The sequence below is a fragment of the Streptomyces sp. NPDC055189 genome (genome assembly GCF_053606765.1).
Genome location: NZ_JBSGSG010000080.1, coordinates 1 through 44,751, shown reverse-complemented (window position 1 = coordinate 44,751; position 44,751 = coordinate 1). Strand labels below are relative to the sequence as shown.

Sequence of the window (44,751 nt, the reverse complement as noted above, 5' to 3'; positions counted from 1 at the left end):
GCGCACAGGGCCTGTGTGTACGCACAGGGCCTTCCTGGGGCCACAGCAGCACCAGGAGCCCCGTAAGTCCCGGGACATGCCAGAGGGCCCGCAGCGACACGCTGCGGGCCCTCTGAGCGGCTTGTGAGGCCGTGCGCCTCGTCGGCCTTACGCCTCGTCGCGGCGCAGACTCGGCTTCAGATCCTTGAAGCGGCCGAGCAGGCCGTTCACGAAGGACGGCGAATCGTCCGTGGAGAACTCCTTGGCCAGCTGCACGCACTCATCGAGCACCACGGCGTCGGGCGTCTCGTCGACCCAGATCAACTCGTAGGCACCGAGCCGCAGGATGTTGCGGTCGACGACCGGCATCCTGTCCAGGGTCCACCCGACCGCGTACTGCGAGATCAGCTCGTCGATGTGGCGCGCATGGTCCGCGTACCCCTCGACCAGCTCCATCGTGAACTCGCTGACCGGCGGCTGTCGGGTGTCGGACCGCGAGTGACGCACCCAGTCCGCGAGGACCGTCACCACATCGGCACCACGCTGGTCGGCCTCGAAGAGGATCTGGAAGGCGCGCTTGCGGGCCGTATTACGAGCAGCCACGGTTAGCTGTTCACCCGGCCGAGGTAGCCGCTGTCACGGGTGTCGACCTTGATCTTCTCGCCCGTGGTGATGAAGAGCGGGACCTGGATCTGGTGGCCGGTCTCCAGCGTCGCGGGCTTGGTGCCACCGGTGGAGCGGTCGCCCTGGACACCGGGCTCGGTCTCCTGGATGACGAGCTCGACGGCCGCGGGCAGCTCGACGAAGAGGACTTCGCCCTCGTGCTGCGCGACGGAGGCCGTGAAGCCCTCGATCAGGAAGTTGGCGGCGTCGCCGACGGACTTGCGGTCGACGTGCAGCTGGTCGTACGTCTCCATGTCCATGAAGACGAAGTAGTCGCCGTCCATGTAGGAGAACTGCATGTCGCGCTTGTCGATCGTCGCCGTGTCGACCTTGACGCCGGCGTTGAAGGTCTTGTCGACGACCTTGCCCGACATCACGTTCTTGAGCTTGGTGCGCACAAAGGCAGGGCCCTTGCCGGGCTTGACGTGCTGGAACTCGACGACGGACCAGAGCTGGCCCCCGTCGAGCTTGAGCACCAGGCCGTTCTTGAGGTCGTTCGTGGAAGCCACGGTTGCGGAATCTCCTGGACTGACGTGGACGACCCCGGCGCACGCGCATAGCTCGGAGAGCTAGAGCGCGAGCAGCTCCTTGGTCGTGATGGTGAGTAGCTCGGGTCCGCCGTCCGCCTCGGGGCGCACGACGAGCGTGTCATCGATCCGGACACCACCCCGTCCCGGGATGTGAACCCCCGGTTCGACGGTGACCGGCACGCAAGCGTCCAGTTTACCCATGGCCGCGGGCGCCAACTGCGGGTCCTCGTCGATTTCGAGCCCCACCCCGTGTCCCATCAGCGGAGCGAGACCGTCCGCATACCCTGCGGAGTCCAGTACATGCCGTGCCGCGCGGTCGATGTCACGGTAGGCGGCGCCCGGTGTCAGAGCCTCCCTGCCCGCCCGCTGAGCGGCGAAGACGAGGTCGTACAGCTCGATCTGCCAGTCCGCGGGAGACGTACCGATGACGAACGTACGCCCGATCTCGCAACGGTAACCGCGATAGCTGGCGCCCAGGCAGACGGAGAGGAAATCTCCTTCCTCCACCCTCCGGTCCGAGGGCCGGTGTGCGCCGCGGCCGGAGTTGGGCCCGGTGGCGACGGAGGTCGGGAAGGCGGGCCCGTCGGCGCCGTGGTCGACGAGGCGCCGCTCCAGTTCCAGTGCGAGATGGCGTTCCGTCCGCCCCACGAGAATGGATTCGAGCAGCTCGCCGAGTGCCTGGTCCGCGATCTCGGAGCCGATCCGCAGGCAGGAGATCTCCTCCTCGTCCTTGACGAGCCGCAGTTGTTCGACCGCTCCCCCCAGGTCCGCGAGCCGAAGGCGCGGCGCGACGGAGCCAAGGGCGCGATGCCGGGCGACGGTGAGGTCGTGCTCCTCGACGGCCAGCGAATCGGCGCCCTGCGCGGCGGCGAGATCGGCCCCCGCGACGGCGGGATCCCCGCCGGACGCGTCGAGCAGTTGCACCCGAAGACCGTCGTCGGGCCGCTCCTCGCCCTGGTCGTCGCCGGGCGGTCTGCCGCACAGCAGCAGATCCTCGGTCCTGCCCAGCAGGAGCACGGAGCCGAGCGGCGCCGCTCCCGCGAGATACCGCACGTTGGCGGGACGGGACACCAGCGCCGACGCGCTGCCGCCCGCGGCACAACGTTCCCTCAACCGCTCACGGCGGGCCACGTACACCTCTGACATGCGACGAGCCTATGAGCGCCGGCGCGGGTCGGCCGGTTCAGCGCGTCCGACCGGGGGCTACCACTGCGGCGGGCTCGCGATGGAGCGGGCAAGCACGTCGTCGAGGACCTGGGCCGTGGCGGGCACGTCCAGCTGGGAGTTGTCGATGATGGGCAGGCCCGAGCCGTACCAGCCGGCCATGCGGCCGTGGATGCGGGCCACTTCCTCGTCCGTGAGGCGGCGGTTGCCGCTGCGCTCGGCATTGCGCTCCAGGACGATCTCCAGGCCGGGCAGCAGGACCACCGGAAGCAGCCCGGGGCCCACGTGCCGCTTCCAGCCGCCGAGGCCTACGACCGGGCGGTCGGGGAAGACCGCGTCGTCGAGGATGCACGAGATGCCGTTGGCCAGGAAGTTCCGTGCGGCGAAACCGCAGGTGCGGCGGGCCAGGCGGTACTGCGCCTCGGAGTGGTCGTTCCACCCCGACTGGGGGTCCGCGAAGCCCGAGCGCACCCATTCCCGTACGTCGTCGAGGCTGATGTGGGCGGTGGGCACCCTGCGGTGCTCCGCCCAGTACTTGGCGACGCTCGTCTTGCCCGCGCCCGCGGGGCCGATCAGGAGAACGGCCAGCGTGGTGGCGCCGGTGTCCGCCCGCGCCGTGCCGGGCGGCGGGCTCGGCATGGCGACGGGGCCGCCGGGCGGGAGCTGTATGTGGCCCGTCGTGTCCGGGGTCGGCGGCACGGGGGCGCCGGGCGCGTGGGTGTGCTGGGAGGCGGCGCCGTGCTGCGGGGCGCCCGGCGCCGGATGCTGCGGGGCCGGGGCGTGCCCGTGCGGACCCTGGGGGTGCGGATGGGTTCCCGGCCCCTGCGGATGAGGAGCCGTGCCCGGTGGATGAGGAGCGCCGGCGAAACCCGGCGCGGGAGGCGGTGGGCCGCCCGGCGCTGCACCCGGCGGCGGACCGCTCGGGTGATGTGCGGCCGGGGACCAGCCAGCGGCCGGTCCGTGCCCCGGCTGATGGGGCGGCGGCAGCGGAGACCCCACTGCGTGCTGCATCCGGTGCCACTCCGTCTCGTGCGACTGACGCTGGTCGGGCGGCGGCCGGGGCCACCCGTTACCGAACGGTACCGTCCCCGGCCGACGTTGTGTGAACGGCCGGGGAGGCCGCAGCGTGCCCGTGGCTTGTTCTGATGGGCCACTTCTCCGCTATTGGGGCGTTACTTCGCCACTTCGCCGTACGCGGCGAGCAGCACCGCCGGGTCGGGTCCCTCCAGGACGGTCGGCTTGCCGAGACCGTCGAGGACGATGAAACGCAGCAGGTCACCGCGGGACTTCTTGTCGACCTTCATGGTCTCAAGGAGCTTGGGCCACTGGTCGTAGCGGTAGCTCAGGGGCAGGCCGACGGACTCCAGGACGGTGCGGTGCCGGTCGGCGGTCGCGTCGTCGAGCCGCCCGGCCAGGCGGCCGAGTTCGGCCGCGAAGGCCATGCCCACGGAGACGGCGGCGCCGTGCCGCCACTTGTAGCGCTCGTTCTTCTCGATGGCGTGGGCGAGCGTGTGGCCGTAGTTGAGGATCTCGCGCAGCCCCGACTCCTTGAGATCGCCGGAGACGACCTCGGCCTTGACCTTGATGGAGCGCTCGATCAGCTCGGCGGTGTGCGGACCCTGCGGGCTGCGCGCCGCTTCGGGGTTCTCCTCGATCAGTTCGAGGATCACCGGGTCGGCGATGAAGCCGGCCTTGATGATCTCCGCGAGGCCCGAGACGAAGTCGTTGACCGGCAGCGAGTCGAGCGCGGCCAGGTCGCACAGCACACCGGCCGGCGGGTGGAAGGAGCCCACCAGGTTCTTGCCCTCGGCGGTGTTGATGCCGGTCTTGCCGCCGACCGCGGCGTCCACCATGCCGAGCACGGTGGTCGGCACGGCGATCCAGCGCACCCCGCGCAGCCACGTCGCGGCCACGAAACCGGCGAGATCCGTGGTGGCTCCGCCGCCGACACCGATGATGATGTCGCTGCGGGTGAAGCCGGACTGGCCAAGGGCCTTCCAGCAGTACGCGGCGACCTCGGCGGTCTTGGCCTCCTCGGCGTTCGGCACCTGGATGGCGACGACCTCGAAGCCCTGGCCCGCCAGGTCGTCGCGCAGCGCGTCGCCGGTCTCGGCGAGCGCCTCCGGGTGGATGATCGCGACGCGCTTGGTGCTCTCGCCGATCAGGCCGGGCAGCTCACCGAGGAGCTGACGCCCGACGAGGACCTCGTACGGATCGGTGCCCGCGGTGCCGCCGACCTGGATGCGGGTGGGTGTCTGCCCCGGCATCTCAGCAGTCTCCGTCATGCTTCCTTCAACTCCAGTGCGTCGAGGACCGCCTGGGCGACCTCTTCGGGGGTGCGGTCGTCGGTGGCGACGACGGCGCGGGCGACTTCGGCGTACAAGTGGCGGCGGGCGTTCATCAGTTCGCGCCACTGCTTGCGCGGGTTGACCGCGAGCAGCGGGCGCGCCTGGTTGAGGCCGGTGCGCTTGACCGCCTCCTCGACGTCCATCGACAGATAGATGACGGGGTGCGGGGCGAGGAGAGCACGGGTCGACTCGTCGAGGATCGCGCCCCCGCCGAGGGCGAGGATCCCCGTGTGCTCGGCGAGCGCCGTACGCACGGCCTCCCGTTCGAGCTCGCGGAAGTGCGGCTCGCCCTCGTCCACGAAGATCTCCGCGATCTCCCGGCCCTGCGCGAGCACGATGTCGGCGTCGGTGTCCCGGAAGGCGGTGCCGAGGCGCTCGGCGACCAGTTCGCCCACCGTCGACTTGCCCACGCCCATCGGCCCGACCAGGACGATCTGCGGGCCGGTCACCGGATCTGGAGGTTGTCGAGGTACGAGGTCACGTTGCGGCGGGTCTCGGGCACGCTGTCGCCGCCGAACTTCTCGGCGACGGCGTCGGCCAGGGTCAGCGCGACCATCGCCTCGGCGACGATGCCGGCGGCCGGGACCGCACACACGTCCGAGCGCTGGTGGTGCGCCTTGGTGGCCTCGCCGGTGGCGACGTCGATGGTGGCGAGCGCGCGCGGGACGGTCGCGATCGGCTTCATCGCGGCGCGCACGCGCAGCAGCTCACCGGTGGTCAGACCGCCCTCGGTGCCGCCGGAGCGGCCCGACGTGCGGCGGATGCCGTCGTCGGTGGAGACGATCTCGTCGTGCGCCTTGGAGCCCGGCACCCGAGCGAGGTCGAAGCCGTCGCCGACCTCGACGCCCTTGATGGCCTGGATGCCCATGAGCGCGGCGGCGAGCCGCGCGTCGAGCCGCCGGTCCCAGTGCACGTGCGACCCGAGACCGACCGGCACGTTGTACGCGAGCACCTCGACGACGCCGCCCAGGGTGTCGCCGTCCTTGTGGGCCTGGTCGATCTCGGCGACCATCGCCTTGCTCGCGTCCGCGTCCAGGCAGCGCACCGGGTCGGCGTCCAGCTTCTCGACGTCGGCGGGGGTCGGGTAGACGCCGTAGGGCGCCTTGGCCGCGGCCAGCTCCGTGACGTGGCTGACGATCTCGATCCCGGCCGTCTCCTTCAGGTACGAGCGGGCCACCGCGCCGAGCGCGACGCGGGCCGCGGTCTCCCGGGCCGAGGCCCGCTCCAGGATCGGACGGGCCTCGTCGAAGCCGTACTTCTGCATGCCCGCGAGGTCGGCGTGGCCGGGCCGCGGACGGGTCAGCGGGGCGTTGCGGGCCGAGTCGGCGAGGATCTCGGGGTCGACCGGGTCGGCCGCCATGACCTGTTCCCACTTGGGCCACTCGGTGTTGCCCACCATGATCGCGACCGGCGAGCCCATGGTCAGGCCGTGCCGGACTCCGCCCAGGAAGGTGACCTCGTCACGCTCGAATTTCATGCGCGCACCGCGCCCATAGCCGAGGCGCCGCCGGGCCAGGTGGTCCGCCACCATCTCCGTGGTGATCGGCACGCCGGCGGGAAGACCCTCCAGCGTCGCGACAAGTGCGGGTCCGTGGGACTCGCCCGCGGTCAGCCAACGCAACCTGCTCAACGGTGCTCCTCATGCTCGCGCCTGGAACTGCGTGGCGCGACCGGGTGCGCGGCCCTGGCCCGCCACCCTGATCCTCCCACGTCGGGACGCGGGCCCCGGCCTCCGGTCCACAAAGCGGACGCCTCAGCGGGCGGCCAGCGCGTGCTCCCCGGCCTTGCGCATGGCGACGAGCGGCGCGGGCGTACGTCCGGTCATCTGCTCGACCTGCAGCACGGCCTGGTGCACAAGGAGATCGAGCCCGCTGACGACGGCCCCGCCGTACATCGACCAGCGGGCCGCGAGCGCGGTGGGCCACGGGTCGTACAGGACGTCGAAGAGGGTCGTGGGCCGCTCGGGCACGGCGGCCGAGAGCGCATCGGTGGCGCCCGCGGGCGTCGTGGCGATCACCAGCGGCGCGCTCAGCGCCTGCTCGGCGTCCGCCCAGTCCGCCGTGCGCACCTCCACGTCGAGCCGCTCGCCCCACTGCCGCATCTCGGCGGCACGGGCCTCGCTGCGTACGTACGCGACGACCTCGCCCGTGCAGATCCGCGCGAGCGCGGCAAGCGCGGACGACGCGGTGGCCCCTGCGCCGAGGATCGCCGCGGTCTCGACCTCCTCGATGCCGCGTTCGCGCAGGGCGGCGACCATGCCGGGGATGTCGGTGTTGTCGCCGACCCGGCGGCCGTCGTCCTTGAAGACGACGGTGTTGACCGCCTCGACGGAGGCGGCGGTCCCGCTGATCTCGTCGAGCAGCGGGATCACCGCGCGCTTGAGCGGCATCGTCAGCGAGAGCCCGGCCCACTCGGGACCGAGTCCCTTGAGGAAGCCGGGCAGGGCCGCCTCGTCGACGTCGAACAGGTCGTACGTCCAGTCGGCGAGGCCCAGTTCCTCGTATGCGGCGCGGTGCAGCACCGGGGAGAGGGAGTGGGCGATGGGGGAGCCGAGGACTGCGGCTCGGCGGCCGTGTTCAGTCACCATTCTTCTGCCGATCATTGAACTTGGCGACCAGCTTCTCGTGCTCGGCCAGCGTCTTGGTGAACTCGGTCTTCTTCAGGTCGATGGAGATGAAGAACATCCAGCCGCCCTTGTCGGGAGACAGTGTCGCCGCCAGCGCCTCGTCGCCCGGGTTTCCGATCGGCCCCGGCGGTAGGCCCTTGTGGAAGTAGGTGTTGTACGGGTCCGGGTCGGTCCGGATCTTCGAGATCGGGATATCGATCTCGCTCTGACCCTTGAGGTAGTTGTACGTCGAGTCGAATTCGAGCTTCTGGTTGGTCACGGTGTTGGACGTCTTGAGGCGGTTGTAGACGACAGCCGCCATCTTCTTGAAGTCGTCGTGCGTCATGCCCTCGGCCTGGACCAGGCTGGCCACCGTGAGGACCTGCAGCGGGTTCTCCAACTGCAGCTCTGCAGCCTTGGACTTGAGACCCATCTCGTCGTACTTCTGAGTGGCGTGGGCGACCATCTTCTTGAGTACGGCTTCAGGCTTCTGGCCCTTGGCAACCGCGTAGCTGGAGGGATACAAGAAGCCCTCGAGCGGGTCCTTGATGTCCTTGTTGGTGTTCGCCCAGGCAGGAAGCCCGAGCGTCTTCCATTCCTTCTTGGCGACTTTCTCGGTCGTGCCCTTGTCGAGCTCCAGCCGAGTGTCGATCTGGCTGTAGACCCACGCATTCCGCCGACCCTCGGGAATGATGAGGTTATTTCGGCTCTTCGGGCTGAGCATCAGCTCGACCGCACTCTTGGCCGACATCTCCTTCTTCAGGACATAGACGCCGTCCTGAATGGTATCGCCCTTGGAATTCTGCGCCTGCGCGGAGACAAAGGCGTCCACGCTCTTGACGACACCCGCCTCTTTCAGCTTCTGGCCGATCACATAGCCGCCGGCACCCTTCGGGATATCGACGGTCGCAATGCCAGTCCCCTCCCCCGCGTAATCCGGGGAAGAGCCGAAACGATCCTGATAGAACTGGTAGCCGAAATAGGCGACGCCGCCGAGACCACCGGCGAAGACCAGGGTCACGACCATGCACGCGCAGCCGCTCCTGCGCTTCTTGGGTTTCTTGCCGCCCCGGCCGCCCCGACGGTCCCCGCGACCGCCACGGCGGCCCGGCTCATCGTCGTCGTCCTCGTCGTCATCCGCGCCGGAGAAGAAGGCGTGCTCGCCCTGGTCCGGCCCCGGGTCCCAGTCCTGCTGCGGCTCGGGGTCGCCGCGGCGGCGGGACGGGGGCTCCGGCGGGGGGTACGCGTCGGGTGTGCCGTAGTAGTCCGGGCTCTCCGCGCCGTAGCCGCCGGACTGGTGGCCGTAGGGGTCCGCCGGATCCGCGGCGTACGCGGCCTGACCCTGCTGGCCCGCGTCCCAGCCGCCGTTGTACTGCTGCTCGGGGCCGCCGTTGTACTGCTGCTCGGGACCGCCGTTGTAGTGCTGCTCCGGACCGCCGTTGTACTGCTGCTGACCCGCGTGTCCGCCATGCTGCTCACCCGCGTGTCCGCCGTACTGCTGCTGACCGTAGGCCTGCTGCTGGCCCGTGCTCCAGTCGTCGTACTGCGCCTGCTGGGGGTGTTGCGGCTGCTGAGGGTAGTACTGCCCCTGGCCGCCGTAGGAGGACGGACCGGCGGAGGCCTGCTGTCCTCCCCATCCGCCGTCCCCGTACAACGGGTCCTCGGGATGCCACGGTTCGGAGCCTGGGCCCCGGCCATACTCAGTCATCGATCCCCTACATGCCGCGAGGCGGGGCCGCCGTCTGAGTCGTCGGGCAACCGTTCCGCCTCTTGATGCTGTGCGGCAGCTGTTCGAACACCGCCGCATCGCGCGGAACGTTACCGTATCGCGATCAGATGACCACTTCGACGCCCTCGCCCGGGGCTTTGCCTGACGCCCGTTCGGACTCCAGAGCCTGCTGGAGGATGATGACGGCCGCCGCCTGATCGATGACAGACCTGCCCTTTTTGGACTTCACGCCCGAGGCGCGCAGTCCCTGACTGGCCGTCACTGTGGTCATCCTCTCGTCCACGAGCCTCACCGAAATGGGGGCCACCAACCGGGCGAGGTCCTGGACGAACGCACGGATCTTGGCGGCCGCCGGGCCCTCGCCCCCGTTGAGGGAGCGAGGGAGACCGACGACGATCTCGATCGGTTCGTACTCGTCGACGAGCTGCTTCAACCGGCGCTGCGCGGCCGGGACATCGCGCCCCGGAACCGTCTCCACCGGCGTGGCGAGGATCCCGTCGGGGTCGCACGAGGCGACCCCGATGCGGGCGTCACCCACGTCGATGGCCAGACGCCGGCCCCTGCGCATGCCGCCCTCGGAGTCGGACATCAGGCCGTCTCTGCCACGAGGCGTTCGACGGCGGCCATGGCGTCGCCGATGGCCGCGGCGTTCTGGCCGCCGCCCTGGGCGACGTCCGGCTTGCCGCCGCCACCGCCGCCAAGGGTCTTGGCGGCCGTACGGACGAGGTCACCGGCCTTGAGACCGCGCTCGCGGGCGGCTTCGTTCGTGGCGATGACCGTCAGCGGGCGGCCGTTGGCCGTGGTGAAGAGAGCCACGACGGCCGGGCGGTCGCCGGGGATGCGGTGGCGTACGTCCAGGACCAGCTTGCGCAGGTCGTCGGCGCCCGTACCGTCCGGCACCTGGCCGGTGACGAGGGCGACGCCCCGTACGTCCTTGGCCTGGTCGACAAGTCCGGCGGCGGCCTGCAGGACCTTCTCCGCGCGGAACTTCTCGATCTCCTTCTCGGCGTCCTTCAGCTTGCCGAGCATGGCGGAGACCTTCTCGGGCAGCTCCTCGGAACGACCCTTGACCAGCTCCTGGAGCTGGGCGACGACCGTGTGCTCCTTGGCCAGGAAGTTGTACGCGTCGACGCCGACCAGGGCCTCGATACGGCGGACGCCCGAACCGATGGACGACTCGCCGAGCAGTTTCACCAGACCCAGCTGGGCGGTGTTGTGCACGTGCGTACCGCCGCACAGCTCCTTGGAGAAGTCGCCGATGGTGACCACGCGGACCCGCTCGCCGTACTTCTCGCCGAACTCGGCGATGGCGCCCTGCTTCTTGGCCTCGTCGATCGACATGACCTCGGCCTGCACGTCGAGCTCGTGCGCGAGCACTTCGTTGATCTTCTGCTCGACGTCCGTCATGACGGCCGTGGGCACGGCCGACGGGGAGCCGAAGTCGAAGCGGAAGCGGCCCGGCTGGTTCTCGGAACCGGCCTGGGCGGCCGTCGGGCCGAGCGCGTCACGCAGGGCCTGGTGCGTGAGGTGCGTGGCGGAGTGGGCGCGGGCGATGGCACGGCGGCGGTGCACGTCGATCGAGGCCCAGACCTGGTCGCCGACGGTGATCTCGCCGACCTGCACGACACCCTTGTGGACGTGCACGCCGGGGACCGGCTTCTGCACGTCACGGATCTCGACGACAGCGCCGTTGTCCAGGCGGATCCGGCCGGAGTCGGCGATCTGGCCGCCGCCCTCGGCGTAGAAGGGGGTGCGGTCGAGGACGACCTCGACCTCGTCGCCCTCGCGGGCGGCGGGCGACGAGACGCCGTCGACCAGGAGGCCCACGATCACGGCCTCGTTCTCGGTGAGGGTGTAGCCGGTGAAGTCCGTGGCTCCCGAGGCGTCGACGATCTCGCGGTAGGCGCCGAGGTTCGCGTGGCCGGTCTTCTTGGCCTGCGCGTCGGCCTTGGCCCGCTCCCGCTGCTCCTTCATCAGGCGCCGGAAGCCGTCCTCGTCCACGGCGAGGCCCTGTTCGGCGGCCATCTCCAGGGTGAGGTCGATCGGGAAGCCCCACGTGTCGTGCAGCAGGAACGCCTTGTCGCCGGAGAGGACCTTGCCGCCGGCGGCCTTGGTCTCGGTGACGGCGGTGTCGAGGATGTTCGTGCCGCCTTTGAGGGCCTTGAGGAAGGCGGCCTCTTCGGCGAGCGCGACGGTCTCGATGCGCTTCCGGTCGGTCTGAAGCTCGGGGTACTGCTCGCCCATCGACTTGATGACCGTGTCGACCAGCTCGTGCACGACCGGGCCGGTGGCGCCCATCAGACGCATGTTGCGGATGGCGCGGCGCATGATGCGGCGAAGGACGTAGCCACGGCCTTCGTTGCCGGGCGTGACGCCGTCGCCGATGAGCATCACGGACGTGCGCATGTGGTCGGCGACCACGCGCAGGGAGACGTCCGAGCCCTGCTCGGCGCCGTACCGCACGCCGGTCAGCTCGGTGGCCGTGTCCATGATCACGCGCAGGGTGTCGGTCTCGTACATGTTCTGTACGCCCTGCAGGATCATGGCGAGGCGCTCGAGTCCGAGGCCGGTGTCGATGTTCTTGCTGGGCAGCTCGCCGAGGATCTCGAAGTCCTCCTTCGAGGTGCCCTCGCCGCGCTCGTACTGCATGAAGACCAGGTTCCAGATCTCCACGTAGCGCTCGTCGTTGACGGCCGGGCCGCCCTCGACGCCGAACTCGGGGCCGCGGTCGTAGTTGATCTCGGAGCAGGGGCCACAGGGTCCGGGGACGCCCATGGACCAGTAGTTGTCCTTCTTGCCCAGGCGCTGGATGCGCTCGGCGGGGACGCCCACCTTCTCGCGCCAGATGGTCTCGGCCTCGTCGTCGTCGAGGTAGACCGTCACCCACAGGCGCTCGGGGTCGAGGCCGTAGCCGCCGTCCGCCACGGAGCTGGTGAGCAGCTCCCAGGCGTACGTGATGGCGCCTTCCTTGAAGTAGTCGCCGAAGGAGAAGTTGCCGCACATCTGGAAGAACGTGCCGTGCCGCGTGGTCTTGCCGACCTCTTCGATGTCGGGCGTACGCACGCACTTCTGCACGCTCGTGGCGCGCGAGAACTGCGGCTTGACCTCACCCAGGAAGTAGGGCTTGAAGGGCACCATGCCCGCGGGGACGAGGAGCAGAGTCGGGTCGTCCGCGATGAGCGACGCCGAAGGGACGACGGTGTGCCCGCGCTCCTCGAAGAAGCTCAGCCAGCGGCGGCGAATCTCGGCCGACTCCATCAGTGGTCCTCATTCCGGTTGTACGAGTACTTCGACTTCGAGAGGTACTTGCCCTGCGTGTTCTTGTCGGTCTTGCTGGTCTTGCCGTTCTCGATGGCCACGACCACACGGCGCTGCCCGGGGAGTTCGTGGTCGACCGGGGCTTCGAGGCCGAGGGCCTCGCCCAGTTCGGCCTCGCGCTGGGCCATGCCGTCGCGGACGTCGAGAGCGAAGTCCTTGAGCTTGTGACCCGCCTCGACCGCCTTGTTCGCGGCCTGCGCCGCGAGGCTTTCGGGGGTCAGTTGCTTGATCTTGCGGTTGACCTTGGTGGTGGCCCACACACCGGCAGCGGCGCCCGCGGTGAACCAGAACGTACGGCGGAACATCGCTGCGTCAGTCCTTCTTCCGCTTGCCCCGACGTCGCGCGGAGGGGACGGTGCGCCCCACGATCACGGTACGTCGGGCGGGTGCCGGGGGCACATTGTCTGATTCGGGTCCTGCCTTGCGGCCCAGGGCTCTGCGCACGCCGTATCCGAACGCCGCGACCTTGACGAGGGGCCCGCCGAAGGTGGAGGCCACCGTCGTGGAGAGCGCCGACGCGTTCGAGGTGACTTCCTGTACGTCGGAGGCGATGGCGTCGACCCGGTCGATCTGGGTCTGCGCCGAGCGCACCGCGGTGGAGGCGTCCGCGAGAAGCGGGACGGCCTGCTCGGTCACTTCCGCCACGAGCTTGGTGGTCGCCTTGAGCGTCTGCGCCAGCCTCACCAGCGCCACGGCCAGGAAGGAGACCAGGATCGCCCAGAAGACGGCCACCAGGATCCCGGCCACCTCTCCACCCGACACTGCGCACCGCTCCCTGAACATCGGCCCTGAACATCGAAAAGTCGTCCCCCGACCCTATCGCGCCGGGGCGAAGGCTCCGCACCGCATTACCGCGTTCGATCAAGGGAGTTACGTCAAGCGATTGTACGGACCGCTTACGCATCGGTACGCTGCGTATCTCATGCGACGCGATCAGCGCACGGGCGACCACCGGCACAGCTCCTCCGCACGGGCCCCGCGGCCCGGCAACCTCCCGCTTGAGCTCAACGCCTTCGTCGGACGCACCTCCGAAGTCGCCGCTCTCATCGCCGCGTTGGAGAACGGACGGCTGATCACGGTGACCGGCGTCGGCGGCGTCGGGAAGTCGCGTCTTGCCGTGCGGGCCGCCGCCGAATCCGCGCCGCGGGACGGCGCCTGGCTGGTGGAGCTCTCGGCGGTCCGCGACCCGGATCTGGTGGAACACGCGGTCGCCGACGCCCTGCGTCTGACGGATCACACGCACCGCACGCCGCGCAAGGTGCTCGTCGACCATCTCGCGGAGCGGGAAGTCCTCCTCGTCGTGGACGGGTTCGAGCATCTGGTGGAGGCGTGCGCCTCGCTGGTGAAGGATCTGCTGCACCGCTCCCCCGGCCTGCGCGTACTGGCGGTGGGGCGCCGGCCCCTGGACACCGGGGGCGAGCAGATCTTCCCGCTCGCGCCGCTGCCCACACCGGACGCGGCGGCGCTCTTCGCCGACCGTGCGGCGGCGGGTCTCCCCGGGTTCACCCTGGACGAGGGGAACGAGACCGACGTGGCGGAGCTGTGCCGCCGCCTGGACGGCATCCCGCTGGCCGTCGAGCTGGCGGCGGGACGGCTGCGGGCGCTCTCCCCCGCACAGCTGCTCTCCCGGCTCGACGACCGCTTCGCGCTGCTCACCGGGACCCGGCGCGATGTGCCGCCGCGGCACCAGACCCTGCGTACGGCCATCGGCTGGAGCCATGAGCTGTGCACGACGGGCGAGCGCCTGCTGTGGTCGCGGCTCTCGGTGTTCTGCGGCCCGTTCGACCTGGAGGCGGTCGAGTACATCTGCAGCGGCGAAGGACTGCGCGCCGACGACGTACTGGACGTACTGGGTGAATTGCTCGCCCAGTCCGTCGTGACCCGCGAGGAAGGGCCGACGGGCGTGCGCTACCGCATGCTCGACACGGTCCGTGCCTACGGCTCCGACTGGCTGGAGGCGACCGGCGACGCCGCGCGGATGCGGCGCCGGCACCGCGACTGGTACATGGGGCTCGCCACCTGGTGCGAGCTGGACTGGTTCTCGCCGCGCCAGGCGCGGGTCGCCGAACTCGTCGACTGCGAACTGCCCAATCTGCGGGGCGCCCTGGAGTACTGCCTGACCGAGCCGGACGAGACGCACCTGGGGCAGTACCTCGCGGGCAGCCTGTGGTTCTACTGGGTCGGCTGCGGGCGCCTCGCGGAGGGACGGCACTGGCTCGACCGGGCCCTTGAGCTGGACGGCGACCACGACGACTCCCGCCTCAAGGCGCTGTGGGTGCTCGGCTATGTCGCGGTCCTGCAGGGCGACACGGTCGCCGCGCTCGCCGCGCTGCAGGAGTGCAAGGACGAGGCGGAACGTACCGGCAGCGCCATCGCCAACGCGTACGCCGTGCACCGCATCGGCTGCCTCGCGCTCCTCACCGACGACATGGAGCGGGCCGAGACCCTGCTGCGCTCGGCCCTCGACCAGTACCACGAGATCGGCGAGCTCAACAGCAACGTCCTGATGGGCCAGGTCGAGCTGGCGATGGCCCTCGCCTTCCGCGGCGAGCTCGCCGACGCGGTCGTGCTCTGCGAGGACGTGCGCCAGGTCTGCGAGGACCACGGCGAGCGCTGGACTCTCGCGTATGCCCTCTATGTGCTCGGCTTCGCGGCCTGGACCCGCGGTGAGCCCGCGACCGCCCGTGAGCTGCTCATGCGGTGCCTCGCCCTGGACCACGCCTTCAACGATCTGCTCGGCACGGTGCTCGCGATCGAGCTGCTCGCCCTGTTCACCGCGGTGGAGGGCGACCCGGCCGAGGCCGCGGTCCTGCAGGGGGCCGCGTCCCGCATCTGGCCCTCGGTGGGGCCTCCGCTGTTCGGCTCCGGGCACTTCGGCGGGCCGCACGCGCTGTGCGAGGCGCAGGCCCGCGAACAGCTGGGCGATGCGCGCTACGAGGAGTGCCTGATCGCCGGAGCGCGGCTGACTCCGGACGCTGCGGTGTCGCGGGCCCTGCGCACGGGGCCCGGCGGCAACGCAAAAACCCGCCGCCTGCCCCTCCACGAAGGAAGGACGGGCGACGGGCTGAAGCAGGGAGAGCTACGTCCGGGTCAGCGGGCGTAGTACTCGACGACGAGCTGCTCGTCGCAGATCACGGGGATCTCCTTGCGGTTCGGGTCACGGTCCAGGCGGAAGGCCAGGGCCTTCAGGTTGACCTGGAGGTAACGCGGGATCTCGCCGTCGGGGGCGAAGCCGCCCTCACGGGAGACCTGGAACAGCGGCTTCTCGCGGCTGCGCTCGCGGACCATCACGACGTCGTCGGGACGGACGCGGAACGACGGCTTGTCGACCTTGCCTCCGTTGACCTCGATGTGGCCGTGGCTGACCATCTGACGGGCCTGGTAGATCGTGCGGGCGATGCCCGAACGCAGGATCAGGGCGTCGAGACGGCGCTCGAGCTCGATGACCAGGGCCTCGCCGGTCTTGCCTTCGGCCTTCTTGGCGCGGTCGTAGGCGCGGGCCATCTGCTTCTCGCTGATGTCGTACTGCGCGCGCAGACGCTGCTTCTCGAGCAGACGGACCTTGTAGTCCGAGTTCTGCTTGCGGCCACGACCGTGCTCGCCCGGCGGGTAGGGGCGGGCCTCGAAGTACTTGACGGCCTTCGGGGTCAGCGCGATGCCGAGGGCACGCGACTTCTTGACCTTGGGACGGGACTGGTTCGTCATGAACCAACCTCTCTGCTCAATGTGAAATCGGCTTCACCAGGGTTAGGGGAGGTCGCATCCGCAGCCCGGGAAACCCATCGGATCCGGTGGTTCTGGATCCGGCGGGCAGCCGCTCCCTGGTCTGGGCACTATGTGCAGCACGCGAGTGGCCCACCGACCGATTCCCGGAGTGCGGGATGGTGATGGGCTGCCCGCGACACCTTCGACGGTGCGCGACGCTCCTGGAGATCCCTGGACGGTGAGGTCCGGGGCTCCGGCTGGATGTCCCGTTCTGGTGGCGCCGGTACAAGACCGGACACGGGACGCAGCACTTCGGGCAAGTGTACCGGGTGACAGGGGGTGCCTCAGCCGCAGGTCTTCAGGAGGTCCTGGAGGGCCAGTTTCTCGGGGGCCGTGACCGTGAGCCGGTACTTCGCCTTGATCCCGGTCCAGCGGCGGCCGTACTCGCACCAGTATTCCTTGCGCGGGGGCTTCCATTTGTCGGGGGTCCGGCTGCTCTTCGTGTAGTTCGTCTCCTTGTCGGCGGCGAGCAGGACGTCCAGGTCGTTGGCGTACGTGAGGCGCTCTTTCGCCGTCCAGGCCCAGGCTCCGGCCCGCCAGGCCGCGCCGAGCGCGACGACGTGGTCGGTCTGGATCTGCGAGGCGCGGCGGTAGTAGTACGGCAGCTTCTTCCCGGTGTACGGGTCGTGCAGGATGCCGGAGAGCACGACGCACGGGTTGCGGTCGCCCTCACGCAGGTCTTTCAGGTCGCGTCGCAGGACGTCGTCCCTGGTGTCGCAGCCGTTGCGGCCGCCGGGGGCGTCCGTGTCGTCGGACCATCCTTCGCCGAACGCGGAGCGCTTGTACGTCTGCCAGTTCTTGCCCCATGCGACGGTGAGGCCGCTCAGCTGGTCGCGGGCCCGCGCGGCGGTGGGCGGGAAGCCCCGGCTCACGAGAGGTACGGCGGCGGGGGACGGCTTCGGCCGCTCCGTCTGCGGTGCCGTGCAGGCCGCGGCGAGGGCGGCGACGAGCGCGAGCAGGGTGGCCCCCGCGCGCGGCCCGGCTGCTGTGCCCATGGCGCCGAGCGTATGCGGGAGGGCCGGGGCCCGCCTCCGGGCTGCGGCGCTACTCGCCCTTGAGGCGCTCGCGCACTCGCTCGACCACGTCCGCGTACCTCGCCTCGGCTCCATAGCGCGTGGGTTGGTAGTAGCGCTTGGCGGCGACGGTGTCCGGTGCGTACTGCTGGGCGGCGATCGCGCCCGGCACGTCGTGCGGATACACATAGCCCTGGGCGTGGCCGAGCTTGGCCGCTCCCTTGTAGTGCCCGTCGCGCAGGTGGGGCGGGACGGGGCCGGCGAGGCCCGCGCGGACGTCGGCCTGGGCGGACTGGATGGCGATCGTCGCGGCGTTCGACTTCGGGGCCAGGGCCAGCGCGATCGTCGCGTGGCTGAGCGTGAGCGCGGCCTCCGGGAAGCCGATCATGGCGACGGCCTGGGCGGCGGCGACCGCCGTGGGCAGGGCCGTGGGGTCGGCGAGGCCGATGTCCTCGCTCGCGGAGATCATCAGGCGCCGTGCGATGAAGCGGGGGTCCTCGCCCGCTTCGATCATCCGGGCCAGATAGTGCAGGGCCGCGTCCACGTCCGAACCGCGGATGGACTTGATGAGGGCGCTCGCCACGTCGTAGTGCTGGTCGCCGTCCCGGTCGTACTTGACGGCGGCGCGGTCGACCGACTCCTCCAGGGTCTGGAGGGTGATCTCCTTCTCGCCCTTGGCGAGCGCCGAGCCCGCGCCCGCCTCCAGGGCGGTGAGCGCACGCCGGGCGTCGCCGCCCGAGATCCGCAGGAGGTGCTCCTCGGTGTCCTCGGGCAGCTCGACCGCGCCGCCCAGGCCCCGCTCCTCGGCGAGCGCCCGGCGCAGCAGGCCGCGCAGGTCGTCGTCGGTCAGCGGTTCGAGCGTGAGGAGGAGGGAGCGGGACAGGAGCGGGGAGATGATCGAGAAGTACGGGTTCTCGGTGGTCGCCGCGATCAGGGTCACCCAGCGGTTCTCGACGGCGGGCAGCAGCGAGTCCTGCTGGGCCTTGCTGAAGCGGTGGATCTCGTCGAGGAAGAGGACGGTCTCCTTGCCGTGGCCGCCCATCGCCCTGCGGGCCCCTTCGATGACCGCGCGGACTTCCTTCACGCCGGCGGTGATCGCGGAGAGCTCCACGAAGCGCTTGTTCGTGGCCTTCGAGACCACGTACGCCAGGGTCGTCTTGCCGATGCCCGGCGGACCCCACAGGAACACCGACGACGGTCCCGCCGGTCCTCCCCCGCCCTCGCCCACCAGCCTTCGCAGGGGCGAACCCCGCTTCAGCAGATGCTGCTGGCCTACTACTTCTTCGAGGGTGCGCGGGCGCATCCGGACGGCCAGGGGACTTGTCGAAGGGTCCTTCTCCTGGCGGTCCTCGGCAGCTGCGGTGAACAGATCGGGCTCCACGCTTCGAACCCTACGTCAGCCCACTGACAACGCCGTCGGCGCTGTCAGCTGGTCCAGAAGTCCCACCAGCGCGTGAGGATGAGCATGCCGATGATGCCGATGTGCAGCACCGGGAAGACCCAGGTGAACTCGCTGAAGAACGTACGCAGCCAGGAGGGCGCGGGCAGCAGGCCGTTGCGGACGTTGAACGAGGTCACGTACCAGAACATGATGATCGTGGCGACCCAGGCCAGGCAGCACCACAGGCACAGCGAGTTGATCTCGTACAGCGACTGGTACATCAGCCAGGCGCAGAAGCCGACCCCGAAGAGCGTGCCCGCGTTCAGCGTCAGCCAGTACCAGCGCGGGAAGCGCGCCCGGCCGAGCAGGCTCATGCCGACACAGATCACGACGGCGTAGGCCGCGATGCCCAGCATCGGGTTCGGGAAGCCGAAGACCGACGCCTGCTCGCTCTTCATGATGTTGCCGCACGAGACGACCGGATTGAGGCTGCAGCCCGGCGTGAAGTCCGGGTCCTCCAGAAGCTTGAACTTGTCCAGCGTGATGACCCACGCCGCGAGCAGCCCCGCCGCACCCGTGATCACCAGAAGCAGCGCGAACGCACGGCTCCCGCCGACACTGCGTGGCGCGTCCGTTCCGCCCCGCTCGCGATCGTGGTCGGAGGGGCGGCTTGCGCTTGCCGGGGTCGTCTTGCTCATCACGCCGTTCCGTCGCTTGTGGGGGCCTGCGGGCAGGGACATTGTGCCGCACGGGCGCGGGTGTCCACCGTTCGATGGACATAAGGAGGTACGTGCGAAGGGCCCCGGGCGTTCGGTCCGCCGGGGCCCTCCGTCGTCGTCTTCTTCGCGCGGGGCTAGGCCAGCTTGCCCTTCAGGACGTCCACGACGGAGTCCACCGCAACGGCGTCCTGCTCGCCCGACTCCATGTCCTTGAGCTGCACGACGCCCTCGGCGAGGTCCCGCTCACCGGCGACGATCGTGAAGCGGGCGCCGCTGCGGTTGGCGTTCTTCATGGCTCCCTTGAGCCCCTTCCCGCCGTACGAGAAGTCCGCCGCGACGCCGGCCCTGCGCAGCTCCGTCACCTTGGAGAACAGCACCTGCCTGGCCTCGTCGCCGAGCGGCACCGCGAACACGCTGGTCGCCGAGGGCAGTTCGAGCTCCACGCCCTCCGCCTCCAGGGCCAGGACCGTGCGGTCCACGCCGAGCGCCCAGCCGACCGACGGCAGCGAGGGGCCGCCGATCATCTCGGACAGGCCGTCGTAGCGGCCGCCGCCGCCCACCGCGGACTGCGAGCCGAGGCCGTCGTGGACGAACTCGAAGGTCGTGCGGGTGTAGTAGTCCAGGCCGCGGACCAGCTTCGGGTCGTCCTCGTACGCGACGCCCTGCGAGGTCAGGAGCTCCCGCACCTGCTTGTGGTACGCCTGGCACGCGTCGCACAGGTAGTCGCGCAGCATCGGGGCGCCGACCAGCTGCTTCTGGACGTCGTCGCGCTTGTCGTCCAGGACCCGCAGCGGGTTGATGTCGATACGTCGACGTGTCTCCTCGTCCAGGTCGAGCCCGCGCAGGAAGTCCTGCAGCGCGGCGCGGTAGACGGGGCGGCACTCCTTGTCGCCGAGCGAGTTCAGCAGGATGCGGAACTGCTGCAGGCCGAGGGCGCGGTACGCCTGGTCCGCGAGGATGATCAACTCGGCGTCGAGGGCCGGGTCCTCGGCGCCGATCGCCTCCGCGCCGACCTGCGAGAAGTGGCGGTAGCGACCCTTCTGCGGGCGCTCGTAGCGGTAGTACGAGCCGGAGTACCAGAGCTTGACCGGGAGGTTGCCGGCCTTGTGCAGGTTGGCCTCCAGGGCCGCGCGCAGCACGGAAGCGGTGCCCTCGGGGCGCAGGGCGAGCTGGTCGCCGCCCTTGGTCTCGAAGGCGTACATCTCCTTGGAGACGATGTCGGTGGATTCGCCGACGCCGCGCGAGAACAGCTCCACGTTCTCGAAGCCGGGCGTCTCCACGTATCCGTACCCGGAGTTCCGCAGCGGTGCGGCGATGGCCTCGCGTACCGCCAGGTACTTCGCGGAGTCCGGCGGCAGCAGGTCGTAAGTGCCCTTGGGGGCCTTGAAGGTGCTCACGGGTTTTCTCTCGTCACATTCCTCGTCGGGGAGCGTCGGCTCCCTGGCCGGCGGCCACCTGGCGCAGGTACGGGTTGGTGGCGCGCTCACGGCCGATGGTCGTGTGCTCGTTGTGACCGGGCAGGACCACGGTCGAGTCGTCGAGCGGCAGGCACACGCGCGCCAGCGACTCGAGCAGGTCGGTCTGCGATCCGCCGGGCAGGTCGGTGCGTCCGATGGAGCCGGCGAAGAGCAGGTCGCCCGAGAAGAACACCGAGGGGACCTCGGCGGACTCGGGCAACTGGAACGTCACCGACCCCTTCGTATGCCCCGGCGCGTGCGCGACGGAGAAGTCGAGACCGGCGAGCTTCAGCCGCGCGCCGTCGGTCAGTTCCCTGACGTCGGAAGGCTCGCCCACGGTCAGTTCACCGAGGAGCTGAGCACCGAAGGAACGGCCTATGCCCTTCTCCGGGTCGCTCATCATGTACCGGTCGTCGGGGTGGATCCACGCGGGCACGTCATGTGCCCCGCAGACCGGGACGACCGAGGCGACATGGTCGATGTGGCCATGGGTGAGGACGACCGCGACGGGCTTGAGCCGATGCTTCTTGAGTGCGTCCTCGACTCCCTCGGCGGCCTGGTGGCCCGGGTCGATGATCACGCACTCCTCGCCGGCGGCGGGGGCGACCAAGTAGCAGTTGGTCCCCCAGGCCCCGGCGGGAAACCCGGCAATGAGCACGATCGTCCTTCGTTCGTCGTCCGGCGCAGGTGGCCGCGCGGAATGCGGCAGATCAGAGCCTACCGGCGCTCCCGATTCCACAGCTAACCCATATACGGTACGGGGCACACAGAAGCGGTCATCCACGCAGAGGAGAGATCACCCGGTGGTCAGCAACGATCAGCGGCGGCGTCAGCTCGCCCGGGAGAAGTTCTTGCGGCAGCAGCAGCGCCGGGAGGCCGCGCGGCGCAAGGCGCGGATGCGCAACGCGGTGATCGCCTCGGCGCTCGCGGTGGTCCTGGCCGGCGGCGCGGTGTCGTACGCGGCGGGCGCCTTCGACGACGACGGCAAGCCGAAGGACGAGGCGGGCGCGAACCCCACCACCAAGCCGGACCCCTGCGAGAAGCCCGCGAGCGGCAAGGTGAAGCCGCTCAGCTTCAAGAAGGAGCCGGCGATGACGATCGACAAGTCGGCGGACTACGCGATGAAGCTGAGCACCACCTGCGGCGACATCGACCTCGACCTCTCGGCGTCCAAGGCCCCGCACACGGTCAACTCCTTCAACTTCCTGGTGAACAAGGGCTACCTCGACCACACGAAGTGCCACCGGCTCGTCGCGGGCGGCATCTTCGTCCTCCAGTGCGGCGATCAGAAGGGCACCGGCGAGGGCACCCCCGGCTACTCGATTCCCGACGAGAACCTCAAGGACAAGAAGCTGCGGGGGAACGTGTATCCGGCGGGCACGGTCGCGATGGCCAACCGGTACAAGGCCCAGACGAAGAAGGGCCGGGACTCCGGCGGCAGCCAGTTCTTCCTGGTCTACCAGGACAGTCAGCTCCCGCCCGACTACACACCGTTCGGGACCATTTCCGATTCCGGGATGAAGGTGCTCAAGAAGATTGCCGCCGCCGGCGAGAGCACCGGGCAGGGCGACGGCGCCCCGAACGCGACGGTCGTCATCAACAAGGCGACCGTGTCGAAATCCTGACCGCCTGCAGGCAAACTTCGGACGCGCGGGATGCGGACAGCCGCCCCGCGCGTCGCCTATGTTGGCGGAGACGAAACTGTGGACGATGCCGGGGGCCAGAGGCCCTGCACAGGCATCATGTGGAGGAGGCGCTGTGAGCAGCGACCCGTGGGGCCGCGTCGACGAGACGGGGACCGTGTACGTGCGCAAGGCCGACGGCAGTGAGCGCGAAGTCGGTTCGTGGAAAGCGGGATCTCCTGACGAGGCCCTTGCCTACTTCGAGCGCAAGTACGACGGTCTGGTCGTCGAGATCGGACTTCTCGAGCGCCGGGTGAAAACGACCGACCTGTCGGCCAAGGACGCCATGACCGCCATCGACCACCTGCGCCAGCAGGTGGACGAGGCACACGCGGTCGGCGATCTGGACGCCCTCAGCAAGCGTCTGGACAAGCTCGTCGAGACCGTCGACGCGCGCCGTGAAGAGCGCAAGGTCCAGAAGGCCAAGCAGTCGGACGAGGCGAGGCACGCCAAGGAGGCGCTGGTCGTCGAGGCCGAGGAGCTCGCCCAGAGCGAGCAGTGGCGGGCGGCGGGCGAGCGTCTTCGCGCCCTGGTGGACACCTGGAAGGGTCTGCCGCGCCTGGACCGCAAGTCGGACGACGAGCTGTGGCACCGCTTCTCGCACGCCCGCTCGGCGTTCTCCAAGCGTCGCAAGGCCCACTTCGCCTCGCTGGACGCCCAGCGCGAAGAGGCCCGCAAGACCAAGGAGAAGCTGGTCGGCGAGGCCGAGGCCCTCTCCGGCTCGACCGACTGGGGTCCGACGGCCGCGCGCTACCGCGACCTGATGACCGAGTGGAAGGCCGCGGGCCGCGCCCAGCGCGAGCACGAGGACGACCTGTGGAACCGCTTCCGCGGCGCGCAGGACGTGTTCTTCGCGGCGCGCAGCGCGGTCTTCGCCGAGCGGGACGCCGAGCAGACGGAGAACCTGAAGCTGAAGGAGGAGCTGGCCGAGGAGGCCGAGAAGCTCGTCCCGGTGAAGGACCTCAAGTCGGCGCGCGCGGCGTTCCGTACGCTCAACGAGCGCTGGGAGGCCATCGGCCACGTCCCGCGTGACGCCCGCCCGAAGGTCGAGGGCCGGATGCACGCGGTGGAGCGGGCCCTGCAGGACTCCGAGGAGGCCGAGTGGCGCCGTACGAACCCTGAGGCGCGTGCGCGTGCCGAGGGTCTGACCGGTCAGCTGCAGGCCGCCGTCGACAAGCTGGTCGACCAGATCGAGAAGGCGCGTGCCGCGGGCAACAACGCCAAGGCGGACAAGCTCCAGAGGGAGCTCGACGGCCGCCAGGCGCTGCTAGACCAGGCGCTGAAGGGTCTGCACGAGTTCGGCGGCTGAGCTTTTTCGCTGTCTACGTAGAGGGGCTCCCGTACATCGTGTACGGGAGCCCCTCTACGTAGTGGTCCGGTCTACGGCCTGCGTGCGGACGTCACCCTGTACACGTCGTAGACGCCCTCGACTCCCCTGACCGCCTTGAGTACATGGCCCAGGTGCTTGGGGTCGCCCATCTCGAAGGTGAAGCGCGAGGTGGCGACCCGGTCGCGGGAGGTCTGGACGGCTGCGGACAGGATGTTCACGTGCTGGTCCGAGAGGATGCGCGTGACGTCCGACAGGAGGCGCGAGCGGTCGAGCGCCTCTACCTGGATGGCGACCAGGAAGACCGAGGACTGGGTGGGCGCCCACTCGACCTCGAGGATGCGCTCGGGCTCGCGGGAGAGCGAGTCGACGTTCACGCAGTCGCTGCGGTGCACCGATACGCCGCTGCCGCGCGTGACGAAGCCGATGATCGGGTCGCCGGGGACGGGCGTGCAGCAGCGGGCCAGTTTGACCCACACGTCGTCGACGCCCTTGACGACCACGCCGGGGTCGGCGTTGGACCGGCGCTTGCTGCGGCCGCGCGAGGGCGGTGTGCTCTCGGCGATGTCCTCGTTGGCGGCCTCCTCGCCGCCGAGCGCCTGGACGAGCTTCTGCACGACGGACTGCGCGGTGACATGGCCCTCGCCGATCGCCGCGTACAGCGAGGAGATGTCCGGGTAGCGCATCTCGTGGGCGAGCGTGACCAGGGAGTCGCCGGTCAGAATCCGCTGGATCGGCAGGTTCTGCTTGCGCATGGCCCGCGCGATGGCGTCCTTGCCCTGCTCGATGGCCTCGTCGCGGCGCTCCTTGGAGAACCACGCGCGGATCTTGTTGCGCGCCCGCGGTGACTTGACGAAGCCCAGCCAGTCGCGGGAGGGGCCCGCGCCGGCCGCCTTGGAGGTGAAGACCTCCACCAGGTCGCCGTTGTCCAGGGTCGATTCGAGCGGTACGAGACGGCCGTTGACCCGCGCTCCTATGGTGCGGTGGCCGACCTCCGTGTGCACCGCGTACGAGAAGTCGACCGGGGTCGCGCCCGCCGGGAGCGCTATGACGTCGCCCTTGGGCGTGAAGACGAAGACTTCGTTGCGCGAGAGGTCGAAGCGCAGGGATTCGAGGAACTCGCTGGGGTCCTCGGTCTCCTTCTGCCAGTCCAGGAGCTGGCGCAGCCACGCCATGTCGTTGAGGTGGTCGTCCTTGCCTCCGGCCTTCTTCGGCACGTCGGTGCGCACCTTGGAGGCACCGGCGACGGCCTCCTGCTTGTACTTCCAGTGCGCGGCGATGCCGTACTCGGCGCGGCGGTGCATGTCGAACGTACGGATCTGCAGCTCGACGGGCTTGCCGTTGGGGCCGATGACCGTCGTGTGCAGCGACTGGTACATGTTGAACTTGGGCATCGCGATGTAGTCCTTGAACCGGCCGGGGACCGGATTCCATCGCGCGTGGACCGTGCCGAGTGCGGCATAGCAGTCGCGGACCGTGTCGACGAGGACGCGGATGCCCACCAGGTCGTAGATCTCCGCGAAGTCACGGCCGCGGACGATCATCTTCTGGTAGACGCTGTAGTAGTGCTTCGGGCGTCCGGTGACGGTCGCCTTGATGCGGGCGGCGCGCAGGTCGGCCTGGACCTCGTCGGTCACTATGGCGAGGTACTCGTCGCGCTTGGGGGCGCGCTCGGCGACCAGGCGCACGATCTCGTCGTACATCTTGGGGTAGAGGATCGCGAAGGCGAGGTCCTCCAGCTCCCACTTGATGGTGTTCATGCCCAGGCGGTGCGCCAGCGGAGCGTAGATCTCCAGCGTCTCGCGGGCCTTCTTCTCCTGCTTCTCGCGCTTGAGATAGCGCATCGTGCGCATGTTGTGCAGGCGGTCGGCGAGCTTGATGACCAGGACGCGGGGGTCCTTGGCCATGGCGACGACCATCTTGCGCACGGTCTCGGCCTGCGCGGCCTCGCCGAACTTGACCTTGTCCAGCTTGGTGACGCCGTCGACGAGCAGGGCGACCTGGTCGCCGAAGTCTCGCTTGAGGGTGTCCAGGCCGTACTCGGTGTCCTCGACCGTGTCGTGCAGGAGTCCGGCCATCAGCGTGGCCGGGTCCATGCCGAGCTCGGCGAGGATCGTCGTCACCGCGAGCGGGTGCGTGATGTACGGGTCGCCGCTCTTGCGCTTCTGGCCGCGGTGCCAGCGCTCGGCGACCTGGTAGGCCTTCTCGATCTGGCGGAGAGTGGCCGTCTCGATCTTAGGGTCGTTGCTGCGCACTATCCGCAGCAGCGGCTCCAGGACCGGGTTGTACGGGTTGGAGCGCTGGACGCCGAGACGGGCCAGGCGGGCGCGTACGCGGTTGGAGGAGCCGGAGCGCTCGTTCTTGGCCGCGGTGGGCCGTGGCGTGGGCGTCGTACTGCCGGCGCGGGCCTCGGTGGGCGGCTTGGGGCGCGACGGATCGGCGGCCGGCCGCTCACGCTTGGCGCCGTCGCCGGACGTGCTCGACGCGGACGTGGTGCTGGGGGGCGTGCTCGCCTGCTTCGCCGGCGTAGCGCCCGTGGCGGGCGCCGTGCTCTTCGCGGGCGCAGCAGTGGACGCCGCCGCGCCCTTGGCCTGCTCTGCGGCCTTGGCGGCGGTGAGTGCCTTGGACTCGTCTGGCAAGAGGCGCTCCCTGGTGCGTGCGCGATCCGGGTCCCACGGTCAGGTCCCGAAGAGCCCATGGTATCGATCCTCGACCTCCGGCTCTCCCCCAGCCAGTGAGACTGCTCACTACGGGAGGGACACCTGAGGTCTCCACACGGCGAACCCTAGGCCTCTGCCGCAGGAACACCAGAGGCGGGCACCGGATTCCTCCGGGCCCGCCTCGGGTGTGCGTGGTGGCTGCTCAGACGGTGAGAAGGGCCTCCAGCGGGGCGCCTTCCAGGGCCGACTCCAGCTTGGCGCGGCCCCCGAGGAAGCCGAGCTCCATCAGGACGGCCACACCGGCGACCTGAGCGCCCGCACGGCGGATGAGCCGCAGGGACGCCTCGGCGGTGCCGCCGGTCGCCAGGACGTCGTCGATGACCATGACGCGGTCGTCGGCGGCGAGGTCCTCGGCGTGCACCTCGATCTCCGCGCTGCCGTACTCCAGGTCGTACGACTGGCTGAGCGTCGCTCCGGGGAGCTTGCCCGCCTTGCGTACGGGGATGAAGCCGAGCCCTGCGCGCAGCGCGACCGGGGCGCCCAGGATGAAACCGCGGGCCTCCAGGCCGACGATCTTCGTGGCGCCGTACCGCACGGCGAGGTCCGCGAGGGCCTCGGTGAGCGCGGCGAAGGCCTCCGGGTCCGCGAGCAGCGGGGTGATGTCCTTGAACATCACGCCGGGCTCGGGGTAGTCCGGAACATCCCGGATGCGGCTGAGCAGCAGCTCTGTCGTGCCGGCGAGCTCGGTCATCGGCGCTTCCCCGAAGGGCGGCCGCGGCCCCGGCCCCGCGAGGCCGGCTGCGTGCGCGGGCCGACGACGCCTGCGGGGGTGGCCCCCGCCGGCTCGTCGTCCTGCGGCTCGTCGTCGTACTCGTCCTGTGCGGCGCTCTCCACGGACTCGCCCTTGGCCGCGGCCGCGGCACGCTTGGCGAGGACGCGCTTCTTGAGCGCCTTCATCGCCGGCTCGGTCTCCTTGAGGTCGGCGACGAGCGGTGTGGCGATGAAGATCGAGGAGTACGCACCGGCCGCGAGGCCGACGAACAGCGACAGCGAGATGTCGTTGAGCATGCCGGCGCCGAGGAAGCCGCCGCCGATGAAGAGCAGTCCGGCGACCGGCAGGAGCGCGACGACCGTGGTGTTGATCGAGCGCACCAGGGTGCTGTTGATGCTTCGGTTGGCGACCTCGCTGTACGTCCACCGCGTCTGCTTGGTGAGGTCCTTCGACTGCTCCTTCAAGCTGTCGAAGACCACCACGGTGTCGTAGAGCGAATAACCGAGGATCGTGAGCAGACCGATGATCGTGCCCTGGGTGACCTCGAAGCCCACCAGGGCGTACACACCGACGGTGATCGTGATGTCGTGGATCAGGGCGATCAGCGCGGCGGCCGCCATGCGCCACTCGAAGGCGATCGCCAGATAGATCACCACGAGGACCATGAAGATGATCAGGCCCGTCCAGGCCTTCTTGCTGATCTGCTCACCCCAGCTGGGGCCCACGAGGTCGGCGTTGATGGTGTCGGCCTTGAGGTCCATGTCCTTGGCCAGATCAGCCTTGATCTGGTCGGACTTGGCGGTGTCCACGCCGGCGACCTGGATGCGCAGACCGCCCGAGCCGAGCTCCTGGACGACCGCGTCGTGGCCGGATGCGTCCTCCGCGTACTTCTCCGCCTGCGCCACCGAGACGCTGGTCTTCGGGGTGGTGAAGACGGCACCGCCCTCGAACTCGATGCCCATGTTCAGGCCGCGCACCGCCAGGCCGACGATGGCCGTGATGGTGATCAGGATCGAGATGCCGTACCAGATCTTGCGCTTGCCGACGAAGTCGTAGCCGACCTCACCGCGGTAGAGCCTGGCGCCGAGATTGCCGAGCTTCGACACCTCAGGCCTCCTTCGGGTCGACAGGGCCAGCGGCAGAACCAGTGGCACGGCGGGTGCGGCGCAGCGGGGGCTTGGCGCCGAGCCGCTTCGGGTCGAGGCCGGACCACTTGTGGCCGTTCGCGAAGAACTTCTTGCGGGCCATGAGGGTCATCAGCGGCTTGGTGAAGAAGAACACCACCACGACGTCGAGCAGCGTGGTCAGGCCGAGCGTGAACGCGAAGCCCTGGACCTTGCCGACGGTGACGATGAAGAGCACCGCGGCGGCCAGGAACGACACGAAGTCGGAGACCAGGATGGTGCGCCGGGCACGCGGCCAGGCGCGCTCGACGGCGGGACGCAGCGTGCGCCCCTCTCTGACCTCGTCCCTGACGCGTTCGAAGAACACGATGAACGAGTCCGCCGTGATGCCGATCGCAACGATCGCACCACACACCGCGGGCAGGTTCAGGGTGAAGGAGATGGCCGGGCCGAGCAGCGTCATCAGGGTGTACGTCAGGGCGGCCGAGACCAGGAGGCTCGCGATGGCGATCAGCGAGAGCCCGCGGTAGTAGACCACCAGGTAGATGATGACGAGCGCGAGACCGATGGCGCCGGCGATCAGACCGGCGTGCAGCTGCTCGCCGCCGAGTGCCGGGCTGACGGTGGTGACGCTCTGCTCGTGGAAGGTGAGCGGCAGTGCGCCGTACGACAGGATGTTGGCGAGGTCCTGGGCCGACTCCTGGGTGAAGCTGCCGGAGATCTCGGCGTTCGAGCTCAGCGTGGTGTTGACGCTGGGGGCCGAGGCCACCTCACCGTCGAGCACGATGGCGAACTGGTTCATCGGCTGCTGCTGCTGCGAGAGCTTGCTGGTCGTCTTGGAGAACTTCTTCGAGCCGCCGCCCGTGAACTCCATGTTGACGACCCAGGCACCGCTCTGCTGGTTGATCGTGGCCTTGGCGTCGTCGACGTCCTTGCCGTTCAGCTCGGCCGGGCCGAGGACGTACTTCTCCCACTGACCTGCGTTGTTCTTGCCGCAGGCGATGGTCTGCTCGGACGCCTTGACGCCGTCGCCGACCTTGCCGCGCTGCGCCTTGTCGGTGCAGTCGAGCTCGGTGAACTTCTTCTGCAGCGCCGCGGTGGCCGGGTCTGCGGACGGGGTGGGGGTCGGTGCCCCCTTGTCCTTGTCGCTGCCCTTGTCCTTGTCGCTGCCCTTGTCCGAGGCGTTCGGGGTCGGGGTGGCGTCGGCCTTCAGACCGTCGGTGACGGCGCGGCCCTGAGAGGTGGCCGAGGCGGTCGGGGTCGGGGACGACTTGTCGTCGCCCTTCCCGGTCGCCTTGTCCGGGTCCGCGGTGTCCTTGCCCTTGTCCTTGCCCTTGTCCTTGTCCTTGCCGGACGAGCTGGCGGACGGCTCGGGGGTGGGCTCGCCGCTGGCCACCGTCAGGACGGGACGGAAGTAGAGCTGAGCGGTCGTGCCGACCTGCTCGCGCGCCTGCTTCTCGTTCGTGCCCTTGGGGATGTTGACGATGATGTTGTCTTCGCCCTGGGTCTGCACCTCGGCCTCGGACACACCCAGACCATTGACGCGGTTGTTGATGATGCTGACCGCGGTGTTCATGTTGGTCGGGTTGATCGCGCTCTTCTTCTGGCCCGGCTCGTCCTTCGCCTGGAGCGTGATGCTCGTGCCGCCGGCGAGGTCGATGCCGAGGCGAGGCGTCGTGTTCCCGGAGAGGAACATCCCTCCGGTGAGCGCCACGAGGGCGATCAGGATGAAGACCAAAGAGCGGCCCGGCTTGCCCGGGGCGCTCTGCCTTCGGCCCTTCTTAGGTGCTGCCACCTTCTCGTTCTCCCTGTCCAACCGCCCCGGCGTCCGGTGCACTGCCCCTCACGAACGGGGAGTTCCCGGGTCGGGCGGCCATGAAATGGTGTCGAGACCCGTCACGAAACCCACGCACTGCGGGGGCCGTGGCAGCGCGAGCGGCGCGCCCCACGGACCCCTGTGGTGGTTACTTCGTGTCGGACTCGCCGTCGGTCTTCTTCGGCTCGGCGTCGCCGGCCTCGGGGGCGCTGTCCGCGTCCTTCTTGCCGAGGTCGATGGGCGAGTCGTCGGAAGCGCCGGCGGCGGGCTCGTCGGTCCCGGTGAGGGAGGAGGCGTCGTCCGGGACGACAGGGTCGTCCGACTTCACGGCACTCGTGCCGTGAACGATGCGGTTGTACTCGTCGTCCTCGAGGACGGCGCCCACGGAGTTCTTCGCGTAGAACGCGTGCACACCAGGAGCCACCTCAAGGAGGACGGCGTCGTCGTGAACCTCCTTGACGGTGGCGTACATACCACCGATCGTGCGGATGCCGGTGCCGGGCTGCATCTCATTGCGCATCTGCGCTGCCGCCTGCTGCTTCTTCTTGGCGGAGCGCGTCATCAGGAACATGGCCCCGATGAGCACGATGAAGGGGAGGAGGGTCACGATATTCACGGGACGGAGTTTCCTTCGCATGACCGCGCAGGTAAGCGGCCTGATGGACGGGGGTGGGCACGCCGCCCACAAGGACGGCATCGGCGGAGTCTAAGCGAGTCCGCACCTAACGAACAACGCTCAGCATGGCACCGCAGTTCCTGACCGTTCCACTACGCGCGCCGTCACGCCCCGAACAGGTCCCCTTGTCCGATTCCGCCCGCCTGCCGCGGCGGGACAAGGCCGAGATGCGCCCATGCGGCGGGCGTCCCGACCCGGCCGCGCGGGGTGCGCGCGAGGAGTCCCTCCCGCACCAGGAAGGGCTCGGCGACCTCCTCGACCGTCTCGCGCTCCTCCCCCACGGCGACCGCGAGCGTCGACAGGCCCACGGGCCCGCCGCCGAAGAGCTTGAGCAGGGCCTCCAGGACCGCGCGGTCGAGGCGGTCGAGGCCGCGGGCATCCACTTCGTAGACCTTGAGGGCCGCGCCCGCGATGTCCCTGTTGATCTCTCCGTCGGCCTTGACCTGCGCATAGTCCCGCACTCGGCGCAGCAGGCGGTTGGCGATACGGGGCGTGCCGCGCGAGCGTCCGGCGATCTCCGCGGCGCCGTCCGGGTCGATCGCCACGTCGAGCAGCTGCGCGGAGCGGTGGATCACTCGCTCCAGCTCGGCCGGCTCGTAGAACTCCATGTGCGCCGTGAAGCCGAAGCGGTCGCGCAGCGGGGGCGGCAGCAGGCCCGCGCGCGTGGTGGCGCCGACCAGGGTGAAGGGCGGCAGCTCCAGCGGAATGGCGGTGGCGCCGGGGCCCTTGCCGACGATGACGTCGACGCGGAAGTCCTCCATCGCCATGTAGAGCATCTCTTCGGCGGGCCGGGACATCCGGTGGATCTCGTCGAGGAAGAGGACCTCACCCTCCTGAAGGGAGGAGAGGATCGCGGCGAGGTCGCCCGCGTGCTGGATGGCGGGGCCGCTGGTGATGCGGATCGGGGCGCCCATCTCGGCCGCGATGATCATCGAGAGGGTGGTCTTGCCGAGCCCGGGGGCGCCGGAGAGCAGGACGTGATCGGCGGTGGCGCCCCGCGCGCGGGCCGCGCGCAGGACGAGGTCGAGCTGCTCGCGGACCTTCTCCTGGCCGATGAACTCGTCCAGGTCCTTGGGGCGCAGTGCGGCCTCGACCGCCTGGTCCTCGCCGTCGGCGGACGCACCGACGAGCCGCTCGGCCGCGCCGGGTGCGGCGGTCGCGTCGTCGGTCGTCTCGTCCCAGTTCATGAGCTCGCCTCGCGATGTGGTTCTGGTTGGTCAGGGGGTGGCGAATACCAGCGGGCGCCAGCGGCTGCCGACGGGTGCTAGCGGGTGCGGTTCAGCGTCTGGAGGGCGGCCTTGAGGAGCTGGCCCACCTGCGGCTTCTCGGACGCCTCGGCCTGCGGGGTGACGGCGGCGACGGCTTCGTCCGCCTCGCGCGTCGCATACCCGAGGCCGATGAGCGCCGCGTGCAGCTGATCGCTCCAGCCGGAGGTGACAGGGGTGCCGATCGCGGGGCCGCCGGTGCTCAGGGGCTCGCCGAGGCGGTCCTTGTACTCCAGGAGCAGCTTCTGGGCGCCCTTCTTGCCGATGCCCGGCACCGCGGTGAGCGCCTTCTCGTCTCCGGTGGCGACCGCGCGGCGCAGTGCGTCCGGGCTGTGCACGGCGAGCATGGCCTGCGCGAGGCGCGGTCCGACGCCGCTCGCGGTCTGCAGGAGCTCGAAGGTCTGGCGCTCGTCGTCGTCCGCGAAGCCGTACAGCGTGAGGGAGTCCTCTCTGACGACCAGGGATGTGGCGAGCTTTGTCTGCTGGCCGATACGCAGGGTGGAGAGCGTGTTCGGCGTGCACTGGATGGCCATGCCGATACCGCCGACCTCGACCACCGCGGCATCGGGGGCGAGGGCGGCTACGGGGCCGCTGACGAAGGCGATCATGCGGTACGGCCTTTCTGTGCTGCGGGGGTCCTGGCCGCGTGTGCGGCCGCGGCCTGCTGGAGGCGGTTCTGGGCGACTGCCTGCTGGAGCCGGTTCTGTGCGGGGGCGCGCCAGATGTGACAGATGGCAAGTGCGAGGGCGTCGGCCGCGTCGGCGGGCTTGGGTGGTGCGTCGAGCCTCAACAGGCGGGTGACCATCGCCCCGACCTGCGCCTTGTCGGCCCGGCCGCTGCCGGTGACGGCGGCCTTGACCTCGCTGGGGGTGTGCAGGGCGACGGGGATGCCGCGGCGCGAGGCGCAGAGCATGGCCACGGCGCTTGCCTGGGCGGTGCCCATGACCGTCCGTACGTTGTGCTGGCTGAACACCCGCTCCACCGCGAGGACTTCGGGGTCGTGCTCGTCGAGCCACTGCTCGATGCCCTGCTCGATGGCGACCAGGCGGTGGCCGAGCTCGGCGTCGGCGGGCGTCCGCACGACACCGACCCCGCGCATGGTCAGGGGGCGTCCGGCGACTCCGTCGACGACCCCTACCCCGCACCGGGTCAGACCCGGGTCGACCCCCAACACGCGCATGTATCCCCTCCCGTTGCCTGTCCGTGCAGGTTATCGGGTCCCTCTGACAACGCGACGGGCCGACGGGGGTGTGTCCCGTCGGCCCGTCAGCACCCCGAAGGGGCGAAGCGACTACGCGTCGACCTTCTCCATGACCTCGTCGCTCACGTCGAAGTTGGCGAAGACGTTCTGCACGTCGTCGCTGTCCTCGAGCGCGTCGATGAGCTTGAAGATCTTCCGCGCACCGTCCTCGTCCAGCTCGACCTGCATGGTCGGGACGAAGTTGGCGTCGGCCGAGTCGTAGTCGATGCCGGCCTCCTGGAGGGCGGTGCGGACCGCGACCAGGTCGGTGGCCTCGCTGAGCACTTCGAAGGACTCGCCGAGGTCGTTGACCTCTTCGGCGCCCGCGTCCAGGACCGCGCCCAGGACGTCGTCCTCGGACAGCTCGTCCTCGCCCTTGGGGACGACGATGACGCCCTTGCGGTTGAAGAGGTACGAGACGGAGCCCGGGTCGGCCATGGAGCCGCCGTTGCGGGTCATCGCCACGCGTACGTCCGATGCCGCGCGGTTGCGGTTGTCGGTGAGGCACTCGATGAGCACCGCGACGCCGTTCGGGCCGTAGCCCTCGTACATGATCGTCTCGTACTCGGCGCCACCGGCTTCGAGGCCGGCGCCGCGCTTGACCGCCGAGTCGATGTTCTTGTTCGGGACCGAGCTCTTCTTGGCCTTCTGGATGGCGTCGAAGAGGGTCGGATTCCCGGACACATCGGCGCCGCCCGTACGGGCCGCGACCTCGATGTTCTTGATCATCTTCGCGAAGAGCTTGCCGCGCTTGGCGTCAATCACGGCCTTCTTGTGCTTCGTCGTAGCCCATTTAGAGTGGCCGGACATCTGCCTGTCTCCTTCGCGTTACCCAACCTGTACGAACGCCCCCGGGTCTTAAGGGCCCGGGAGGTACCCGAGATCCTACAAGGATCCCGCTCCCGCGTTCCCCCGCACCATCCCGACGAACAGCTCGTGCACGCGGTGGTCGCCCGTCAGTTCCGGGTGGAAGGACGTGGCGAGCGCGTTGCCCTGGCGTACGGCGACGATGTGTCCCCCGTGCTCGGCGAGCACCTCGACGCGCGCGCCGACCGACTCGACCCACGGTGCGCGGATGAAGACGCCCTCCACGGGGTCACCGTCGATGCCCGCGACGTCGACGGCCGCCTCGAAGGACTCGTTCTGCCGCCCGAAGGCGTTACGGCGCACGATCATGTCGATGCCGCCGAACGTCTCCTGCTCCGAGCGCGGATCGAGGATCTTGTCGGCGAGCATGATCATGCCCGCGCAGCTGCCGTAGACCGGCATTCCGGCGCGCACGCGTGCGCGAAGGGGCTCCATCAGGCCGAAGAGGACGGCCAGCTTGGAGATGGTGGTGGACTCGCCGCCGGGGATGACCAGGCCGTCCACCTCCGCCAGCTCTTCGGGGCGCCGGACCGGCCTGGCCACGGCGTCCGCCGAGGCCAGGGCGATCAGGTGCTCCCGTACGTCGCCCTGGAGTGCCAGGACGCCGACCACAGGGGTGTCATTCATCTACGAAGTGCCTTACCAGCCGCGGTTCGCGTAGCGCTCGGCCTCGGGGAGGGTGTCGCAGTTGATGCCGACCATGGCCTCGCCGAGGTTGCGGGACGCGTCCGCGATGATCTTGGGGTCGTCGTAGAAGGTGGTGGCCTTCACAATGGCGGCCGCGCGCGCGGCCGGGTCGCCCGACTTGAAGATGCCGGAGCCGACGAAGACGCCCTCGGCGCCGAGCTGACGCATCAGGGCGGCGTCGGCGGGGGTGGCGACGCCACCGGCCGAGAAGAGGACCACCGGCAGCTTGCCCAGCTCGGAGACCTCCTTGACCAGCTCGTAGGGGGCGCGCAGGTCCTTGGCGGCGGCGTACAGCTCGTTGTTGTCGAAGCCGCGCAGCCTGGCGATCTCGTTCTTGATCTGGCGCAGGTGACGCACGGCCTCGACGACGTTGCCGGTGCCGGCCTCGCCCTTGGAGCGGATCATGGCCGCGCCCTCGGCGATGCGGCGCAGGGCCTCGCCCAGGTTGGTGGCGCCGCACACGAACGGGGTCGTGAAGGCGAACTTGTCGCTGTGGTTGACCTCGTCCGCCGGGGTCAGGACCTCGGACTCGTCGATGTAGTCGACGCCGAGGGACTGGAGCACCTGGGCCTCGACGAAGTGGCCGATGCGGGACTTGGCCATGACGGGGATGGAGACGGCCTCGATGATCTCTTCGATCATGTTCGGGTCGGACATCCGGGCCACGCCGCCGTCCTTGCGGATGTCGGCCGGGACCCGCTCCAGGGCCATGACGGCGACGGCGCCCGCGTCCTCGGCGATCTTCGCCTGCTCGGCGTTGACCACGTCCATGATGACGCCGCCCTTGAGCTGCTCGGCCATGCCGCGCTTGACGCGCGCGGTGCCGGTCTCGGGCGACTGGTTGTTGCTGGAAGAGGTGGTGGACACGGAGTTGACCTCGCTCGCTGAAGACGGGTTCCTGCGCCTACGAGGAAACTCCCGGTGACCAGTCCACAGCAAGGGCCAATGGATGACCGGTGGCTCATTTTTCGCGGACGCCCCTGGTCAGGGGCGTGCCGGGGGTCACGCAGTGGCGCGGTCGGCCAGCGCGACCGGCGGTTCGTCGTCCATCTCGAAGGCCATCGGGAACGGCGCGTGCCCCGCGAGGCGGAACCAGCGGACCTTGCGGTGCCTGCGCAGGGCGCGGGCCGCGCGGACGGCGTCGTTGTGGAAGCGCCGGGCCATCGGCACCCGCCGTACGGCGGCGGCCAGCTCGCTCGCCGCCTCGTCGCCGCCGGGGGCCTCGCGCACCGCCTCGACCTGCTGCGGTTCCCCGAAGATCGCGCGCAACGCCTGGCTGAGCTCGCTCTCCGCGACCTCGCGATGCTCCTCGTGCGCCTGCCGGGCCGCGTGCGCCGCTTCGTAGAGCACGATGGAGGCCGCGGGATCGAGCACCCCGGAGGTGGCCAGCTCCTGGGCGACCGATGCGCGGCGCAGCAACTGGGCGTCGAGGGCGGCGCGGGCCGCGTCGATGCGGGCGTGCAGCCGGTCGAGGCGGCCCGCGGTCCAGCTCAGGTAGAGGCCGATCGCGAAGAGGGCTACCGCGATCCAGATCAGTGTCGAGGTCACCGGCCCGAGGCTAGTCGAGCCGGCCCGTGCGCAGGACCGCCGGGCTCCCCGGCCGTGCGGCGATCAGTCCCGTGCGAGCCCGAACCGCGCCCGGAAGCCGGAGCGTTCGTCGGCGGCCACCGCGGCCGCTCCGTCCGTCACCGTCTCGTACACCGAGAGGATGTCGGCGCCCACCGTCGACCAGTCGAAGCGGCGCACGTGCCTGCTGCCGCGCTCCCGCAGCTCCTCGCGGCGCCCGGCGTCGCCCAGGAGGCGCAGGGCGGCCGCGGCAAGCGAGTCCGCGTCCTCGTTGGTGAACAGATCGCCCGCGGCGCCCTGGTCGAGGACCTGCGCGAAGGCGTCCAGATCGCTGGCGAGGACGGGCGCGCCCGCCGACATCGCCTCGACCAGGATGATCCCGAAGCTCTCGCCCCCGGTGTTGGGAGCGACGTACACATCGACGCTGCGCAGCAGCCGCGCCTTGTCCTCGTCGCTGACCATGCCGAGGAACTCCACGCGCTCGCGCATCTCGACGGGCAGCGAGGAGACGGCCTCGTGCTCGTCGCCGCGGCCCGCGACGAGCAGCCGGGTGTCGGGCCGCTCGGCGAGGATCTTCGGCAGCGCCTTCATGAGGACCGGCAGGCCCTTGCGCGGCTCGTCGATGCGGCCGATGAAGCCGATCGTGCCTCCCTGCCACTCCGCCTTGGGCTCGACCTTCGTAAAGAAGTCGACGTCGACGCCGTTCGGGATCACGACCGCGTCGCCGCCCAGGTGCTCGACGAGCGTGCGGCGCGCGTACTCGCTCACCGCGATGCGCGCGCTGATCTTCTCCAGGGCCGGCTGCAGGATCGGATACGCGGCGATCATCGCCCGCGAGCGGGGGTTGGACGTGTGGAACGTGGCGACGATCGGTCCCTGCGCCGCCCAGCACGTGAGAAGACCGAGCGACGGCGAGGTCGGCTCGTGGATGTGGATGACGTCGAAGGTGCCGTCGTGCAGCCAGCGCCGCACCCGCGCGGCCGAGAGGAACCCGAAGTTGAGCCGGGCCACCGAGCCGTTGTACGGCACGGGGACGGCGCGGCCCGCCGAGACGACGTACGGCGGAAGGGGGGTCTCGTCGTCCGCCGGGGCCAGGACGGACACCTCGTGCCCCAGGCGGATCAGGTGCTCCGCGAGATCCCGGATGTGGAACTGGACGCCGCCCGGCACGTCCCACGAGTAGGGGCAGACGATGCCGATCTTCACGGCGCGGTCCCCTCGGCCGGACTTCCGGAACCGTCGGCACCACTTCCGGAGCCTTCGGCGGGCCCCTTGGCGGGGTCGAGATCAGCGAGCCACAAGCGCTGCAGCATGTGCCAGTCCTCCGGATGGTCGGCGATACCCGTGGCGAAGGCGTCTGCCAGCGCCTGCGTCATGACAGACGTCTTCTCCGTACGGGTACCTGTCTCGGGGACATCGATGGGGGCGTGAACGCGCCCCTTCATGACGGGCGAATCGTCGTACCAGAGCGTCACGGGAAGCAGCAGCGCCCCCGTCTGCTGCGCAAGGATCGCGGGCCCCGCGGGCATCCGCGCGGTGTCCCCGAAGAACTTCACCTCGACGCCGGACTCCGAGAGGTCCCGGTCCGCGACCAGGCAGACGAGGCCGCCCGCGCGCAGCCGCCGCGCCAGCGTGCCGAAGGCCGAACCGCCCTGGTGGGGAAGCACCTCCATGCCCAGACCCTCGCGGTAGGCGACGAAGCGGTCGTAGAGCGTCTCGGGCTTGAGCCGCTCGGCGACCGTCGTGAACGGCGTGTTCAGCTTCGTGGTCACCCACGCGCCCGCCAGGTCCCAGTTGCCCAGGTGCGGCAGGGCCAGGATGACGCCCTTGCCGGAGGCGAGGCCGTCCGTCAGGTGGTGCAGGTCCTTGGCGGAGAAACCGCCCTCGACGCGCTCCCGGCTCCACGACGGCAGCCGGAACGACTCCATCCAGTAGCGCAGGTACGAGCGCATGCCCGCCCTGGACAGTTCGGCCAGGCGCTGCGGGCTCGCGTCGGGCACCACGCGCGCGTAGTTGGCCTCAAGGCGCAGGACGCCCTTGCCGCGCCGCTTCCACACGGCGTCGGCGATGGTCCTGCCGAGCCGTACCGCCACGGGCTCCGGGAGCTTCTTGACCGAGCTCCAGGCGGCTCCGTAGAGCGCGTCGGTCAGGCGGTCCTTCACGACGTGGCCTCACTGCCCTGCGGCGGGGCCTCCGTGGCCGCGTCCGCCTCCGCGGACTCCCTGCGCACGGTCACGACGCGCTGGACGAGGGTGACGAGGCTGCCGACGGCGACGATCCACAGCGCGATGGGCAGCAGTACGTCGATGCCGGGGACCCCGAACTTGTGCAGGCCGGCCAGGCCCGCGGCGACCAGCGAGATCACCAGGCGCTCGGCGCGCTCCACCAGGCCGTTGACGGCCACGGGCAGGCCGATCGCCTCGCCGCGCGCCTTCGTGTAGGAGACCACCTGGCCGCTGGCCAGGCAGAAGATGGAGACGGCGCACAGGATGTTGTCGTTGCCCGAGCCCGCGTACCAGAGCGCGAGACCACCGAAGATCGCACTGTCGGCGACCCGGTCGAGCGTCGAGTCCAGGAAGGCTCCCCAGCGGCTGGAGCGTCCCAGCTGCCGCGCCATGTTCCCGTCGACCAGGTCGGAGAACACGAAGAGCGTGATGACGATCGTGCCCCAGAAGAACTCTCCGCGGGGGAAGAAGACCAGCGCGCCCGCCATCACCCCGGCGGTGCCGATGAAGGTGACCGCGTCGGGGCTCACGCCGCGTCGGATGAGAAACGCGGCGAACGGTGTGAGAACACGCGTGAAGAATGCACGCGCGTACTTGTTCAGCATGGCCTTCCCGAGGGGTCGGTGAGCCGCGCGGCCCTGTTGGCCACCGGCTGGCCCATCGTAGTCACGCCCTTGACGGACCGGCTCGCCCCCTCACGATCGCGTACGACGTATGGACGCACAGTGACCCGGGTGGAAAGCTCGAAAGCACCGCGGGCGTCGCCGGAGCCGACCCGCACACGGCCCCGCGTGTCCGCGAGCAGCCAGCATCCCCGAGGGGGCTGTGCCTCCTCACCGTGCACGTAACCGGGAGGCCAAGGCATGGGCGACAAGGCGAACGCACACCCCGGAGCCGCCGGCAGGGCTACAGCGGCCGACCACCCCGCGTCCGTACGGAATGTGGTGCTGGTCGGCCACAGCGGATCGGGCAAGACGACTCTGGTGGAGGCCCTCGCGCTGACCGCGGGGGCGGTGAACAGGGCGGGCCGTGTGGAGGACGGCACGGCCGTCTCCGACTACGACGAGATGGAGCACCGGCAGCAGCGCTCGGTACAGCTGTCCCTGGTCCCCGTCGAATGGGGCGGCTACAAGATCAATCTTCTGGACACACCCGGGTACGCCGATTTCGTCGGCGAGTTACGGGCCGGTCTGCGCGCCGCGGACGCGGCCCTTTTCATCGTCTCGGCGGCCGACGGCGTGGACGGCGCGACCCGCATGGTCTGGGAGGAGTGCGCGGCCGTCGGCATGCCGCGGGCCATCGTGGTGACCCACCTGGAGGCGGCCCGCGCCGACTTCAGGGAGATGACACGGACGTGCGCGGAGGCCTTCGGCGCCGACGATCCCGACGCCGTACTGCCGCTGTACCTGCCGCTGCACGGCGCCAAGGGTCCTGACGGGCACGCGCCGGTGACCGGCCTGGTCGGGCTGCTCTCGCAGCGGATCTTCGACTACGCGTCCGGCGAACGCAAGGAGTCCGAACCGGGCGAGGACCAGCTCCCGCTCATCGAGGAAGCCCGGAACAAACTGATCGAGGGGATCATCGCCGAGAGCGAGGACGAGTCCCTCATGGACCGCTATCTCAGCGGCGAGGACATCGACTTCAAGACACTAGTCGAGGACCTGGAACGGGCCGTGGCGCGCGGCATCTTCCACCCCGTGCTCGCGGCGGCGCCCGCGGCCGAGGGCGCCCGGCAGGGCATCGGCACGGTGGAGCTCCTGGAACTGATCACCGGCGGCTTCCCCACCCCTCTGGAGCACCCGGCGCCCGCCGTCACCACACCCGGCGGCACGGCACGGCCCGCGCTGACCTGCGATCCCGACGGGCCGCTCGTCGCCGAGGTCGTGAAGACGGCGTCCGACCCCTACGTGGGGCGCATCTCGCTGGTACGCGTCTTCTCCGGCACCCTGCGTCCCGAGGAGACCGTGCACGTCTCGGGGCACGGCATGGCCGACCGCGGCCACGAGGACCACGACGTCGACGAGCGCATCGGCGCGCTCTCCTCCCCCTTCGGCAAGCAGCAGCGCACCCTCACGCGGTGTATCGCGGGCGATCTGGCCTGCGTCGCCAAGCTCAACCGTGCCGAGACGGGAGACACCCTTTCGGCCAAGGACGACCCGCTCCTGATGGAGCCCTGGGACATGCCCGACCCGCTCCTGCCGCTCGCCATCCAGGCGCACAGCAAGGCGGACGAGGACAAGCTCTCCCAGGGGCTCTCCCGGCTCGTCGCCGAGGACCCGACGATGCGCCTGGAACAGAACCAGGACACCCACCAGGTGGTCCTGTGGTGCCTGGGCGAGGCGCACGCCGACGTCGCCCTGGAGCGGCTGCGCAGCCGGTACGGCGTGCAGGTCGACGTCGTGAGCCACAAGGTCTCCCTGCGGGAGACGTTCGCGGGCAAGTCGGGGGGACGCGGCCGGCATGTGAAGCAGTCCGGCGGTCACGGCCAGTACGCGATCTGCGAGATCGAGGTCGAACCCCTGCCGGGCGGCAGCGGCATCGAGTTCGTCGACAAGGTGGTGGGCGGCGCCGTGCCGCGCCAGTTCATACCGTCCGTCGAGAAGGGCGTACGCGCGCAGGCCGCGAAGGGCGTGGCCGCGGGTTACCCCCTGATCGACGTGCGCATCACGCTGCTCGACGGCAAGGCGCACTCGGTGGACTCCTCCGACGCCGCGTTCCAGACGGCGGGCGCGCTCGCTCTGCGCGAGGCCGCGGCCGACGCCAGGATCCATCTCCTGGAGCCGGTGGCCGAGGTGCGGGTCCTGGTCGGCGACGACCATGTGGGGCCGGTGATGAGCGACTTCTCGGGACGCCGCGGCCGGGTGGTCGGGACCGAGCAGGCGCCGGGCGGGCGCACGCTCGTACGGGCCGAGGTGCCCGAGATCGAGATCGGGCGGTACGCCGTGGACCTGCGGTCCCTCTCGCAGGGCACCGCACGCTTCAGCCGCACCTACGCACGCCACGAGCCCATGCCGCCCCAGCTCTCCGAGAGGATTCGCGAACAGGCCCAGGACGTCTCCTAGTTGAGGTCCGTCGAGGGTCTCCGGCAGGGCGCACCGATGCGCCCTGCCGGATGTCGGTGCGCACAGATACGCTGATGACCTGATCAACAGGTGTGTCAGGCAGGGAAGTCGGGAAGAGCCGCAGCAGCGAAGTATTGCGGCGATGGGGGCGGCAGTGGCGGACGACGTATTCGACTTCAGGCCCGGGGCCCAGGTCCCGCTGTCCGGGGCCGCGGGACAGACGGCGGCGACCAATGCCCTCGCGTCGGCCGCGTACCGCGACGACAAGGCCTCGAAGATCCTCGATGCCAACAACGAATGGCACAAATCCGAGGTGCACAAGGGCCTCTGGTCGCTCATGGCGCCGAATCTGGGCGAGGCGTTCGCGCGGGCCGTGCAGGTGCGGATGCTCGGCGGCGCCCGCAAGCCGCTGATCCAGTCCTTCGGCATGGAACCGCAGTCGATCGTCGAGCACTGCCTCGCGGCGAACAACATCCGCAAGGACCGTGACCGCTGGCTCACCATCGTGATGGTGCTGTGCGGACTGCTGTTCCTGCCCGGACTCCTCGTCTGGCTGCTGCTGTTCACCATCAAGCAGGCCGTCGTCAAGCGGGACAACAAGCGGGCGAGCGCGATCGCCACGGCCGTCATGGTGGCCGTGGCCGTCCTCGCCGTGATCTTCCTCATCAAGCTGCCGGTCGACGGCCTCCTCGGCTGGTACATCCGCGCGGCGATAGTCGTCCCCGTGGTGGGCTGGTTCTGGGCCAAGCAGATCGCCGAGCGCACCGCGAGGGACCTGCGCGAGCGCTGGTCGAGCCTGCTCTCCGGCGGTGGCATCGGCGCGAAGATCCCCGAGGCGGTGCCGGGCAGCCCGGGCGAGACGACGGCCGAGCAGCTCCGCCAGGGCCTGGCCCGCCTCTCCGCCGAGCAGCAGAGCAACTCGGTCTTCTATGCGGGGCCCAAGGGAATACTGGGCATGGGTACCCGCTGGGGCAGCTGGCAGCTCGCCGAGGAGCTGGTCGCCGGCAAGGAAGGCACCGAGATCCACCCGTTCCGCAGCTGGGACGTCATACGGGCGGTGCACGACCAGCTGCGCCTCCTGGAGCGCGGCCCCCTGCACACCGGCGGTTTCACGAAGCCGTCGATAAAGCACTGGATCGTCACCCCCATCGGGGAGAACGCGAAGGCGGTCGCCCGCCCCTCGGGCACGGAGGTCGAGGCCTTCCAGGTCCGGGGCCACGAGGTACAGCGGATCTGCAACGAGCAGCAGTTCGGCGGCGGCAACCGCCACTATCTGGGCTGCCAGTTCACGCTCTGGGACGGCCAGTTGGTCATCACGATGCTGATCACGGTCACCGTCCTGCACGAGACCCTGCGCATCGAGGTCACCGGCCACGCGCTCGGCCCCGTGCACTCCCTGTTCACGAGCAAGCCCGACCCCAAGGTCAAGAAGGTCTCCAAGCCCATCAAGTTCTGGGAGACCACGGAGCGCAAGCTGCCCCTGATCGACGCGGACGAGGTGGTACGCCTCGCGCTGCGCGCCCCCTTCACCTGGTATCCCCCGCTCCTGGACCACCTCGGCGGCAAGCTGGTCCTGCCCGAGCCCTTCGGCCTGCGGCACGCCTGGGCGGACAAGCCGTGGCGGCACCGCTTCATGGCGGACGACGCGCTGCGCGCGGCCACACCGGTGCTGCGCGTGGTGCACTCGGCGGCCATCAAGGTCCTTCAGGAGAACGGCGTCGACACCGAGAAGTTCGGTGCACGCTCCGGCTTCCTCAGCGGCGCGGTCCAGGACCCGATGCCGAGGAAGGCGGACGTGTACGACGCGTGATGCCCTAGGCGGCGGGCCAGGCGTCGGCCAGCATCTTGCGGGTGTCCGCGAGCAGCTGCGGAAGGATCTTCGTGTGTCCGACGACCGGCATGAAGTTCGTGTCCCCGCCCCAGCGCGGCACGATGTGCTGGTGCAGATGCGCGGCGATGCCGGCGCCCGCCACGGTGCCCTGGTTCATGCCGATGTTGAAGCCGTGCGCACCGGACGCGGCCCGCAGCGCCGTCATGGCCTGCTTGGTGAGCTCGCCGAGCTCGGCCGTCTCCGGAGCGGTCAGCTCGGTGTAGTCGGCGACGTGGCGGTAGGGCACGACCATCAAGTGGCCGCCGTTGTACGGGTAGAGGTTGAGCACCGCGTACACCTGCTCGCCGCGCGCGATGACCAGGCCGTCCTCGTCGGATTTGGCCGGGATGGTGCAGAAGGGGCAGCCGTCGTCGGCGCCCGGACCGCTCGGCTTGTTCTCGCCCTGGATGTACGCCATCCGGTGGGGCGTCCACAGGCGCTGGAACGCGTCCTGCGTCCCCACTCCGATCTGCTGCTCCGGCTCACTCGTCATGCAGTGAAGCATATGACTTGCTCCGATCGGAGCGTGTCGGCGGGGCGCCCGCCGGGTGCGGCACCGCGAAGCTGGGTCGATGACCGATGAAAGCCCTCAGACACGCTGGGAGAACCGCACCGAGGCGCTCCTTGCCGTGGCGTCGCTTCTCTTCCTGACCTCGTACGCGGTACAGGTCCTGGCCCCGGGACTGCCCGGGGCATGGCGCAACGTCTGCCTCGCGGTGCTCTGCGCGGCCTGGGCCGTGTTCGCCGTGGACTACGCGGTGCGGTGGCGGCTGAGCGGGCAGGGGCCGCGTTTCCTGCGCACCCACTGGCTGGACACCCTGGTGCTCGTCCTGCCGCTGCTGCGGCCGCTGCGCGTCGTGCACCTCTACGAGACCGTCCAGCGCAGGCACGGGAAGCCGCGTCTGGCGCTGCACGCGCGCGTGGTCGCGTACGCCGGGCTTTCGGCGCTGCTCCTCGGCTTCACCGCGGCGCTCGCCGTGTACCACCACGAGCACACGGCTGCGGGCGCCACGATCCGTACCTTCGGGGACGCCGTGTGGTGGGCGTCGGCCACGCTCGCGACCGTGGGATACGGCGACGAGACACCCGTGACGCCGATGGGGCGGCTGATCGCGGTGGGCCTGATGCTCTGCGGCCTCGCACTGCTCGGCGCGGTGACGGGGTCGTTCTCGGCGTGGATGCTCCAGGTCTTCGCGCGCGAGGACGACGAGAGGCCCCCGGGACGCTGAGCGTCCCGGGGG

41 protein-coding genes are annotated in these 44,751 nt (G+C 69.9%); 6 read left to right on the top strand and 35 right to left on the bottom strand.

The features are described 5' to 3' along the window. Nucleotides 1–147: 147 nt before the first annotated feature. The 13 genes from nusB to ACWFR3_RS36965 all read right to left on the bottom strand — a co-directional run bounded on the left by nusB (nucleotide 148) and on the right by ACWFR3_RS36965 (nucleotide 13,098). Nucleotides 148–582, bottom strand: a complete 435-nt coding sequence (nusB, locus tag ACWFR3_RS37025) for a transcription antitermination factor NusB (protein WP_453739085.1) — start codon at nucleotides 580–582, stop codon at nucleotides 148–150. A 2-nt stretch (nucleotides 583–584) separates the two neighbouring features. After that, a complete protein-coding gene (efp, locus tag ACWFR3_RS37020) occupies nucleotides 585–1,151 on the bottom strand; it encodes an elongation factor P (RefSeq protein ID WP_344521662.1) in 567 nt (188 codons plus the stop codon). Nucleotides 1,152–1,211: 60 nt separating this feature from the next. Further along, on the bottom strand, nucleotides 1,212–2,318 hold the full coding sequence (locus ACWFR3_RS37015) for an aminopeptidase P family protein (RefSeq protein WP_453739084.1): 1,107 nt from the start codon (nucleotides 2,316–2,318) through the stop codon (nucleotides 1,212–1,214). 57 nt (nucleotides 2,319–2,375) lie between these two features. Further along, the gene (locus tag ACWFR3_RS37010; RefSeq protein ID WP_453739083.1) at nucleotides 2,376–3,347 is read right to left on the bottom strand and encodes a Pro-rich N-terminal domain-containing protein; all 972 of its coding nucleotides are present in this window, start codon (nucleotides 3,345–3,347) and stop codon (nucleotides 2,376–2,378) included. A gap of 161 nt (nucleotides 3,348–3,508) precedes the next feature. After that, nucleotides 3,509–4,603: a 3-dehydroquinate synthase gene (aroB, locus tag ACWFR3_RS37005; protein WP_453739087.1), complete on the bottom strand. Its 1,095-nt coding sequence runs from the start codon at nucleotides 4,601–4,603 to the stop codon at nucleotides 3,509–3,511. A 14-nt stretch (nucleotides 4,604–4,617) separates the two neighbouring features. Beyond that, the gene (locus ACWFR3_RS37000) at nucleotides 4,618–5,133 is read right to left on the bottom strand and encodes a shikimate kinase (protein WP_453739082.1); all 516 of its coding nucleotides are present in this window, start codon (nucleotides 5,131–5,133) and stop codon (nucleotides 4,618–4,620) included. Continuing rightward, nucleotides 5,130–6,314, bottom strand: a complete 1,185-nt coding sequence (gene aroC, locus ACWFR3_RS36995) for a chorismate synthase (RefSeq protein WP_453739081.1) — start codon at nucleotides 6,312–6,314, stop codon at nucleotides 5,130–5,132. The genes ACWFR3_RS37000 and aroC overlap by 4 nt, the downstream gene beginning before the upstream one ends. A gap of 123 nt (nucleotides 6,315–6,437) precedes the next feature. Beyond that, nucleotides 6,438–7,271: a shikimate dehydrogenase gene (locus ACWFR3_RS36990; RefSeq protein WP_453739080.1), complete on the bottom strand. Its 834-nt coding sequence runs from the start codon at nucleotides 7,269–7,271 to the stop codon at nucleotides 6,438–6,440. Then, complete coding sequence (gene mltG, locus ACWFR3_RS36985; protein ID WP_453739079.1) at nucleotides 7,261–8,997, bottom strand: endolytic transglycosylase MltG; 1,737 nt, start codon at nucleotides 8,995–8,997, stop codon at nucleotides 7,261–7,263. The genes ACWFR3_RS36990 and mltG overlap by 11 nt, the downstream gene beginning before the upstream one ends. A 124-nt stretch (nucleotides 8,998–9,121) precedes the next feature. Beyond that, nucleotides 9,122–9,586 carry a Holliday junction resolvase RuvX gene (gene ruvX, locus ACWFR3_RS36980; RefSeq protein ID WP_453739086.1) on the bottom strand — a complete coding sequence of 155 codons (465 nt, stop codon included), beginning with the start codon at nucleotides 9,584–9,586 and terminating at the stop codon, nucleotides 9,122–9,124. A gap of 20 nt (nucleotides 9,587–9,606) precedes the next feature. Continuing rightward, nucleotides 9,607–12,276: an alanine--tRNA ligase gene (alaS, locus tag ACWFR3_RS36975; protein WP_453739078.1), complete on the bottom strand. Its 2,670-nt coding sequence runs from the start codon at nucleotides 12,274–12,276 to the stop codon at nucleotides 9,607–9,609. Further along, nucleotides 12,276–12,641 carry a DUF6167 family protein gene (locus ACWFR3_RS36970; protein ID WP_453739077.1) on the bottom strand — a complete coding sequence of 122 codons (366 nt, stop codon included), beginning with the start codon at nucleotides 12,639–12,641 and terminating at the stop codon, nucleotides 12,276–12,278. The genes alaS and ACWFR3_RS36970 overlap by 1 nt, the downstream gene beginning before the upstream one ends. Nucleotides 12,642–12,648: 7 nt before the next feature. Beyond that, nucleotides 12,649–13,098: a DUF948 domain-containing protein gene (locus ACWFR3_RS36965; protein ID WP_453739076.1), complete on the bottom strand. Its 450-nt coding sequence runs from the start codon at nucleotides 13,096–13,098 to the stop codon at nucleotides 12,649–12,651. Nucleotides 13,099–13,258: 160 nt separating this feature from the next. On the opposite strand from ACWFR3_RS36965, the gene ACWFR3_RS36960 reads away from it, so the two are divergent. Continuing rightward, nucleotides 13,259–15,439 carry an ATP-binding protein gene (locus ACWFR3_RS36960; protein WP_453739075.1) on the top strand — a complete coding sequence of 727 codons (2,181 nt, stop codon included), beginning with the start codon at nucleotides 13,259–13,261 and terminating at the stop codon, nucleotides 15,437–15,439. Here the strand turns inward: ACWFR3_RS36960 and rpsD are convergent. From rpsD to ACWFR3_RS36930, 6 genes are all read right to left on the bottom strand, one after another. After that, nucleotides 15,427–16,041 carry a 30S ribosomal protein S4 gene (gene rpsD, locus ACWFR3_RS36955; protein ID WP_361192551.1) on the bottom strand — a complete coding sequence of 205 codons (615 nt, stop codon included), beginning with the start codon at nucleotides 16,039–16,041 and terminating at the stop codon, nucleotides 15,427–15,429. The genes ACWFR3_RS36960 and rpsD overlap by 13 nt on opposite strands. Before the next feature lie 344 nt (nucleotides 16,042–16,385). Beyond that, nucleotides 16,386–17,096, bottom strand: coding sequence for an HNH endonuclease family protein (locus ACWFR3_RS36950; protein WP_453739074.1), 711 nt, complete (start codon nucleotides 17,094–17,096; stop codon nucleotides 16,386–16,388). A 49-nt stretch (nucleotides 17,097–17,145) separates the two neighbouring features. Next, the gene (locus ACWFR3_RS36945) at nucleotides 17,146–18,495 is read right to left on the bottom strand and encodes a replication-associated recombination protein A (RefSeq protein WP_453739073.1); all 1,350 of its coding nucleotides are present in this window, start codon (nucleotides 18,493–18,495) and stop codon (nucleotides 17,146–17,148) included. A 44-nt stretch (nucleotides 18,496–18,539) separates the two neighbouring features. Next, entirely contained in the window at nucleotides 18,540–19,193 is a 654-nt protein-coding gene (locus tag ACWFR3_RS36940; RefSeq protein ID WP_453739072.1) for a vitamin K epoxide reductase family protein, read from the bottom strand. Nucleotides 19,194–19,348: 155 nt separating this feature from the next. Then, nucleotides 19,349–20,611 (bottom strand): histidine--tRNA ligase, encoded by a 1,263-nt coding sequence (hisS, locus tag ACWFR3_RS36935; RefSeq protein ID WP_453739071.1) that lies wholly within the window; start codon nucleotides 20,609–20,611, stop codon nucleotides 19,349–19,351. Nucleotides 20,612–20,624: 13 nt separating this feature from the next. Further along, nucleotides 20,625–21,329, bottom strand: a complete 705-nt coding sequence (locus ACWFR3_RS36930) for an MBL fold metallo-hydrolase (RefSeq protein WP_453739070.1) — start codon at nucleotides 21,327–21,329, stop codon at nucleotides 20,625–20,627. A 145-nt stretch (nucleotides 21,330–21,474) separates the two neighbouring features. On the opposite strand from ACWFR3_RS36930, the gene ACWFR3_RS36925 reads away from it, so the two are divergent. Continuing rightward, nucleotides 21,475–22,296, top strand: coding sequence for a peptidylprolyl isomerase (locus ACWFR3_RS36925; protein ID WP_453739069.1), 822 nt, complete (start codon nucleotides 21,475–21,477; stop codon nucleotides 22,294–22,296). Between the two features lie 133 nt (nucleotides 22,297–22,429). Next, on the top strand, nucleotides 22,430–23,662 hold the full coding sequence (locus ACWFR3_RS36920; RefSeq protein WP_453739068.1) for a DUF349 domain-containing protein: 1,233 nt from the start codon (nucleotides 22,430–22,432) through the stop codon (nucleotides 23,660–23,662). Nucleotides 23,663–23,733: 71 nt separating this feature from the next. Here ACWFR3_RS36920 and ACWFR3_RS36915 read toward each other — a convergent pair whose 3' ends face one another. From ACWFR3_RS36915 to pgsA, 15 genes are all read right to left on the bottom strand, one after another. Continuing rightward, nucleotides 23,734–26,319, bottom strand: a complete 2,586-nt coding sequence (locus tag ACWFR3_RS36915; protein ID WP_453739067.1) for a RelA/SpoT family protein — start codon at nucleotides 26,317–26,319, stop codon at nucleotides 23,734–23,736. A 223-nt stretch (nucleotides 26,320–26,542) separates the two neighbouring features. After that, a complete protein-coding gene (locus ACWFR3_RS36910; RefSeq protein ID WP_453739066.1) occupies nucleotides 26,543–27,091 on the bottom strand; it encodes an adenine phosphoribosyltransferase in 549 nt (182 codons plus the stop codon). Continuing rightward, nucleotides 27,088–28,218: a protein translocase subunit SecF gene (gene secF / locus ACWFR3_RS36905; RefSeq protein WP_453739065.1), complete on the bottom strand. Its 1,131-nt coding sequence runs from the start codon at nucleotides 28,216–28,218 to the stop codon at nucleotides 27,088–27,090. Before secF ends, ACWFR3_RS36910 begins: the two co-directional genes overlap by 4 nt. Nucleotide 28,219: 1 nt before the next feature. Continuing rightward, a complete protein-coding gene (secD, locus tag ACWFR3_RS36900) occupies nucleotides 28,220–30,031 on the bottom strand; it encodes a protein translocase subunit SecD (protein ID WP_453739064.1) in 1,812 nt (603 codons plus the stop codon). A 169-nt stretch (nucleotides 30,032–30,200) separates the two neighbouring features. Next, complete coding sequence (yajC, locus tag ACWFR3_RS36895) at nucleotides 30,201–30,668, bottom strand: preprotein translocase subunit YajC (protein ID WP_453739063.1); 468 nt, start codon at nucleotides 30,666–30,668, stop codon at nucleotides 30,201–30,203. Nucleotides 30,669–30,832: 164 nt separating this feature from the next. Next, complete coding sequence (gene ruvB / locus ACWFR3_RS36890) at nucleotides 30,833–31,915, bottom strand: Holliday junction branch migration DNA helicase RuvB (protein WP_453739062.1); 1,083 nt, start codon at nucleotides 31,913–31,915, stop codon at nucleotides 30,833–30,835. Nucleotides 31,916–31,992: 77 nt separating this feature from the next. Next, complete coding sequence (ruvA, locus tag ACWFR3_RS36885; protein WP_453739061.1) at nucleotides 31,993–32,601, bottom strand: Holliday junction branch migration protein RuvA; 609 nt, start codon at nucleotides 32,599–32,601, stop codon at nucleotides 31,993–31,995. Further along, nucleotides 32,598–33,173, bottom strand: coding sequence for a crossover junction endodeoxyribonuclease RuvC (gene ruvC / locus ACWFR3_RS36880; protein ID WP_453739060.1), 576 nt, complete (start codon nucleotides 33,171–33,173; stop codon nucleotides 32,598–32,600). Before ruvC ends, ruvA begins: the two co-directional genes overlap by 4 nt. Before the next feature lie 111 nt (nucleotides 33,174–33,284). Then, nucleotides 33,285–34,043 carry a YebC/PmpR family DNA-binding transcriptional regulator gene (locus ACWFR3_RS36875; protein WP_453739059.1) on the bottom strand — a complete coding sequence of 253 codons (759 nt, stop codon included), beginning with the start codon at nucleotides 34,041–34,043 and terminating at the stop codon, nucleotides 33,285–33,287. 75 nt (nucleotides 34,044–34,118) lie between these two features. After that, the gene (gene pdxT / locus ACWFR3_RS36870; RefSeq protein ID WP_453739058.1) at nucleotides 34,119–34,727 is read right to left on the bottom strand and encodes a pyridoxal 5'-phosphate synthase glutaminase subunit PdxT; all 609 of its coding nucleotides are present in this window, start codon (nucleotides 34,725–34,727) and stop codon (nucleotides 34,119–34,121) included. Nucleotides 34,728–34,739: 12 nt separating this feature from the next. Beyond that, nucleotides 34,740–35,654, bottom strand: coding sequence for a pyridoxal 5'-phosphate synthase lyase subunit PdxS (gene pdxS / locus ACWFR3_RS36865; protein ID WP_453739057.1), 915 nt, complete (start codon nucleotides 35,652–35,654; stop codon nucleotides 34,740–34,742). Between the two features lie 135 nt (nucleotides 35,655–35,789). Next, entirely contained in the window at nucleotides 35,790–36,335 is a 546-nt protein-coding gene (locus tag ACWFR3_RS36860) for a hypothetical protein (RefSeq protein WP_453739056.1), read from the bottom strand. A 63-nt stretch (nucleotides 36,336–36,398) separates the two neighbouring features. Then, complete coding sequence (locus tag ACWFR3_RS36855; RefSeq protein ID WP_453739055.1) at nucleotides 36,399–37,559, bottom strand: glycosyltransferase family 4 protein; 1,161 nt, start codon at nucleotides 37,557–37,559, stop codon at nucleotides 36,399–36,401. Further along, nucleotides 37,556–38,515: a phosphatidylinositol mannoside acyltransferase gene (locus tag ACWFR3_RS36850; RefSeq protein ID WP_453739054.1), complete on the bottom strand. Its 960-nt coding sequence runs from the start codon at nucleotides 38,513–38,515 to the stop codon at nucleotides 37,556–37,558. The genes ACWFR3_RS36855 and ACWFR3_RS36850 overlap by 4 nt, the downstream gene beginning before the upstream one ends. Further along, nucleotides 38,512–39,183 (bottom strand): phosphatidylinositol phosphate synthase, encoded by a 672-nt coding sequence (gene pgsA / locus ACWFR3_RS36845; RefSeq protein ID WP_453739053.1) that lies wholly within the window; start codon nucleotides 39,181–39,183, stop codon nucleotides 38,512–38,514. The genes ACWFR3_RS36850 and pgsA overlap by 4 nt, the downstream gene beginning before the upstream one ends. Before the next feature lie 258 nt (nucleotides 39,184–39,441). Here pgsA and ACWFR3_RS36840 point away from each other — a divergent pair, with 258 nt between their 5' ends. Next, the gene (locus tag ACWFR3_RS36840; protein ID WP_453739052.1) at nucleotides 39,442–41,640 is read left to right on the top strand and encodes an elongation factor G-like protein EF-G2; all 2,199 of its coding nucleotides are present in this window, start codon (nucleotides 39,442–39,444) and stop codon (nucleotides 41,638–41,640) included. Between the two features lie 142 nt (nucleotides 41,641–41,782). Beyond that, a complete protein-coding gene (locus ACWFR3_RS36835; RefSeq protein WP_453739051.1) occupies nucleotides 41,783–43,450 on the top strand; it encodes a hypothetical protein in 1,668 nt (555 codons plus the stop codon). A 4-nt stretch (nucleotides 43,451–43,454) separates the two neighbouring features. Here ACWFR3_RS36835 and ACWFR3_RS36830 read toward each other — a convergent pair whose 3' ends face one another. Further along, entirely contained in the window at nucleotides 43,455–44,015 is a 561-nt protein-coding gene (locus ACWFR3_RS36830; RefSeq protein WP_453739050.1) for an HIT family protein, read from the bottom strand. A gap of 67 nt (nucleotides 44,016–44,082) precedes the next feature. On the opposite strand from ACWFR3_RS36830, the gene ACWFR3_RS36825 reads away from it, so the two are divergent. Beyond that, complete coding sequence (locus ACWFR3_RS36825; protein WP_453739049.1) at nucleotides 44,083–44,739, top strand: potassium channel family protein; 657 nt, start codon at nucleotides 44,083–44,085, stop codon at nucleotides 44,737–44,739. The last annotated feature ends 12 nt before the right edge of the window (nucleotides 44,740–44,751 follow it).

Bases quoted from the DNA above. Each gene is read 5' to 3' on its own strand.
- ACWFR3_RS37015 (WP_453739084.1), bottom strand. From the start codon at position 2,318: ATGTCAGAGGTGTACGTGGCCCGCCGTGAGCGGTTGAGGGAACGTTGT.
- ACWFR3_RS37010 (WP_453739083.1), bottom strand. From the start codon at position 3,347: ATGCAGCACGCAGTGGGGTCTCCGCTGCCGCCGCCCCATCAGCCGGGG.
- aroB (WP_453739087.1), bottom strand. From the start codon at position 4,603: ATGCCGGGGCAGACACCCACCCGCATCCAGGTCGGCGGCACCGCGGGC.
- ACWFR3_RS36990 (WP_453739080.1), bottom strand. From the start codon at position 7,271: ATGGTGACTGAACACGGCCGCCGAGCCGCAGTCCTCGGCTCCCCCATC.
- mltG (WP_453739079.1), bottom strand. From the start codon at position 8,997: ATGACTGAGTATGGCCGGGGCCCAGGCTCCGAACCGTGGCATCCCGAG.
- ruvX (WP_453739086.1), bottom strand. From the start codon at position 9,586: ATGCGCAGGGGCCGGCGTCTGGCCATCGACGTGGGTGACGCCCGCATC.
- alaS (WP_453739078.1), bottom strand. From the start codon at position 12,276: ATGGAGTCGGCCGAGATTCGCCGCCGCTGGCTGAGCTTCTTCGAGGAG.
- ACWFR3_RS36970 (WP_453739077.1), bottom strand. From the start codon at position 12,641: ATGTTCCGCCGTACGTTCTGGTTCACCGCGGGCGCCGCTGCCGGTGTG.
- ACWFR3_RS36960 (WP_453739075.1), top strand. From the start codon at position 13,259: ATGCGACGCGATCAGCGCACGGGCGACCACCGGCACAGCTCCTCCGCA.
- rpsD (WP_361192551.1), bottom strand. From the start codon at position 16,041: ATGACGAACCAGTCCCGTCCCAAGGTCAAGAAGTCGCGTGCCCTCGGC.
- ACWFR3_RS36950 (WP_453739074.1), bottom strand. From the start codon at position 17,096: ATGGGCACAGCAGCCGGGCCGCGCGCGGGGGCCACCCTGCTCGCGCTC.
- ACWFR3_RS36940 (WP_453739072.1), bottom strand. From the start codon at position 19,193: ATGAGCAAGACGACCCCGGCAAGCGCAAGCCGCCCCTCCGACCACGAT.
- ACWFR3_RS36910 (WP_453739066.1), bottom strand. From the start codon at position 27,091: ATGACCGAGCTCGCCGGCACGACAGAGCTGCTGCTCAGCCGCATCCGG.
- ruvB (WP_453739062.1), bottom strand. From the start codon at position 31,915: ATGAACTGGGACGAGACGACCGACGACGCGACCGCCGCACCCGGCGCG.
- ruvA (WP_453739061.1), bottom strand. From the start codon at position 32,601: ATGATCGCCTTCGTCAGCGGCCCCGTAGCCGCCCTCGCCCCCGATGCC.
- ruvC (WP_453739060.1), bottom strand. From the start codon at position 33,173: ATGCGCGTGTTGGGGGTCGACCCGGGTCTGACCCGGTGCGGGGTAGGG.
- ACWFR3_RS36875 (WP_453739059.1), bottom strand. From the start codon at position 34,043: ATGTCCGGCCACTCTAAATGGGCTACGACGAAGCACAAGAAGGCCGTG.
- pdxT (WP_453739058.1), bottom strand. From the start codon at position 34,727: ATGAATGACACCCCTGTGGTCGGCGTCCTGGCACTCCAGGGCGACGTA.
- pgsA (WP_453739053.1), bottom strand. From the start codon at position 39,183: ATGCTGAACAAGTACGCGCGTGCATTCTTCACGCGTGTTCTCACACCG.
- ACWFR3_RS36840 (WP_453739052.1), top strand. From the start codon at position 39,442: ATGGGCGACAAGGCGAACGCACACCCCGGAGCCGCCGGCAGGGCTACA.
- ACWFR3_RS36835 (WP_453739051.1), top strand. From the start codon at position 41,783: ATGGGGGCGGCAGTGGCGGACGACGTATTCGACTTCAGGCCCGGGGCC.
- ACWFR3_RS36830 (WP_453739050.1), bottom strand. From the start codon at position 44,015: ATGCTTCACTGCATGACGAGTGAGCCGGAGCAGCAGATCGGAGTGGGG.
- ACWFR3_RS36825 (WP_453739049.1), top strand. From the start codon at position 44,083: ATGACCGATGAAAGCCCTCAGACACGCTGGGAGAACCGCACCGAGGCG.